The sequence below is a fragment of the Synechococcus sp. CCY 9618 genome (genome assembly GCF_019038415.1).
Classification (GTDB): Bacteria; Cyanobacteriota; Cyanobacteriia; order PCC-6307; family Cyanobiaceae; genus Cyanobium.
The window spans coordinates 1-49229 of the sequence record NZ_JAFKRG010000059.1; the positions used below are offsets into that span (position 1 = coordinate 1).

The following is a 49229-nucleotide window of genomic DNA, read 5'->3' on the forward strand; positions in this document are numbered from 1 at the left end:
GAGTTCCTGAATATTGAGCTCTTCTCATCGTTACCAGAGGCAAAAGTATTGGCAGAGCAGCACAGGATGGAGTACAACACCTACAGACCGCATTCGGGTCTCCAGGGGCGTACGCCTATGGAAGTCCTCCAGCAATGGAAAGCGGCCTGATCACCCCACCAGCTCTCATACGAACTGGAACACTGATGGGGGTCACGTCACAAATGCAATGAGTCAACGCGGCCGCCTACGTAGTTGACATCAGGCACATTGAGGGTTGGGCTGTGTGGCCGATCTTTCGGATGAGCACCCGGCCCACCATGCGCTTCCCAGGATCCGCCGGGCCACGTCCTGCGCTGGGGCCGGACTGCGGCGGCCCAGCAGTTCCATGAGCATGAGGGGCTGGTCGATGGGGCTCATGCGCATCCGCTCGGCGATCAACGCGCGCAGGCGCAGGAAGACAACAGAGGGGCTGGAGGCCATGGAGTGATGCTGGCGCCCCCTGGTTGTGCGGGTCGACGGCAGGCTTGAAGTGCTTCGGCTGGCTGCAGCCCGCCCGGCTCCGAGCTCCCGTGTGCCGCCCGACTCCCCGCCTCACGCTCGCAGCAACCAAGGCCTCCGGAGCTGCTGCGACACCCTTCCGGCTGAATGGCGTTCAGACCAGATCCCCGATGACCAGCACCAGTCCGCGGACTGAACAGGTGCTCAGCACCCTGCGGCTCGATCGTGGCGTTCGATCTCGGCAGTGAGCACGTGTTGCTGATTTGTGATCAATCCCTCCCTGAACGGATCACGGCCAGGCCGGAGCCGGAGACGCAGTGGATTCACTCCAATCAGAACAGCCAGTACCGGGCCTCCGACTGTCGCGACCTACTGAGGAAACGCGAGTTCGTCAGCAGCATGTCCCCTAAATTGCAGCTGCTGGGACAACGCTGCGGGGGAAAGCCTTTTCTCCACCTCCAAAATGGAACTCAACCTTGATGACAATCGAGAAGTCCTGAGCTCACCTCAGCAGTTGCAGCTGGAGCTGGCTTTCTGAATTGAGGGTTATTGCAATCGAAAGGGGGCCCCATTCAGCGTTTGGTTGCATCAGACTGATCGACGATCAGCAGCGGTTCATCAAAACCCCTACACACACTCCCGTTGAACTCTCGATCGTTCTCCACGACATCGAGAACAGCTTCTGTTGTGCTAAAAACCAAAGGCAGTTTCGAGGAGAATATCCAAGGAATGTCATGCGCTTGAGAGTGCTTCCGGCGAGGCTTGCTCAGGCGGGAATTGAACGCCTAAGGTCAACGTACTCTCAACGTTATTGATGATTGCACTGCAGATATCATCCAGTGGCAGGTCGTTGGCGTGGTAACCAAACGGGTTTTCCAGCTCACGTCCTACTTCTTCAACCCCTAGAAGCAAGAAGCTTATGAAAGCCATCATTGGGATTGACCACCAAGCTATATCAGGCACGATTCGGAAAGGCAGGCCGATGCAATAAATCAAGATCAAGCGCTTGAGAAAAACTCTGTAGGCAATGGGTATGGGAGTGGTGATGATCCGTTCGCAGCCAGTTATCCCTTCAACGAGACTGCCGAGCATGGTATTGGCGGCCGTTAGTTGGTTGTCATTGATGTTATCCAAGCTCAACTGCGTCTGCAAGTAGTGCCGTATCCAAAAGATAATGACGAGGGGCCGATGTTTTGAGATCTCAAGCTGCTGGGCTTGGATCGGGGTGATCAGCGCTTTGAGTTCGTCACTCATGTCTTCATTGCGCAGATGCAGCCTGGTTGCGATCGCGAAGGCTGATAACAGCCTGATCATTGCCTGTTTCTCGCTGGAACTAGCTGCATTCGCAATGCCGACTTGCAGCTCCTGGGCTAAATTGCGAATGTTGACAACCAAGGCACCCCAGGCTTTTCTCCCCTCCCAGAAGCGGTCGTAGGAGGTGTTGGTACGAAAAACGACCAGCAAGCCAAGGACAAGGTTATAGATCACGTTGGTGGTGAGGTCTCCTAACTTTTCTAGATAGATAGGGAAGCCAGAGGCGTGCAATCCTGATATGATTGTTGCCAAACCGCAGAAGACCAGAACGCGAGGAAGGACGGCTGGAAGAATTGAGCCTTGGATTTGAGCTATTGTGCTTGCCCAATCTGCCTTACCAAGTTTTTCGTCTGTAATCATCATCGCGCTTCTCCATGCTTGATCAGGCAATCGAAGATCTCTTGAAAAACTGGAAAAGAATCCGCGGGAGAACTTGTGGGTGATAACATGCTAACCTCTCAACACGCTTCAACAAGGCTACTACAGCCTTGCCCAGTGCAGGTCATTCCTGTTTTCTGCAGTTCTATCTAAGGCCCAAAACAACAGGCTTTCCTTCGCCTGAATGACCCAACCTCGGGGCTGAGAGTAAAAAGGTCTTTTGCTTTTTCAGGTAGCCATCTACTCTGAAGCCGTGGAAGGACTGCCTCGGCAAGGATCCTTGCAACGAAGATGATGCCCTGGGAAGTTGATAGTCCTCAAAAGCGTCCCGTGCAGATTTTGCTTCTGATCTGATGAATTCCCCCATCGCAGGCGGGGCTGGGTTCAGGCCATGGCCTGCGCGCGTTGGTTGCCTGTGCCCTGATCCGCCTCCATCACGTGAGGCAGGAGTTGCTGGCCCTGCGAGGATTCCGCGGGACGTCAACGGCCAGCTCCTGGCTGAGCGCCTGCAGCACAGCCTCAAGGACGTGGCCAGCCAGCTGGGCTGCTCCATCGAGGAGCTGATTGGCAGCCTGGATCTTTGAGGGCTGGGCTGTGTGGCCGATCTTTCGGATGAGCATGCGGCCCACCTCCGCTTCCCTGGATCCGCCGGGCACCGTGAAATCTCACCGGTTGCCTGAGGGCTTGCCCCAGGGGTAGTGGTCCCGTGGCCGCGTTGAACTGCGCAAGACAGGTGCCGTTCCCTTCAGTCTCGACCTCATCGGCGTGAGCCGGGACCTGCGTTACCGCTACCGCCTCTACAGGCGGCCCCATGCCTTGCTGGAGAGCGATCCGGCCGGCTGTTCAGGGCAGCCTGTGTTCCGGGGCACCAGGATTCTCGTGGCCGTGGCCGTGGCCGTGGCCGTGGTTGTGGAGCAGCTGCGCTCCGGCGTCAGCCGCAGCGAGCTGGCAGCAGACTTTCCCCAGCTCAGCCGCCAGGCCCTCGATGACGCGGAGATCCAGGCGCGCCTGCCCAAGCCTCCCGGCCGCCCTCGGCGCCCACTCGCCCTGCAACGCGGCTGAAGGACCATGGCTTGAGGCTGTTGATCGACGAAATTCTCAGTTCTCGTCTGGCCCGCTGGGCCACTTATATGGCGCCAAGGATGACGCGGTCTTCCCCCATGCCCTGGCCCGCGGTCATGGAGGTGCACCCTGGCGTGATCGCTCTCAGGGAAGCTGGCTTGAGTGCCGAACAGCAGTGGCTCAGGGTCCAATCAGCTTTGCAGCTGATCCAACACGGGAACGACACTGATCTGATCAATCGCGTCATTGAGATCCAAGCCGAAGCCGTGCACGTGTGGCATGAGATGCCTGCCAGCTGAGTCAATCACTGGCGGTGCAACTCACAGACCAGCAATGGCCATGGCTTGCCGGCGTTGCCGCGGTAGCAGAGCGCCTGCAGGTTGCTGAGGTCGTCGGCACCGCCGTGGTTTCTGGGCACGATCTGGTGCCCCTCCAGGGCCCGTTGGTGCTCTCGAGACCCGCAGCACTCTCAGCGAAGCGCTGCGCCTACCCCACCCCACCGGATCCGAGCGAGCGCAGCATGGCCCATAGGCTGCCGCCGGCTTCGGGACGCTCCACTCCCCGGTTCACAAACCACATTGTGCCCGCCACGGCGTTGAGCGCCAGCACCAGCAGCCACAGCGTCCATCCTTCCGGCAGTTTCATGGCGATCGGTTCAGGCAACTGGGCCCATCATCCCCGCTCTGGCTTGACCACCATCAGCCCCCTGAGCCCCCGGCCCACCGCCTGAGACAATCCAAGGCCGCCCGCCCCCAGGCACAACCATGGCCGTTCTCGGGAAAGAGGCGATCCTGCAGGCGATGGAGCAGGGCTCCATCACGATCACACCCTTCGATCCCGCGCGCCTGGGCCCGGCCTCCCTCGACCTCACCCTCGCCCGCACCTTTCGCGTGTTCCGCAAGGTGCACCAGGTCATCGAGGTGCGCGAGCACACCGACTACCGGCAGCTCACCGAGAAGATCCAGGTGCCCCAGGGCGAGCACATCCTGATCATGCCGGGCGAGACGGTGCTGGGCATCACCCAGGAGCGGCTGCGCCTGGGCCCCGGTCTGTGCGGCTGGCTGGAGGGTCGCAGCCGTTTCGCGCGGCTGGGCCTGATGGTGCACATCAGCGCCCCGTTCATGGGGCCGGGGATCGACAGCCAGCAGGTGCTGGAGATGAGCAACTTCGGCCCCGCTCCCCTGGCCGTCTATGCCGGCACAGCGATCTGCCAGTTCGTGTTCCAGAAGCTGCAGGGCAGCGAGAGCTACGCCGGCTGCTTCGCCGGCCAGACGGAAGACTCCTTCTGACCATCCGCGCTGAGGGTGTTCTTGTGCCGCCCCGCCGTCGTTGGGCGTCTGCCCTTTTGTTGATACGCCTGATTCCCGTGGCCGTTACCCCTTCGCGCCAGACCCTGCGCCGCTGGGGCAACAGCTTCGGTGTTCGCCTGCCCGCAGCCATCGCCCGGGAGGCTCAGCTGGAGGAGGTGATGGCGATTGTGGGGCAGATCCTTGGGTTGGTGGTCTGAGCCAGGGGCCTTGAGGCGAAACCGGTGGGCGCGAGGTCTCCTGGCGTCGACTGCCTCTCTGCCCAGCACCTATGGAGCAGAGGGCGTGAGCTCTCCGGCGATGGCGATCAGAAAATCCCCAGGGTTTTCTTCTTGCAGTAGCCCGCACCGATGTTCATCCATCCCGAGAGACAGGGCTTTCCGTAGGTGGGCCTGACCTCGTAATAGATGGGCGAAAGGCAATGCTGCTTCAGGTCATTCACATACCCCAGCGGGCACTGGTCATTGCCCGGGAGTTTGGGAATCCTCTTCTGCGCCAGTGCCGGGCCCGGGGTCAGCACCGGCAGGGCCAGAACCACAGCGGCCAGGGCGAGGGATGGCGTCTGCACTGGGTGACCAAGCGATTGTTCAAACCCTAGGAGTTCGTCTCCGGTTGCTGGCCAGCCGGCGCCGGCCGCCACGCTCGGCCGTCGCCCCATCGGTGGTGCCTCGCTGATCACGGGGTCGGGATCCGAAACGGGAACAGCGGACCCCTGAGGTTCACCCGCAGGGACTCCTTGATCCGATTGATGTCGAGGACGCCCCGTACCGGGAAGGGATCCTCGGCCTTCACGCGGAGCGAGGTGTTCACCCCATCCACCACCACCCGGGCGCTCACGGGCCCCCGGTGGAGACCAGGATGGCTTCCGGGGCCATTACCGGGATCTCCTTGAAGGCTTCCACCCTGAGCGGAGGGTGGTGGGTTCGCTCACCCTGTCGATGTTGACGCTCCCGTCGATCCGCACCGTGATCGGGTGCTTCAGCAGCTGGCCGGCCCTCGTAACCAGCGCCACAGCCAGGCAGCGAACAAACCAACGGGTCCCGGATGATGGGCTGAGCTTCGACACGCGTCACCCCTTCGATCGAGCCGTCGCGACACCCCGCCCATGTCCCCTCAACCCCTGCCGCCGATCGCCGGCTGTGAAGCGGAGCTCCTGGCCCTGGTGCAGCAGACCGATCCGGTGTTCCTGCCCCGCACCAACCTCCGCCTGGATCGGATCCGTTCGGGCTTCGCCTGCGCGCTGCACATGCACCAGCCCACGATTCCGGCCGGAGCCCATGGGGAACTCATCTCCCATCTTCAGTACATGCTGGAGCACCCGGAGGAAGGCGATAACCACAACGCCGAAGCCTTCGCCCACTGCTACCGGCGCCTGGCTGACATCCTTCCCCAGCTGATGGCTGACGGCTGCAACCCCCGGATCATGCTGGATTACTCGGGCACCCTGCTCTGGGGGTTCCAGCAGATGGGCCGCCATGACATTCTCGACGCCCTGAAATTGCTCGCCTGTGATCGGGGTCTCCAGCCCCACGTGGAATGGCTCGGCAGCTTCTGGGGCCATGCCGTGGCGCCCTCCACCCCCATCCCCGACCTGAAGCTGCACATCACCGCCTGGCAGCACCAGTTCGGGGCCCTCTTCGGCCGACAGGCCCTGCAGCGGGTCAAGGGCTTCTCGCCGCCGGAAATGCACCTGCCCAACCATCCCGACACCCTCTTCGCCTTCGTAGAGGCCCTGCGGGAGTGCGGCTACCGCTGGCTGCTGGTGCAGGAACACAGCGTCGAGAACCTCGACGGTTCACCCCTGCGCCAGGAGCAGAAGTTCATCCCCAACCAGCTCATCGCCCGCAGCTCCAGCGGCCAGACGGCCACCATCACCGTACTGATCAAGTCCCAGGGCTCCGACACCAAGCTGGTGGGCCAGATGCAGCCTTATCACGAGGCCCTGGGGCTGGGCCGCCAGCCGCTGGGGGCCACCACGGTTCCGGCCCTGGTCTGTCAGATCGCCGATGGCGAAAACGGGGGCGTGATGATGAACGAGTTCCCGCCGGCCTTTCTCCAGGCCCATCACACCATCGCCTCCCGGGGCGAGGACCCGGGCACGGTGGCCATCAACGGCACCGAATACCTCGAGCTGCTCGAGGCCGCCGGAGTGGACCCTGCGGACTTCCCCCAGATCCAGGCGGTGCAGCAGCACAAGCTGTGGCAGCGGATCGGCGCCGAGCCCACGCCGGAGGCCACCGAGGCGGCCATCGCCGCCCTCCAGGCGAGTGATCCGTCCTTCTCGATGGAAGGCGCCTCCTGGACCAACGACCTCAGCTGGGTGGAGGGCTACGCCAACGTCCTGGAGCCGATGAACCAGCTCAGCGCCCGCTTCCACCAGGTGTTCGATCCCCTGGTGGCCGCCGATCCCGCCGTCACCTGCAGCGAGACCTACCAGAACGCCCTGCTCCACCTGCTGCTGCTGGAAACCAGCTGCTTCCGCTACTGGGGCCAGGGCACCTGGACCGACCACGCCCGCGAGATCCACCGCCGCGGCGAGGCCGCCATCGCTCTCAGGGCAGGGTGAAGCCGGAGGTGTTGAGGTGCTTGAGATCCAGCATCACCACCGTGATCCACACCAGCAGGGCCATCCCGCCGATCGAACCCACCGCCACCAGCAGGCCGACAATCACCGACCGGGGGGGACTGCTGTCGTTCGGCACGGGCCCGTGGCATTGATCTGAACCATGTTCCCATGGCCGCCCCGCCCGTCGACAGCCGCAGGCCCCGCGGCCAGCATGACGGTCAGGGCCCTTCCCTTCCTCCGTGCCCCCAGCCATGGACAGCTTCGACGGCAAGATCATCGTCGGCAGTGAGGAGTGGTGCAGCTTCCCGGAGGCGGGCCTGCCGGCGATCAAGGCCCGGGTGGATTCCGGGGCGGCCACCTCCGCCCTCCATGCCACCAACATCGTTCCCTTCGAGCGCGACGGCCAGGGCTGGGTGAGCTTCGAGGTGCACCCGCTCCAGGGCGACCGCAGCCTGGTGGTGCGCCATGAGGCGCCGGTGCTGGCCAAGCGGGAGGTGCGCAACACCAGCGGCGTGCCCGAAAGCCGCTACGTGATCCGGGAGCGGCTGGTGCTGGGCGACCAGAGCTGGGAGGTGGAGCTCACCCTGGCCAACCGCGATGCCATGGGCTACCGGATGCTGCTGGGCCGCCAGGCCATGGTGGGTCGCATCCTGGTGGACCCGGAGGGCAGCCAGCACCTGCGCTCCCTCAGCCCCGAGGAGAGCCGGGCCCTCTACGCCCATGCCCGCAAGCGCGACAGCGGCCTGCGCATCGTGGTGCTGGCCAGTGATCCCAACCTTTACAGCAACCGCCGCATCATCGAGGCGGGGGAGGAACGGGGCCACCACATGCAGTTCCTCAACATCCGCCAGTGCTACATCCGCCTCGATCCCCGCAATCCGGAGGTCCACTACCGCGGCGGTGATGTGCTCGGCTCGGTGGATGCGGTCATCCCCCGCATCCGCCCCAGCGTCACCTTCTACGGCTGCGCCGTGACGCGCCAGTTCGAATCGATGGGGGTCCAGTCGCTCAACAGCGCCCAGGCGATCACCGCCTCCCGCGACAAGCTCTTCGCCTCCCAGGAGTTCGTGCGCGCCGGCCTCAACACCCCGGTCACCGGTTTCGCCGATTCGCCGCTCGACACCGTCGACCTGATCCGCATGGTGGGCGGCGCCCCCCTGATCGTGAAGCTGCTGGAGGGAGCCCAGGGCAAGGGGGTGGTGCTGGCCGAGACCCAGAAGGCGGCCGAGAGTGTCATCAACGCCCTCCAGAGCCTCGACGCCAACCTGCTGGTGCAGGAGTTCATCAAGGAGGCGGGCGGCACCGACCTGCGCTGCTTCGTGGTGGGCGGCAAGGTGGTGGCCGCCATCGAGCGCCGGGCCGCTGAGGGGGAGTTCCGCGCCAACCTGCACCAGGGCGGCAGCGCCCGGATGGTGCAGCTCGATGCCCCGGAGAAGCAGATGGCCGTCAAGGCCTGCAAGGCCCTGGGGCTGGATGTGGCCGGGGTCGACATCCTGCGCTCCCACCGCGGCCCCCTGCTGCTGGAGGTGAACTCCAGCCCGGGGCTGGAGGGCATCGAAACGGCCACCGGCCTGGACCTGGCCGGCCGCATGATTCAGAAGCTGGAGCGCAAGCTCGGCTGGGGCCGTCCGTCGGGGGAGGCCTTGCCCCAGGACGGATCTGCTGGCCCAACGGGCAGCGGCGCAACCCAGCGGCTGCGTTGATCACCCCCCCCCGGGACCGGCACTCTTCCGTCGGCTCTGTCGGCATTCAGGCACACGTTCTGGTGGCGGACTTCCAGGGCTCTTAGATTCAGCTCCAATGAACGATTCCTGGCCGGCTTTAGATACGGTCAGCGCTATCTTCCGGGGTCGAACCATCCACTGTCCCTGGGCCGGTCCATAACCAGAACAATCATCAAGGAGCAGGGGGATGCTGTCCACCTTCCAGGTTGAATCTTCGGATCACCTTGTTGATGCCCTCGCCGCCATGAAGGGCGACGCCAGCGATGCCATTCCCTTTGTGGTGCGCTTGCTGGAGAATCCCGCCAGCCCCCTGGCGCTGCCGGGGATGATCGATCTCCACCGTCATGACTGCCTGCACCTGCTGCTCGGCAGGGGATTTTCGCTCGACGACGAGGCCTTCGTGGTGGGTTTCACGATGGGCAACGATCGGCGCACGAACGGCTTGCATCTCGCCATCTTCAAGGCCTGTTCCCTGCTGTTCTATCCGCGGCCCTACCGCTTTGATCCCAGCCATCTGCCATCGTTCGATGCCGGCGTGGTTCTGGGAAGACAGGCCAGGGTTCGCAACCTCAATCAGCTGGATTTCCGCTCCTGGGACCATCAGCCCCTGCAGGCCCTGAGGGAGTGGATCGGGATCGGCTGAGTCCTGCCTGCCGGGCCCGGGCCGCGACGGGTCCGAGGCGATGATGGCCGCCATGGCCGCGGCGATCCCCTACCTCGAGCTCGAGTCCGTGGAGGTCTGGCTGGGGCCCCGGCGGGTCTTCGACGACCTTTCCCTGCGCCTGCACCCCGGCGAGCACACCGTGGTGCTCGGCCCCAACGGCTCCGGCAAGAGCTCCCTGGTGAAACTGCTCAGCCGCGAGCTCTATCCGGTGGTGAAGCCGGGCTCGGGGCTGCGGATCTTCGGCAGCGAAACGGTCAACCTCTGGGACCTTCGCCGCCGCATCGGCCTGGTCTCCCAGGATCTGCAGGCCGGCTACGGGGGCCGGGTGCCCGCCGCCGATGTGGTGCTCTCCGGCTTCTTCGGCTCCGTGGGCATCGGCCGCAGCCAGGTGGCCAGTGCCGACCAGCACCGGCGGGTGGCGGCGCTGATGGCTCAGCTGGGCCTGGCCGATCTGGCGGAGCGCCCCTATGCCCAGCTCTCCGACGGCCAGCGGCGCCGCCTGCTGCTGGCGCGGGCCCTGGTGCATGACCCCGAGGTGCTGGTGCTGGATGAACCCACCAACGGCCTCGACCTGCGAGCGAAGCACCAGCTGCTGGCCATCCTGCGCGACCTGGCCCGCACCGGCACCACCCTGCTCCTGGTCACCCACCAGATCGAGGCGATCCTGCCGGAGATCGGCCGCTGCGTGCTGCTGCGCCAGGGCCGGGTGGTGGGCGACGGCCCCACCGACCAGTTGCTGCAGGATGCGCCCCTCAGCGCGCTGTTCGCCACCCCCCTGCAGGTATGCGAGGCGAACGGCTATCGCCAGGTGCTGCCGGCGGCCTGAGGCGGGCGCGCCCACAATGGGGCCATGACCCAGGCCGCCTGTTCCCTCCGCACCCTGGCCGACTGCAGCCTGGCGATCGCGGCCTATCCCCCGTTCCTCTACGACGCCAGCGGTGGCGGCGCCGTGGGCCAGCTCGCGGCGGTCGATGCCGATGGCGAGCAGGCCCTGCACTTTGATCCGGCGGGCCTGCTGATCCCCTCCCTCTCCTGGCGCACCGGCCGCTTCCTCGGCCTGCCCATCCCCCCGGGCCTGGAGATCGCCATCATTCCGGAGCGGCTCGAGGGCTCCTTCCATGCCACGACGGGGGCCATGACCCTGCGCTTCGACGCCCGCTTCCGGCTCTCCGCCCTCGGCCTCTACCGGGCACCGGATCTGCTGGTGGCCACCACCCTCAGCACCGGCCCGGTGCAGGGCCGCCGCCACCGCGGCCAGGGCCGGCCCCTCGATGCCGCCGGGCGGATGGTGCTGGTGGGGGTGGCCCCGATCGCCCCCAGCGGTGATCCCCTGCTCGACCGTTTCCTGGGCCTGCCCGACGAGGCCCTGGCGCGCCTGTCCTGCCGTTTCACGGCCTGAGGGCCGTCCGGCGCGGTTCTACCTTGACCCGTGCCGTCCCTCCCTTCGCCATGCAACCGCTGTCGCTGCATCTCGGCCCGGGCAGTGATCTGCGCGCCAGCCTCGAGCAGGTGGCGATCGAGGCGAACGCCTCCGGTTTCGTGCTCGGCGTGGTGGGAGACCTCTCCCAGGCGGCCTTCCAGTGCCCGGGCCTGGCCGAGCCCACCGTGCTGCGGGGCCACCTGGAGATCATCACCCTGCAGGGCACCGTGGCGCCCCAGGGGGTGCACCTGCACCTGAGCCTGTCCGACGGCGAGTGTCAGGTGTGGGGCGGCCACCTGGAGCACGGCAGCCTGGTGCTGAAGGGTGCCGACCTGCTGGTGGGCGTCCTGGCGAGCGGTGCCGCCCCGGAGCCGGCTCCGGCCGCACCCCGGGTGGAGATCGCGGTGCGCTCCGGTTGCCCCTACTCGGCCCGGGCCCTGCGCATGCTGCGCACCCTCGGCATCGCCCATGTCGTGCAGCGGGCTGATGGCGAGGCCGAGCGCCAGGCGATCGCCGGGCGCAGCGGCCGTGGCAGCCTGCCCCAGGTGTTCATCGATGGCCAGGCCATCGGCGGCTATGACGCCCTGGCCGAGCTGCACGGCCGCGGCGCCCTCGACCATCTGCGTTGATCGCACCGCCATCCAGGTCCGGCGATGCCGCCAAGATCGGTGCCGGCCGCTTAACTTCAGGTGTCGAGAGAATTCCCCCATGGCCGCCCGCCTCGCCATCGGCCCGGTGGATGTCAGTCCGGACGTGCGCGAGTGGGTGGACGCGGAAACCCTGCAGCGCCTGGTGGCACGCCACCGCCGCGGCGACTGGGGGAACGTGGATGCCCGTGATGCCCGCGACAACACCATGGCTGCCTATCGCCAGCAGGGATCGCTGCGCAGCGTCTTCGATCTGGGCCGGGGCCTGCAGGTGTGGATCCTCACCCACGATCTGGGCACCGACCGTCTGCACACCCTGGTGCTCCTGCCCGCCGACGACTGACCCGTGGGGAGAGGGCCTGTCAGGGCAGGTGACGTTCCCTCCGGTCTGGCCCGGGCGGCTCCGCCGCCGCTCCTAGCCTGAGGCCAGGAACGGATTGCCATCGAGGAGGCCACCGCCATGACAACGATCGATGCCCCGCTGAAAGCGTCGATGATCGAGGCGCTGAATCGGATCCTCGAGCTCGAACTGGCCGGGGTGGTGAAGTACACCCACTACGCCCTGATGGTCTACGGCTACAACCGCATCCCCATCGTCTCCTGGCTGAAGGGGAACGCGGCGGAGGGCCTGACCCATGCCCAGAAGGCCGGGGAGATGGTCACCCTTCTCGGCGGCCACCCCTCACTGCGCATCGGCTCCCTGCTCGAGACCCACCAGCACGACATCGGCGGGATCCTGCGCGAGAGCCTGGAGCACGAACGGGCGGCCCTGGAGGCCTACTACGCCCTGCTGGCCCTGGCTGAGAACCATTCGGTGCTGATGGAGGAGTACGCCCGGGAGATGATCGTCCTGGAGGAGCTCCATCTCGACGAAGTCGACAAGATGCTCCGCCGGCCTGGCGATCTGGCGACGTTCCAGCCCTGAGGGGTTGCGCTTCCCCCCCCGGCGGCAGTGCGGCTGGGGGCAGCGGTCTTAACATTCTTTTCGGCTGATTCTTTCCCTTCCCCATGGACTGAAGGGCGCTCGACCGGGATAGTGGATTCTGAGTCGCAGGAGCAGCGGAATGAAGATCGAGCTCTCCCAGCCTTCCTCCCAGCGGGATTCACGCCAGGCGTCCGTCAGCCGGAGCGGTGAACTGGGATGGTCCTCCGCCGATGAGCTGGCCGCCCTCGAGGCCGTCTGGGACTGCCTCTGCCAGGAGTCGACGGCCCTCAGGCCCTCACCCCGGCTGCCGGAGCTGCCTCCTTCCGGTCCAGTCCGGCCCGTCAAGCAGCTTCCCAGCCGCCAGCGGCAGCCCCAGGGCCGCGGCGATGGCGTGGATCGCCTGGCCTCCTGAACGGTTCTTCTCTTTTCTCAATCCTTCGTTTGCAAGGGTGGTGAAGGAATGTATTGATCGGGCAGCTTGCACATAGCGGTGTAACGATCCCCGTGCGATTGATGCGGATCGGGCAAGAATCGCGACCTGACATCCACCGGGATCCTGTCCAGGTGATGCTCCTCTCCCTGCCCTTCCCGCCCTTACCGCCATGGCTCTGGTTCAAGCCCCTTCCCTCGGCATCGAACGTTTCGCCGATGACCGCAACAGGGAGAACTGGTCGAAGGCGTCTTCCCAGGACCGGGACGCCATCATTCGCCAGGTCTACCAGCAGGTGCTGGGCCAGCAGTACGTCATGCAGAGTGAGCGTCTGGCAGGGGCCGAATCGCTCTTCCGCAATGGCTACCTGTCCGTGCGTGAGTTCGTGCGCAGCCTGGCCAAGAGCGGTCTGTACCGCTCACGCTTCTTCGAATCCTGCAATCCCTACCGCTTCATTGAGCTCAATCACAAGCATCTTCTCGGCCGTGCACCCCACAACAAGGCGGAGATGCTCCACCACTTCACGATCCTGCAGGAGCAGGGCTACGACGCCGAGATCGATTCCTATATCGACAGCGACGAATATCAGGAGCGCTTCGGCACCGATGTGGTGCCCTACCTCCATGGCTGGGACTATTCCGCCGGCCAGCAGGGGCAGCAGTTCTCCTGGCTGATGCAGCTGGCCGGCGGTGCGGCCGCTTCGGCGAAGGGCGATGGTGCCGGCACCCGCTTCAAGCTCGGTAAGGCCCTTCATCAGGACCGGGCCGTGACGGTATCGGTGCGCCGTCCCCGCTTCAGCGGCGAGTCCTTCTTCCGGGCCACCATGGGCCGGGGCGTGGCCGTCGCCGAGGGACCGGTGTCCGTGGCAGGCCAGCCCACCGAACCCTCCCGCCGCCACCGGGCCGATGCGCTGGTGGTATCCGCGGGAGTGCGGGGCAGCAGCACCTCCAGCGGCCGGGTGGCCACCATCACCGCCACGGGGCTGGTCAACAACGCGGTGGTGCGCAGCGGCTCCTACGTGATGCGCGTGCCCTACAGCCGCATGAACGAGGCCCTGCAGCGGGTGCAGCGCCTCGGCGGGAGGGTGGTGCAGGTCAGCGTCAACTGATCCGGCGCCGAGGTCGCGCTATCGCACAGGCGGAGGAGCTCGGGGGGTCAGGGCCGAAGCTCCACCCCCCGACCGGCCAGCAGCTGGCGGCAGGCCATCAGGGCCGAAAGGCTGACCCCGGCCGTTCCCTCGCCGGGGTGGATGGCATCCCCGCAGAGCCACAGGCCCCGAAGGGGACTGCGGCTGGCCAGACCGAAGGGCCCGAAGCGGCTGGGATGCTGGCCCAGGCCGCCCACATAGCCCCAGGGCCGGCCGGTCCAGCCGGCGAAGCCGCGGGGGGTGGCCAGTTCGGCATGGAGCCAGTCGCCCGGATCCACCCCCAGCAGTTGCTCCAGCCCCCTCTGGATCGACGCCATCGCCTCGGCCTTGCGCTCCTGGTAGGCCGCCTCCTCGCCCCCGAACCAGGGCCGGGTCGGGGTGAACACACTGGCGATCACCGTGGCCCGCCCGGCCGGCGCCCGACCGTCGCCCTCCTGGCTCACCGACACGAACAGGGAGCCCGGCTCGGCAGCATCCAGCTGCAGATGGCTGGGCCCTCCCGCCGGCAGCCGTGTCCGCTCCACCGCCCCGTAGAACACCAGGGCTCCGCTGGGTTCGTGCAGGTTGGCCAACCGCTGCCGGTAGCCGGCGGGCAGGCACTCCCCCAGCAGGGCCGGCAGGGTCTGGGGAGGCAGGCTGAGCACCACCTCGGAGGCCTCCAGGACGACGTCCGCTCCAGGAGCGGCACCCTTCCGCGCCGCCTTGCCATTGCGTCCCCCGTCGCGCCGCTGCCCGCTGATCCGCCAGGCACCCCCCGGCCCTGCGGGCGGGTGCAGCTGTTCGACGCGATGGCGCAGGCGCAGCCGGCCGCCGTGGCGGGTGAAGGCCTGTTCCAGGGCCTCGCTGAGGGCCTGCATCGACCCCTCCAGATGCCACAGCCCCAGGGGCTCCTGCACCATCGCCAGCACCGTGGCGCCGTAGAGGGCCGCGGTGCGATCGGCCGGCTCCTGGGAATAGAGCTTCAGCTGCAGATCGAGAAAACGCCGCAGCCGCCGGTCGCCCCCGCAGCCCGTGAGAGTCAGCAGGTCGGCCACCGTGGCGGCGGTGAGCAGGCCGCTGGCCAGAGTGGCCGGCCCCAGGGCACTCAGCAGCTGACCCAGGTCCCACCAGTTGCGGGGCGGCAGCACCGGATCCCGCGAGGCGAAGGCCCAGTTGGCCTGGTGCACGGCGTCGCAGAGGGCCCAGAACCTCTCACTGCCAGGGAACTGCTGCAGCCGCTCCCGGCGCCAGCGCTCCGGATCACGCCAGATCCGCACCGGCTCGCTGCCGTCGGCCAGATCCACCACGCAGCCGGGATCGAGGGGCACGGCCGGCGGCGGTGCCACTCCCAGGTGGCGGAACAGGCGGGCATGGATGCCGGCGGGGCTGCCGTTGCCCTCCTCCAGCCCCGCCACCTGGGTGGCTCCCACATCGAACACATAGGGCCCGCGCCGGAAGGTGCCGGCGCAGCCGCCGCACTGGTGGTGGGCCTCGAGCAGCTCCACGCTCAGCCCCGCTTTCGCCAGCAGGGCCGCCGCCGTCAGGCCGGCGATGCCGGCACCGACGACGACCACATCAACCCTTGCCCCATCATCGGGATTCAACGCTGCCGTTGTGCTCACGACCCCATGCTGGCAGGGCCGGGAGGCCGGCCAGCGATCCACGGGTCGCCATAGGGTTGCAATCCCCGAACCAGCCCGGGACCGATGGCCTCCCCTGACGCTCAGCCTGCCGACCCCCTCGCCTCCTGGCTGGGCGATCGGCTCGGGGTGGACCTGGTGGAGCGCCGCCCCGTCGGTGGAGGCTGCATCCACAGGGCCTGGTGTCTGCAGCTGGCTGACGGAACCCGGCTGTTCGCCAAGACCAACCAGGCCGCCGCCTTGCCGCTGCTGGAGGCGGAGGCCGAGGGCCTCCTGGCCCTGGCCGCAGCAACGGGTGAGGGGGGAGCGCCCCTGTTGCCCGTGCCGATGGTTCATGGGCGGATGGGCCCTGAGGCGGTCCTGGTGCTCTCCTGGATCGATCTGGATCGGGGCCGTTCTGCGGCGCAGCCGTCCCCCTGGCACCGGCTGGGGGCCGCCCTCGCCCGCCTGCACCGGCGCAGCCTGTCGCAGGCCTGCATCGCGGCCGACCGCCCCGGGGCCGCCTTCGGCTGGCCGACGGACAACTTCATCGGCTCCGGCGTGCAGGCCAATGGCTGGGAGGAGGACTGGGGTCGGTTCTTCGTGGAGCGGCGCCTCGCTCCCCAGCTGGAGCGACTGGCCGCGACGGCAGGGAGGATGGAAGGTGCCGATGCCCTCCTGGCCCTGACCCCCGGCTGGCTGAACGGTCACGGGGCCCAGCCGTGCCTGGTGCATGGCGACCTCTGGAGCGGCAACGCCGCGCTCACCGTTTCAGGTGACGGCACCGTCTTCGATCCGGCGGTCTACCGAGGCGATCGGGAGGTGGACCTGGCCATGGCACGCCTGTTCGGCGGCTTTCCCGACGCCTTCTTCGCTGGCTATGAGCAGGAATGGCCACTTCCAGGCGACCATCCCCGTCGCTGCGCCCTCTACAACCTCTACCACCTGCTCAACCACGCCAACCTGTTCGGGGGCACCTACCGGGGCCAGTGCCAGGAGGCGATCCGCGCCCTGCTGGACCACTCCCCCGGCTGACCCCAGGACCCGTTCAGCTCAGGTATTCCTTGCGCAGGCCCTTGATCTTCTCCATCACGGCCGAGCGCTTCTCGCCGGTGGTGAGGTTGTTCCAGCTCCAGCTGCCCACCACCACTAGGCCCAGCAGTTCCAGGAGGCCGGGAACAATCGGCAGCAGGTTGATGGTGTCGAGCACCCCCTTGATGAGGATCTGGGCCACGATGACCGCCAGCAGCACTCCGGTGGCCTTGCCGATGCGGCCCATCTGGCTCCAGTCCACCTTGTCGAGGGTCTCGTTGACCTTGCCGATCACTTCGCTGTAGCGCTCGGTGAAATCAACGCTTTCCCCAGCGTTGCCGGTTTCGTCCTGCATCGGCTCCTTCACTTCAGTCATGGTGTCGATCATGGAGGACAGGTCCCCTGTCGTGATGACGCATAACGTACCGGTGTGAACGCTGACACGCCAGCGGAGCTGGGCATCGGTCGGCGGGCGCTGACGGTGCTGGAGGCGGTGCTGCAGGCGGCCGCTCCCCGGGAGGGCTGCGCCCTGCTGCTGGGTCGCCGTGATCCCTGGCGGATCGCTCAGGTCTGGCCCTGCCTGAATGTCTGGGATCCTCCGGCCGAGCGGATCCGTCGCTTCGCCCTCGACCCCCGCGAACAGCTGCAGGCGCAGAAGTGGGCCCGGGCCCGGGGCCTGGAGGTGCTGGGTTCGGCCCACAGCCACCCGGCCACGGAGCCGCTGCCCTCGGCCCTCGATTGCGCCCTGGCCTTCGGTCCCACCCTGATGCTGATCCAGGGCCGGCCGGTCGATGGCGCCATCGCCGCGGCTGGAGCGGGCCCCGAGCTGGCCTGCTGGTGGCTGCCGGAGCAGGGCCCCCCCCGGCCGCTGGCGTGGAGAATGGACGATTGATGCGTCGTGGGCCTCCGCCGCCATGCTTCCTCCCGACACCAGCGCCGTCCAGCTCAGCCCCGATGAGGTGGTGCGCTTCTCCCGTCACCTGATCCTGCCGGAGATCGGCATGGAGGGGCAGAAGCGACTCAAGGCGGCTTCGGTGCTGTGCGTCGGCACCGGTGGCCTGGGTTCGCCCCTGCTCCTGTATCTGGCCGCCGCCGGCGTGGGCCGGCTCGGCATCGTCGACTTCGACGTGGTCGACCACAGCAACCTGCAGCGCCAGGTGATCCACGGCACCAGCTGGGTGGGCAAGCCCAAGATCGAATCCGCCAAGGCCCGGATCCTCGAGATCAATCCCCACTGCCAGGTGGATCTCTACGAAACGGCCCTCACCAGCGAGAACGCCCTCGAGATCATCGCCGGGTACGACATCGTCTGCGACGGCACCGACAACTTCCCCACCCGCTACCTGGTCAACGACGCCTGCGTGCTGCTGGACAAGCCCAACGTCTACGGCTCGATCTTCCGCTTCGAGGGCCAGGCCACGGTGTTCAACTTCGAGGGCGGCCCCAACTACCGGGATCTGTTCCCCGAGCCGCCGCCGCCGGGGATGGTGCCCTCCTGCGCCGAAGGCGGCGTGGTGGGGGTGCTGCCCGGCATCATCGGCATGATCCAGGCCACCGAGGCGGTGAAGCTGATCACCGGCATCGGCACCAGCCTCAGCGGCCGCCTGCTGCTCTTCGATGCCCTGAAGATGAGCTTCCGGGAGCTGAAGCTGCGCCCCGATCCGGAGCGCCCCGTGATCGAGAAGCTGATCGACTACCAGGAGTTCTGCGGCGTGGGCGGTTCGGCCCCCGGCCAGGAGGAGGCTGGTTCTGTGCCCACCATCACCGTGGCCGACCTCAAGACCCTGATCGACGGTCGGATGGAGGACCTGCTGCTGGTGGATGTGCGCAATCCCCAGGAGGCCGACATCGCCGTGATCCCGGGCTCGGTGCTGGTGCCCCTCGACCGCATCGAGAGCGGCGAGGCGATCGAGGATGTGCGCCGCCTCGCCGCCGGCAAGCAGCTCTATGTGCACTGCAAGCTCGGCGGCCGTTCCGCCAAGGCCCTGATCGCCCTGGGTCGCCATGGCATCGAGGGGGTGAATGTGCAGGGCGGCATCGACGCCTGGAGCCAGGAGGTGGACCCTGCCGTTCCGCGCTACTGAGCCCCTCTCCCCCGCCCATCGGCGCGGGCTGCAGCGCCGGCGGCAGGACGCCCAGCGGCTGATCGCCCTGGAGAGCAGGTTCCTGCCGCTCCTGCTGACGGCCGTGCTGCCGATCCTGCTGATGCCCTTCACCGCCGACCGGGGCTGGCAGGGCCAGGTGTTGCTGGCTCTGGTCTTCGATCTGCTGATCCTGCAGTCGATCCGCACCCTGCCGGTGATCGGCGGGGTGCCCTTTGCTCCGCTGCGCCAGGGGCTGTACCGGGGGATCGGCCTGCTGGGGGGGCTCGGGCTCTGGGTGCCGGTGGCCTCGGGGGGATGGCCAGGCGGCGCGTTCCGCGTCGTCGAGATGGTCCTGCTGAGCCTGTTCTTCCTGATCACCTCCGTGCGGCTGGTGCGGCTGCTGGCCCGGGTGCCCCGGGTCAACGTGCAGGTGATGGCCGGGGCGGCGGCGGGCTATCTGCACCTGGGGCTCACGGGGGGCGTGCTCGCCACCGCCACCCAGGTGCTGGTGCCGGGCAGCTTCAGCCTCGGCGCCGCCGCCAGTCACCAGCTGCTGCTCGACCGGCTCACCTACTTCAGCTTCGTCACCATCGCCGGGGTGGGCTACGGCGATGTGGTGCCGGCCAACCCGGTGGGCGAACGCTTCGTGATCCTCCTGAGTGTCTCCAGCACCCTCTACGTGGCCCTGCTGGTGGGGCTGCTGCTGGGGCGCTTCATCGCCTCCGAGGAGGTGGAGATGCTCGAGGACGGGGGCCTGGTGGAGGCAGCACCCGTGGAGGAGGCTCCGGGGACGGACGAGGGGGCCCTGCCTGGCCCGCCTCGGCGGCTTCAGTAGTCGACGCCGCGCTTGAGGTCCACGCCCCGTTCGGCGTAGTGCTTGTGGCACACCATCTCCGAGTGGACGCTGGCCAGATCGAAGTACGCGGGCCGGGTCTTGCAGCGGCCCGTGATGATCACTTCGGTTTCGGTGGGCTTGCGCAGCAGGGTCTGCACGATCGGCTCCACCGGCAGCAGCTCCAGATCCACCGTGGGATTGAGCTCGTCGAGGATCACGGTCTTGTAGAGGCCGCTGGCGATGGCCGCCCGGGCGATCTCCCAGGCCCGCTCCGCCTCCACATAGTCGATCGGCTGCTGCTGGCCGCGCCACACGATCGCATCGCGGCCGGAGCGCAGATGATCCACCAGGTGGGGGTAGCTCTCCCGCAGGGCGGCGATCGCCGCATCCTCGGTGTAGCCGGCGCCGCCCTTGAGCCACTGCAGGATCAGCACCCGGTGGCTCTTGTCCTGGCTGATGCCCCGTCCGATGGCCTGCAGTCCCTTGCCCAGGGCACTGGTGGATTTTCCCTTGCCTTCACCGGTGTAGATCTCCAGCCCCTCCAGCCCCTGCTCCGGGCCGCTGTGGGCCCGCATCTCGGAGTGCAGATCCGCCATCTGCACCAGCTGCCGCGGCGCCCCCCGGCCGGTGCAGATCACCTCCATGCCCGCCGGTTTGGTGGTGAGTGTGCGGACCACCTCCTCAGGGTCGAGCAGGCCCAGGTCGAGCACGGGGTTGAGCTCGTCGAGCACCACCACCGAATAGAGGTTGCTGGCGATGGCCCCCTTGGCGATGTCCCAGCCCCGCTGGGCCTCCTGGCGGTCGAAGCGGGTGGCCTCCTCGGCCGTGAAGAAATCGCCCCGGCCGGTACGCACCTGGTCGATCAGATGGGGAAAGCCCTGCTGCAGGGCCTCGATGGCACTGTCTTCGTCATAGGAGCGGCCGGGGCCCTTGAGGAAGCGCAGCAGCAGCACCCGGGTGCGCTTCTGCTCGCAGATGCCCAGGCCGATGGTGCGGAGCACCACCCCCAGAGCCGCCTGGCTCTTGCCTTTGCCCTCCCCGTCGTAGACGTGCAGCTGACCGTGGGCCCGCTCATCGCTGCCGGCGGCGGTGCGGATGCCGATGCCCCGCCCGGTGCCGCGCTGGGGGGTCTGGGTGCTGCGGGCGGCGGGGGTCATCGGCGGGCGGTGGGGAGCAGCTGCGGGCGGATCTGGCCCGGATGCTACCCAGCCTTGCCAGGATCTCCGCCATGACCGGACGCCCCCGCCTCACCCTGCTCGACGCTCTCCCGGCCCCACTGGAGCGGGGCCTGGAGGCCCTGTGCGGGCGGCTGGATGGCTTCGCCCGGGTGGTGGTGGCCTATTCCGGCGGCGTCGACAGCGCCCTGGTGGCGGCCCTGGCGGCCGACCGGCTGGGAGCGCGCGCCCTGGCGATCACCGGCGTGTCGCCCGCCCTGGCCCCCCACCTGCGCCGGGAGGCCAGCGACCAGGCCCGCTGGCTGGGCCTGCGCCACCGGGAGCTGGCCACCGCGGAGCTGGCCGATCCCGCCTACACCAGCAACCCGGAGGACCGCTGCTACGCCTGCAAGCGGGAGCTGCATCGTCTGCTGGCCCCCATCGCTGCCGCCGCCGAGGGAGCCCAGGTGCTGGATGGGGTCAACCGCGACGACCTGGGCGATCACCGGCCGGGCATCCGCGCCGCCCGGGAGTTCGGCGTGCTCTCCCCCCTGGCCGAGGCCGGCATCGACAAGGCGGGGGTGCGCCAGCTCTCCCGCGCCCTGGGCCTGCCCTGGTGGGACAAGCCCGCCCAGCCCTGCCTCGCCTCCCGCTTCCCCTACGGCGAACCGATCAGTGCCCCCCGGCTGGCCCGGGTGGCCGCCGCCGAGGACTGGCTGCGCCAGCGGGGCTTCGCCGAGCTGCGGGTGCGCAGCCAGGGGGAAACCGCCCGCATCGAAATTCCCGCCGCCGTCCTGCCGGAGGCGCTGGAGCGGCTGGCGCTGGGAGCGCTGCGCCCGGACCTGGTGGCCTCCTTCAGGGGCCTGGGCTTCACGGCCGTGGCCCTCGATCTGGAGGGACTGGTGAGCGGCAAGCTGAACCGGGAGCTGCCTGTGGCCTGAGGGTCCCGGCCGGCAGCCATGCACCGGCCGTGGGACGGCCCTCAGCCGGCGGCCAGAACTACCGGTTCCCGTCCCGTCTCACCGAGAGCCTCCGGTGTTTCCCGGCGGAAGCTGGTGAGCTTGTGTCGGCCGGCCCCCAGCTCCTCCCACAGCACCTGGCAGGCCCGTTCGGGCATGGTGTGGTCGCCACAGGTGAACACATCCACGGCGGCGTAGCCCGACTCGGGCCAGGTGTGGATCGAGATGTGGGATTCGGCCAGCAGGGCCAGGCCCGTGACGCCCTGGGGTTCGAAACGGTGGGTGATCAGGTTGAGCAGGGTGGCGCCAGCACGCTTGGCTGCTGTCGTGATGGTGTCCCTGAGGAAGGCTTCGTCGTCGAGCCGTGCGCAGTCGCAGTCGTAGAGCTCGAGGATGCAGTGTTTGCCTACCGCGTCGGTGATGTCGCCAGGGGCGGAAAGTGCAGGAGATGCGGCTTCCTTCCATCCCGGGTTGGGATGCAGGCTGGAGAGGCGCTGGTTCATCAGATCCGATCAAACAGGTCACACCATACGCGCCTGTGAGCGCGGTGGTGGTTCGCCAGTTCCCCTGCGGCATCAGGGGGCTCGGGCTTCAACCCACCAGGGCGCCGCGGCGCAGTTCCACCACCTGGCCCTGGGCCTGCCAGCCGCTGCTGAAGGCCTCCAGGTGGGTGGCGCTCACCAGGCACTGGTGTCCCTCGCCCACCGCTTCGAGCAGCAGCTGCTGGCGCCCCGGATCGAGCTCGGCCAGTACGTCGTCGAGCAGCAGCAGGGGCGGCTGACCCACCACCTGGTTCACCAGGTCGAGCTCCCCCAGCTTCAGCGCGAGCACCAGCGTGCGCTGCTGGCCGGCGGAGCCGTAGCGCCGGGCCGGCTGACCCCCCAGCAGCAGCCCCACCTCGTCGCGATGGGGACCCACCTGGCACTGGCCCAGGCGCTCCTCCTGGGGGCGCTGCCGGCGCAGCTGGTCCGCCAGGGCCTCCCGCCAGGGCCCCTCCTCATCGCTGGCGTCGGCCACGGTGCCGCTGAGGTAATCGAGCCGCAGCGGTTCGGCCGCCCCGCCGATCCGCTGCTGCCAGGCCACGGCCAGGGGTTCGAGCCGCCAGAGGGCCCGCTGGCGCCGGCGGTGCAGGCGGGCACCGACCAGGGCCATCTGCTCGTCGAAGGCATCCAGGAGCTCCTGCTGCACTCCGGCGCCCAGGCCCCGGCGCAGCAGCTGGCTGCGCTGCCGCAGCAGCCGACCGTAACGGCTCAGCAGGGCGCCGTAGACGGGTTCGAGCTGCAGCACCACCCGGTCCAGCCACTGACGCCGCAGGGCGGGCTCCCCCCGCACCAGGTCCAGGTCGAGGGCGCTGAAGCCCACGCAGCGCAGGGGGCCGATCAGGTCGAGCTGGCGCTCCAGCACCTTGCCGTTGCGCAGGGCCTGGCGGCCGCCGCTGCGGCGGAGATGGAGCTGCAGGCTGTCCCCTTCGCCTGTGAGCGCGCTCAGCCGGCTGGCGGGCTGGCCGTGGGCGATCAGATCCCGGTCGACGCTGCAGCGGTGGGAGCGGAGGCTCGTGAGCAGCTCCACCGCCTCCAGCAGGTTCGACTTGCCCTGGCCGTTGCTGCCGATCACCAGCAGGCGGGGCGCCTCCAGCGTCAGCTCCAGCCCGTCGATGTTGCGGAAATGCCGGAGGTCCAGGCGGTGCAGCCGGATGGTTCTGGGGCGGTCAGCCGCTAAGGTACCGCCATCGGAGGGAAGGATCCTGCGGGGCCCTGACTGCCGATGTTGGGCATGTAGCTCAGTTGGATAGAGCGTCAGATTCCGGTTCTGAATGTCGGGGGTTCGAGTCCCTCCATGCTCGTCGGTCCAGCCCCACCTCCCCGGGGGATTTCTCCGGGAGGAACGGGGCGCGGCCGACCGTTCAGTCGGGCCGCAGGTCGAGCCCCATGGCCCGGATGCCACCGGGATCCACAACGAAGCCCACCCGCGTGAGGGCCTTGAGGGCTTCGGGGGGAGCGGAAAGCGAAATGCTGCAGCCGCTCAGCTCCCGCCGCAGACGGGCCAGGGCCGCCTGCACCAGTGCGCCGATCACCTCATCGCGGCCGGGGTCGGCCGGATCGGCCACCAGGTCCCAGAGATTGGCGTTGAGGGCCTGGTCGCTGGTGGCTCGCACGAAGCCCACCAGGTGGCTGTGCGGATTGAGCACCACCAGGTGCCAGGCGCTGCAGGCCAGCACCCGCTGCCAGCGCTCCGGGCTGCGGGGGGGATCGCCGCAGGCCACCAGCAGCCGGTTGAGGCCCGCCGGTTCCGGATCGTGCTGGTGCAGCAGGGCGTAGCCCTCCCGCAGGCGGAGAGACGGTGACTGGCTGCGGAAGGGGATCAACAGGGAGTTCAGGGGTTCAGCCCGTGTTGCGCATGCCTGCGGCGATGCCATTGATGGTAAGCAGGGCACCGCGCAGCAGTTCGCTGCGGCTGTAGGTGCGGCCGTCGCTCCCTCCGGGGCCCTCGCCCGGTCCCTCGCTCATCGGCGGCTGGCGTTTCTGGTCCCGCAGCCGGCGCAGCAGCGCCACCTGCAGGTAGCCCAGGGGGATGATCGTGCGGTTGCGCAGGTCAACCGACAGCTGCAGGGCCGGGTCGCCGTCGAGCAGGCGGCTGTGGTTGCTGATGCGCAGCACCAGGGCATGGGTGAGGGTGAACTCGTGGGCGATGGCCGCGAAGATCTGCTCGAAGGCGTCCCGGTTCTGGGGGCGGCCCAGGGAGGTGACGTAGTGGCCCGCCAGTTCCAGATCGACCTTGGAGAGCGTCATCTCCACCTTGGAGATCAGCATGCGGAAGAAGGGCCAGCGCTGATAGAGCAGCTGCAGCAGTTCCATCTGCTCGCCGTCGGCATCGAGCTCGGCCTGCAGGGCGGTGCCCACCCCGTACCAGCTGGGCAGCAGGAAGCGACTCTGGGTCCAGCCGAACACCCAGGGAATCGCCCGCAGGCTGGAGAGATCCTTGGCGCCGCTCTTGCGCCGGGCCGGCCGGCTGGAGATCTGCAGCTTGCTGATCTCCTCGATCGGCGTCACCTGCTGGAAGAAGGCCACCAGGTCGGGGTTGTCATGCACCAGGGCGCGGTAGTGGTCGCGGGAGCGGGCCGCCAGCCGTTCCATCAGCACGTTCCAGGTGGGGGTGTCGTCCACGGGGGTGCTCACCATGCTGTTCTGCAGCACCGCGGTGGTGACGGTTTCGAGGTTGTAGAGGGCCAGTTCCGGCAGGGAGTACTTGGACGCCAGCACCTCCCCCTGTTCGGTGATCTTGATCCGTCCCTTGAGGGTGCCGCTGGGCTGGGCCAGGATCGCCTGGTAGGCCGGCCCACCGCCGCGACCCACCGATCCGCCGCGGCCGTGGAAGATGCGCAGGGCCACGCCGTGGCCATCGGCAAGCGACTGCAGGGCGATCTGGGCCCGGTGGATCTCCCAGTTGCTGGAGAGGAAGCCGGAATCCTTGTTGCTGTCGGAGTAGCCGAGCATCACCTCCTGGAGGGGCTGGTCGCCGTCGCTGTTGCTGATCAGCAGCTGGCGGTAGAAGGGATCGGCGAACAGGCGCTCCATCACCGCAGGGGCCCCCTGGAGATCCTCCACCGTCTCGAACAGGGGGATCACCAGCAGCGCGGATTTCTGGGCCATGGGATCCACCAGCCCAGCCTCCTTGGCCAGCAGCACCACCTCCAGCAGGTCGGACACCGTGTGACTCATGGAGATCACATAGGTGCGGCAGATACGGCGACCGAACTCCTGCTGCAACCGCTGCAGCATCCTGAACACGGCGAAGGTCTCGGCGGTGGGGGCGCTCCAGCGGGCCGCCGGCGGCAGCAGGGGCCGACGGGTCTTGAGCTCGCCCAGCAGCCACTCCACCCGCTGCTCCTCGTTCATCTCGCCGTAGGGCACCGGCAGCAGCAGATAGCGGCTGAGTTCGTCGATGGCGTCGCTGTGGCGGGTGCTCTCCTGACGGATGTCGAGGCTGGCCAGGGAGAAGGCGAAGATGTGCACCTGGCTGAGCAGGTCCTGCAGGGCTTCGCAGCTCAGGCCGGTGGCATCCAGGCTCTCCTTGACCAGCTCCAGGTCGGTGCGGAATTCCTCCACCGAGCCGTAGTGGAGCTCCTGGGGCGGGGCCGGGTCCATCAGGCTGGTCAGGCCGGCTTCGTTGCCGGAGGAACCGTCGCAGGGGGATTCCCAGCCCGCATCGGCCAGCTGCTGGTTGCGCAGCTGGGTGAGCCGCAGCCGCTCGAGGGTGTAGCTGAGCTTGAGGCGGTAGGGCTCGAGCCGGTAGCGGGCGGCCCGTTCCTCGTAGATCTCCGGGAAGCGCAGGCGATCCATCTCCAGCGACTCCAGCAGGGGGGCGCTCACCTGGCTCCACTGCATCGAGATGCTGAGCTGGTCGCGCAGGATCGAGACCGACTGGACATAGCGGGCCAGCATCAGCTGCCGCTGGAAGCAGGCGGTGCGCCAGGTCACATCCGGCGTCACCGAGGGGTTGCCGTCCCGGTCGGATCCCACCCAGGAGCCGAAGGTGCAGAAGGCGTCCCGGGGGGGCTGCACGTCGGGATAGCTGGCCGCCAGGGCGGCGCGGATGCGCTGGCGCAGCTGGGGCAGGGCATCGAAGAGCACCTGCTGGAAGTAATGCAGCGCGTAGTCGACCTCATCGATCACCGACGGCTTGAACTGGTGCAGCTCATCGGTGCGCCACCACAGGCGGATCTCCTCCTCCAGCTGCTGGCGCAGCCGGTCGTTGTCGTCCGGGTTGCCCTGGCCGTTCACCTGCAGCTTCTGGATCAGTGCCGCCACCCGCCGCTGCTTGTGGCGCACGGTGTGGCGCACGATCTCGGTGGGGTGGGCGGTGAACACCAGGCGGATGTCGAGTTCCCCCAGCAGGGTCTCCAGCTGACCGGGCGGCACGTTGAGGGCGCGCAGGCGCTCGAACAGCTGGCGGAACGTGGCGGGATCGCTCTGGCTCGCCAGGGCCGGCAGGAAGGGATCGTTGCTGGCGGGGGAGGGGGCCCGCTTGATGCTCTCCAGGTAGCTGTCCTCCTCGATGTGCTGTTCGAGAATGTTGACCAGCTGGAAGTAGAGCGAGAAGGCCCGGGCCGCGGCGATCCCCTCGGCCAGGTCCATGGCCCTGATCAGCGCAATGATGCCGTCGGTGTCGACAGCGGTGGAGGCCTCCGGATCGAGCCCCGGGGCGATCGGACCGCTCAGCTGCTTGAGCTTCAGCAGACGCTCCACCTGCTCCGGCGGGCATTCGCTGCGCAGCACGGTCTGCCACAGGTCCTCGACCAGTTCCAGCCGTTCGGTCAGCAGCCGGATCACCCCGGGAGAAGCCTCGGCGGGAACGACCGGGGGCTCGATCAGGGATGGCCGCATGGGGGCGCTCGGGGCAGTGGTGAGATTCATGATCCTCCAGGAGCCTGGGCCGCTTCTGTCGCCAGCCATGCGTCCAGCGCCTTCTCCCGCTTCCCGAGAGCCGCGGCCTCGCTGCCGATGATGGCACCGATGCTTTCCCCGTGCCCATGGCGGGCGAGCCATCCCATGGCCTGGTTGCCCTGGGCGAGCAGTCCTTCCAGCGGGGCCAGCCAGCGCTGCAGTCCCAGTTCCGCCGCCAGCGGTGCCATCGCTTCCAGCTCGCAGGCGATCCAGTCGCGGGCCACGACCGGTTCGCCGCTGCGCCAGTGGACCAGGTTCGCCTTCAGACTCGACCGTGCCGCCGCCTGGTCATTGGCATCGGCGAGGGCCTCCAGCTCGGCAGCGTCGAGGCGGCTGGCCCGCAGCGGATCGTGGCCCGCAGGATCGCTGAGGAGCTGATGGAGCCGCAGTTCCGCGAAGGCGGTGACCGCCAGCAGCAGCAGCGGGTCGGCGATCAGATCGCAGATGCGGATCTCCAGGCGGTTGAGGCCATGGGGCCGGTCGTCACCGTTGGGCCTGACCGACGTCCACAGATGGCGCACGTTGCGCATGGCCCCGGCGGCCAGCCGCTCCTCCATCCAGCGGATGTAGTGGGCGTGATCGCTGAACAGGGGAACCCGGGGCGGGGTGAGCGGAAACTGGATCCAGCGCTGGGAGTGGGCACCGGTGGCCACCCCGTCCAGGAAGGGGGAACTGGCGCTGAGGGCCAGCAGCAGGGCCGCCTCGCAGCGCAGCAGCCGCAGGCCCGCGAACAGGGCGTCCATGGCCGTCAGGCCCAGGTTGATGTGGACGCTGGCGGTCACCACCCGGGTGCCGTAAGTGGCCTCGATGTAGCCGTGGTACGGGTTGGCCGGATCGGAGCGCTCAAAGCGGCGGCTGTCCCCCAGGCTCAGGGTGCTGCCCGGCAGCAGGGTGAGTCCGCGGGGCTGGAGCCAGCGGCGCAGGCGCCGGCGCGGCTCCAGCAGCAGCTCCAGCTGGGCGGCGTAGCCCGCCTCGGGCGGGGTGACGTACTCCAGGTTGCGGTGGTCCGGTTCGGTCATGAAATCGCTCAGGGCCGCGGCCACCTCGCCCGAGCAGCCCACCACCGTGCCGTCGGCCCGGCCGGTGTACATCTCCACTTCGAAGCCCTTCAGCAGCAACGGACCGCTCATCGCCCGGCGCCGGTGCCCCCGGCGGGAGCGGGCTCCAGGCAGGCGAGCGCCTTGAGCATCCCCCGGGCCTTGTTGAGCGTCTCCTGGTACTCCGCCGATGGCCTGGAATCGGCCACGATGCCGGCACCGGCCTGCACCTGCACCCGCCAGCCGCCGTCGGGATGGGGCAGCACCACCATGGTGCGGATCGTGATCGCCGTGTTCAGGGCTCCGGCCAGATCCACCGCTCCGTAGACCCCTGAATAGGGGCCCCGGGCATCCGGTTCGAGGGCATGGATGAGCTGCATGGCACGGATCTTGGGGGCGCCGCTCACCGTGCCGGCCGGGAAGGAGGCCATCAGCAGATCCCAGATGTCGTGATCCCGGGTCAGCAGCCCCTCCACCTCGCTGACGATGTGCATCACGTGGGAGTACTTCTCGATCACCATCAGTTCAGTGACCCGAACCGATCCGGGGCGGCAGACCCGGCCCAGGTCGTTGCGGCCCAGGTCCACCAGCATCACGTGCTCGGCCCGCTCCTTGGGATCGGCCAGCAGCTCCTCCGCCAGGGCGGCGTCCTGCCGGGCATCTCCGCCGCGGGGACGGGTGCCGGCGATGGGCCGCAGGGAGGCCTTCACGCCCTCTGGGCACGGCTCCGCCTTCACCATCACCTCGGGGCTGGAGCCGATCAGATGCCAGTCGCCGAAGTCGAAGAACGCCATGTAGGGCGAGGGATTCACCATCCGCAGGCTGCGGTAGAGCTCGAACGGATCGTGGCTCACCCGGGTTTCCAGCCGCTGGCTCAGCACCAGCTGGAACACGTCTCCGGCGGCGATGTGCTCGGCGGCGGCGGCCACGGCCGCTTCGAAGTCGGTCCGGTCCCGGTTGCTGTGGGTGGCCAGCTCGGCGCCGCTGGCCTCGTGCCAGGCCAGGGGTTTCCCCTGGCCCGGAAGGGGCCCGTGCATGCGGGCCTCGAGTGCCTCGATCCGCGCGGCGGCCCGGTCGTAGGCCTCGCCGGGGTCGGCCCCGTGGGCGAGATCCACGTAGGCCACGGCGGTGATCTGGCGCTTCACCTGGTCGAACACCAGCAGGCTGTCGGCCAGCATCCAGCAGCCGTCGGGCGGCGCACCCGCCGCAGCGTCATGCACCGGCACGCTGGGCTCGATCCAGCGGATCAGTTCGTAGCCCCAGAAGCCGAACAGCTGGGCCACCGTCGGCAGGCCCTCCACGGGCGCGGGGCGCAGGGGTGCCAGGGCCTCCCGCAGCAGATCGAAGGGATTGCCATGGAGAGTTTCCCGGCGGCCGTCCCGCCAGCACCTTTCCCCCCGGTCGCCGCGGCAGGTGAGGGTCCAGAGCGGATCACTCACCACGAAGCTCCAGCGGCCCAGCTGCTCGCCTCCCTCCACCGACTCCAGCAGCACGCCATGGCCGTTGCCGGCACCCACCTTCAGCCAGGTGGTCAGGGGCGTCTCCAGGTCGGCGGGCCAGCGTTTCCAGAGGGGCAGAAGATTGGCAGCCACGCCAGCGCCGGCCTCCCCAGCGGCGATGCGCTCGAGGAAGGCGCTGCGATCAGAACCGGGCATCACGGCGACAGGCAGGCAAAAAAAACGGGGCTCTCGGCCCCGCCGTTATAAGTGCTGGCCGGTGGGGCTCAGGCTTCGAAGGTCTCCTTGCCGCTGAACTTGAGGCTGGCGGGGTTGGGGTTGGCACCGATGCTGCGGGCCACGTGGCCGACCATCTCCCTGCCTTCGTTGACCTTCTCGGGGAAGACGCCGTCCTTGGGATGGAGGTACTCGGTGTCGCCGCCGGGGTAGATCCGGTAGATCTTGTAGTCCTCGATCCGGGGCTTGAACTTGGTGCGCAGCTGGGTGCCCAGGGCCAGGCACTGCTCCTTGCGGGCGAAATACATGAGGTTGTCGCCCTCGTGCATCTCGGCGGCACCGCCGGTGGGGAGTTCGAACACCTGGGCCTTGGAGCTGCTCCAGGTGATGGCGTACTTCTCCTCGGTTTCGGCGGAATTCAGCAAGCCACCGGTGCTGCCGATGGACTTCGGAAGTTGACCGTGGAGGGCCGTTTCGGGCATGGCTCGCAGACCGTTTCAGCGGGAAGCTAGCACCGTGTTTTTGGCCATTCCGGGGTCTCCAGCGGAGTCTTCACACCCGTCAACAAACCCCCCCCACGCCCCTCGGCCTCAGCCGCTGCGTTCCGCGGCCGGGAAGAAGACCGTCAGGTTGCTGCCGCCCCGTTCCGTGAGCCGGCCTCCCAGGCGGTGAAAGAGGCGCTGGGTGGCCTGGCGGCTGAGCTGCAGGCTGCCGGTCTCGGGGTTCCAGCTGAGCACCGGTCCCACCGGGGTGGGAACGGCGGCGGCCAGGTCGTCGGCCACGCGGCTGTCGGGGTCGTCGCTGCTGAGCTGCAGTTTCAGCCGCGACCCTGCCGGCAGCAGCCGCAGCCGCACCTGGCTGCCGCTGGGCAGGCTGCGGCTGAAGCGGTCCATCAGACCCCCCAGCATGGTCTCCAGCTGGCTGGGGTCGCTCATCACCGGTGGCAGGTCGTCGGCGATCTCCATCAGCAGCTTCAGGTCCCGCCGGCCCAGCTGGCGCTGCCAGAGATCCTCCAGCTGGTGGAGCAGCCGGCTCAGATCCGTCCGGGCCAGTTCGCTTTCGCTCAGGGGCTGGCCGCTGCCGGGCTGCCGCTGCAGCTCCGCCGCCAGGAAGATCAGCCCGAAGCGGTCGATCTGTTCGCTGCACTCCCCGTCGATCTGCTCCAGCCGCTGGCGCACCACCGCCGGGAGGTCGGTGCGGCGCAGCAGGGAGCGGATCAGGGTGCGGATCGTGGCCAGGGGCGTGCGCACCTCATGGGTGAGGGCCTCCAGCAGGGCCAGTTCACTGCTCACCGCATCGTGGCTCTCGGCGGCCCGCTTCTCTCCGTGCACCAGGGGCTGCAGGGTGACGCTGGGGGCCATGGCGGCCAGCCGCTGGGCCAGCAGGGGCCAGAACCGGGTGCCCAGGTCCGGATCGTTGCTGAGCGGGCCCAGCAGCTGCAGCCGGCGTCGCAGCCCCAGGCTCGCGGCCGGATCGTCCTGGGCCAGGCGGCGATCGAGCATTTCCAGGGCCGCCGAGAGGATGGGGGCCTCGAACCGCACCACCAGCCGCCGTCCCTGGGGGGGGCCGTCGAGGGCCATCGCCACCTGCAGCACAGGGGTGATCAGCACCAGCAGGGGGTCGGTGCCATCGTCGTCCCGCAGGCTGAGGCGCCGGAAGCCCCCGGGCCGTCCCGCCGTTCCAGGGGGGGCGGGGCCGGGTGGACCGGGCAGGGGGGGCATCCCGGGCAGCAAGGGCAGGCCCGCAGGCATCAGGTTGCCCACCTCGGCCGGCGTCCAGACCCAGCCGTCAAGCCACTCCAGCAGAGAGGGTTCGTAGAGGGCGGGCAGGGGAGCCGCCAGCCACACCCCCGGCTGGGGCGGGACGGCACCGAGGAGATCGTCCTGGATGATGGCCAGGGCGGCCCACCACAGGCGCCGCACGCTGTCCTCATCCCCCCTGCCGGCCGGCGCACCCTCGGCCAGCAGCCGGCGCAGCCCCTCCAGACTCACCACCATTTGCGCAGGCTGCGGCTGCGCCGGGCTACCGAGGCGCAGAGACCGATGCTGATGCAGTTGACGAGCATGGCGGAGCGGCCGTAACTGAGCCATGGCAGCGGAATCCCCGTCACCGGCCCCAGGCCGATGGTCATGAAGATGTTGACCACCACGGCGAACATCAGCATGGCGCCGATGCCCACCACCAGCAGCGACTCCACGTCGGTGGCCGCATTGCTGGCGATCTGCAGCAGCCGCCACACCAGCAGGGCAAAGCCCAGCACCACCAGCACCGAGCCCACGTAGCCCGTCTCCTCGCCCAAAGCGCTGAAGATGAAATCGGTGTGCTGCTCCGGAATGAAGCGCAGACGGGTGAGGGAGCCGTGCATCAGGCCCGTGCCCCAGAGGCCGCCCGAACCGATGCCCACCTTGCTCTGAAGCAGGTGATACCCCCCACCCAGGGGGTCCTTGGAGGGATCGAGGAAGAGCACCAGCCGGTCGCGCTGGTAGTCCTTGAGGCCGTGCATCCACAGCAGCGGGGTGACCACCGCGAAGCCGCTCTCGACGGCGAGCACCACCACCAGGGCGATGCGTTTCCAGGGAAGGGAGCTCCAGGCCAGCCAGCCCATCAGGGGGATCCAGACCAGCAGGCCCCAGGGCAGAACCCCCGCCACGATGGAGGTGATCACCGGGGAGAGCAGCAGCACCAGCCAGGCCAGGGGCATGCCGGCCCAGTACAGCATCACCAGCAGCACGGCTCCGAACACCAGGGAGGTGCCCAGATCCGGCTGGATGAACACCAGAGCCCAGGGGGGCAGGATCAGCAGGATCGGGCGGACCAGGTCCACGGGCCGCTCCACCGGATAGCGGGAGAGAATCCCCGCCAGCAGGAGCACTGCGGCGAGCTTGGCGAATTCCGACGGCTGCACGTGGAAGCCGGCGAAGCTGATCCAGCGCTGGGCTCCGAGGGCGGAGGTGCCCACCACGCGCACGGCGATCAGACTGGCCATGGTGGCCAAATAGATCGGCCACTGGAAGCGTCGCAGCTGGTCCATGGGCAGCCGGGCCAGCAGCAGGCCGATGGCGAAGCCCACACCACCGGTGATCCAGTGCTGGTACCAGTCGGCATAGTCGGCCTGGCGCTGGGTGCTGGCGATCAGCACCCCGGCCAGCAGAGTCATGGCGATAGGGATGCCCCAGAGCACCGGGTCGAAGCCCAGGCCGCGCCGCTTGGTCCCCTTGGCGGCGAAGCCGGCTCGCCGAGGGCTGAGGACCGCCATCGCGTCAGGCGAGGGCCGGGCTGAGGGCGCAGCTGGCGATCAGCTGGCCGCTGAGCTCGGTGAAGGCACGGCCGCTGGCCGAACGCGGGGCGGCCAGCACCACCGGCAGGCCATTCTCGCCCCCTTCCAGAACGGGCATCTCCATCGGCAGCTGGGCCAGCAGGGGCACCCCCGCCTCATCGGCCAGCATCCGGCCGCCCCCGCTGCCGAAGAGGGCGTAACGGCGATCAGGCAGGTCGGGGGGGATGAAGGCGGTCATGTTCTCCACCACCCCAAGCACCGGCACGCCCATCTGCAGGAACATGGCCAGGCCGCGGCGGGCATCCTGCAGGGACACCTGCTGGGGCGTGGTGACGATGATGACCCCGGCCATGGGCACGGCCTGGGCGAGGGTGAGCTGGGCATCGCCGGTGCCGGGGGGCAGGTCCACCACCAGCACGTCGCGCTCGCCCCAGTTCACCTGATACAGAAACTGGCGGATGATGCCGTTGAGCATGGGGCCCCGCCAGACGACCGGCTGGTTCTCCTGGATCAGCAGGCCCATGGACACCATGGCGATGCCGCAGCTCTCGATCGGCTCGAGCACCTGCTCGCTGCCGCTGCCGCGCACCTCCGGACTGCGATCGGCCACCCCGAGCATGGTCGGGGCGTTGGGGCCGTAGATGTCGGCATCCAGCAGGCCCACGCGCAGGCCCGCAGCGGCCAGGCCGCAGGCCAGGTTCACCGCAACCGTGCTCTTGCCCACGCCCCCCTTGCCGCTGCTGACGGCGATGACCTGGCGCACACCGGGAATCCCCTGCCGTTCGGGCAGCTGCCCGCCGCCGGTCCCGTGGCCGGCGGCGCCGATGGGCCCCGACGAGGGGGCGGCGGCGGGCTGGGCCAGTTCGATCTGCACGTCATCGATCCCTTCGAGGGCCAGCAGGGAGTCGCGGGCTTCGGCGGCGATGCGCTCCCTCTGGCTGGCCGCGAAGCCGGGCAGAGCCAGCCGGAACACGGCCCGCTGCCCCTGCTGCCGCAGGTCGGTGATCCAGCCCAGCTCCAGCAGGCCGCGGCCGCTGCCGGCGTCGCGGAGCGGCTGCAGGGCCTGCTGGAGAAGGTCGGCACTGGCCATTCGGCGGCGGCGAAGTCGGTACGAATGGCGATCCTAGGGGGGGCGTCCCAGACCAGTCGGGACCCTGGCGACCCACGGCGGCAGCCGCGGCGGCCCGTGACAGAGGCTCTCGAACCCTTGTGAGCCGCCCCCGCGGGCTGAAATGGTGAGCCGATGTTCCGCGTCCATCGCGCCGCCGTTCCATGCAGATGCCACCCGCCGATTCCCGCAGCAGGGCCAGGGCCCTGCTGATGGGCCTGCAGGATTCGATCTGCGCCGGCCTGCAGGACCTCGATGGGGAGGGGCGCTTCGAGGAGCAGAGCTGGGAGCGGCCGGAGGGCGGTGGCGGTCGTTCCCGGGTGATGAAGGAGGGCCGGGTCTTCGAGCAGGGGGGCGTCAATTTCTCCGAGGTGGAGGGCGAGCGCCTGCCGCCTTCGATCCTCGGCCAGCGCCCCGAGGCGGAGGGCCACCGCTGGTTCGCCACCGGCACCTCGATGGTGCTGCACCCCCGCAATCCCTATGTGCCCACCGTCCACCTCAACTACCGCTATTTCGAGGCCGGCCCGGTGTGGTGGTTCGGCGGCGGAGCCGACCTCACTCCCTACTACCCCTTTCTGGAGGACGCCCGCCATTTCCATCGCACCCTCAAGGGAGCCTGCGATGGGGTGGATCCCTCCTATTACAAGGTGTTCAAGCCCTGGTGCGATGAATACTTCTTCCTGAAGCACCGGGATGAGACCCGGGGCGTGGGCGGCATCTTCTACGACTACCAGGACCCCGGTGGGGTGCTCTACAAGGGCGGCGATCCGGAGGGTCCGGCGGCCACCGTCAGCGCCGCCATCGGCCCGGTGCTGCACGACTGGGAGCAGTTGTTCGCCCTGGCTTCCGCTTGCGGCCATGCCTTCCTGCCCAGCTATGGGCCGATCGTGGAACGCCGCCACGGCCTGCCCTGGGGGGAGGTGGAGCGCCAGTTCCAGCTCTACCGCCGCGGACGCTATGTGGAATTCAATCTGGTGTTCGACCGGGGCACGATCTTCGGTCTCCAGACCAACGGCCGCACCGAATCGATCCTGATGTCGCTGCCGCCCCTGGTGCGCTGGGAGTATGGCTACACGGCGGCACCCGGCAGCCGGGAGGCCCTGCTCACCGACCTGTTCACTCGCCCTCAGAACTGGCTTGAAGACCCCTCGCTGGAGGAGCGCTGCCGACCCCACCAGGCGGTGGGCTGAGCGGCGGGGCCTCCGCGGTGGACTCGGTGGTGGTCTCGGTGGTGGCCGTCGTGGCGGGCTGCGCTCCGTTGCGGCCCAGGCCGAGCTCCAGGGCGCCCACGATCCGGGTGGCGATGTGCTGCAGGGTGGCGGCGCGGGTGGAGGGGTTGCGCAGGGCGCGCTCCAGGGTGCCCTCCAGCTTGCCCACCTCCAGCAGGGCGATGCCGCGCCGGGGCCCGCCCAGGCCATCGCGGAACCCCATCGGATAGCCGCCGAATTCCTCGGCCAGGCTCTCGTCGAGGCGGCTGAAGGGCCGGTGCAGCGGCGGGATCAGCCCTGATCCGATTCCGGTGGGCCCCCAGGCATCGAAGTGGATCTCGAGGGCGTAACCGCCCGCGGCGGCATGGAGGCGACCCACGCTCCAGTTGGTGCTCGGATGGTTGCCGTCGGCGATGCTGCGGAGGGGGGGCCGGTAGTAGCTGATCGGCAGCCCCCGCTGCTGGCCCAGGGCCACCACCAGCTCGGCGACGGCCATGTTCCAGTAGAGCTCGTCACTGATGCCCGGGAGCATCGGCGCCCCGCCGGCGGCCACGGTGGCGCCGCTGGTCCCCGAACCGCCGATGCCCTGGGAGTCGGCATGGCCGGCCAGCACCAGGATCGGAGTGTCGGGGGCGATGGGGCGGGTGCCGATCCAGTCCCGGGGCAGGCGGCTGCGGGGACCGGTGATCGGATCGACTGCGGGCCGGCGCAGGGTCGGGGTGGGGGATGTTGCCATGGCTCCAGCGGCCTCGACGCTGTGGGCCGCCGGAGCCAGTGGGCCCAGGCTGCCGATCAGGACGGCAGGGCCCAGCAGCCGGGCCGCGAAACGGGAGGGCATGGGTTCAGATCGGCGAGGCGAGCAGGGAGCCATCGCTGGCCAGGCCGAGCCTGGGCCCCAGTTCCCGTTCGATGGCGATCAGCTCGTCGCGGTGGGCCCGCAGGCGCAGGGTGCTGCCGCCCCCTGCGCTGTCAGCGTTCATCAGCCGCAGCTCCAGGCTTTCCGGGCGGGCTGCCCGCCGGCGGTAGATCAGGCCTGCCCCCGGGCCCACCAGGGCCAGCAACAGGGGCCACCAGCCCAGGACGGGAAGCACCTGGCGCAGCACCAGGCCCAGGCAGGCGGCCCCCACGCTGCCGAGCAGGGAAAGGAGCACCGCCAGGGGCAGGCTGGAGCGGACCTGGCCGCGGAAGCGCAGCAGCTGGCGCTCGGGGTCCCCCGCTTCCGTCTGCCAGCCCCGGGCGGTGAGCCAGCCCGAGAGGCCTTCGAGCACCTGGACCGGCGGCTGGGGCGAATGCACCTCCACCACGGTGGTGCGGTCCTTGCTGGCCGCCCGCAGGAAGAACACCAGCCCGATGGCCATCAGCAGGGTGAGCAGGAGGGTCGAACACAGGGTGGGCATCGCAGCAAGGCCGATCGGTGATCCATTCTCACCCACCCCCCGGGAGTGACAGAGCCGGCGGCTGCCGTGGGCCACGATGGCCCCAGTTCCCGATGCCCCGCGATGGCCCAGTCCCCTTCCAACGGCAGTGCCAGTCCGGGGCCACCGGCCCGGTTCGCGGTCTTCGACGGCGACCTGGATGCCGCCTGGCAGGAGCTCTACGGGGCAGCCCGGGCCCTGGCCATCGACACCGAGGCCATGGGGCTGATCCATGGCCGCGACCGTCTCTGTCTGGTGCAGATCTGCGATGACGATGACAACGTCTGCTGCATCCGGCTGGCGCGGGGCCAGGACGGCGCGCCGCGGCTGAAGGCCCTCTGCGAGAACCCCGCCATCGAGAAGGTTTTCCACTTCGCCCGCTTCGACGTCGCCGCCCTGGCCGAGAACCTCGGCATCGCCGTCGACCCGGTGTTCTGCACCAAGGTGGCCAGCCGCCTGGCCCGCACCTACGCGCCCCGCCACGGCCTCAAGGACGTGGTCAACGAGCTGGTGGGGGTGGAACTCGACAAGCAGGCCCAGAGCTCCGACTGGGGCCGGGTGGAGGAACTCAGCGATGCCCAGCTGGCCTATGCCGCCGGCGATGTGCGCTGGCTGCTGGCCGCCCGCGACCGGCTGGAGCTGATGCTGCGGCGGGAGGAGCGCTGGGAACTGGCCTGCCGCTGCTTCGCCTGCGTGCCGGTCTTCGCCGCCCTCGACCGGCAGCGGTTCACCCACGTCTTCGAGCACTGAACCCCTGGGGCCTGACCGGGCCGGGCGGGGATTCCCGTCAGTCCTCGATCATGAACAGGTCGTCCTCGCCCACCGAGCGCAGCTGACCATCGAACAGCTGGCCCCGGTCGAGGCCGCTGGCCCTGGTCTCATCCAGCAGCTTCTCCGCCAGGGCCACCTTGGCGGCGGTGTCCCTGAGGCCCTCCTGGGCCGCCAGGATCTCCACCCGCCGGCGGGCCGAGGCCAGGCTGACGCCCAGGTGGGTAGCCAGGCGACCACAGGCGGCGTTGAAGCTGCGGTCAGGGATGCCGGGCATGCGGGGCGGAAAGCGAAGGGGACCGTCGGCCCATCATCCCCCGCTGGCCCGGGCCCCCCCTCGTCCCTGGCCTCCGCTGCCGCCCACGGCCTGCTTCAGCAGACGCGCCGCAATCAGGCTCGCCAGTCGATCGCTGGCTCCGGCGGGCCCCATCCGCCGCCGGCCGATGCGGCCCAGCCGGGCCCGCTCCAGGTCGTCGTCGAGCAGGGCGATCAGCCGGTGGCGCAGTTCTTCCGGGCCATGGCAGGGCTGCACCGCCCCCCCCAGCAGCCGGCTCTGGCGCCGGGCGAAGCCCGCTTTGAACTGGGGCCCGGGCCCCGGCAGCGAGAGGGCAGGCACCCCCAGCCCCACCAGCTGCTCGGTGGCGGTGCCGGCGGTGGCCAGCCCCAGCTCCGCCAGTGGCGCCCAGGCGGCGAAGCGGCCCGGACCCACCAGCAGGTCAAGGGGCCCCCGCTGCCAGACGGCCGCAGCATCGCAGTCCTCCGGGACGTCACCGGGGACGAACCCCGCCGCCCTCAGAAGACCGGCCAGCTCCCCACCGCTGGGATGGGCGCCGGTGGCCAGCAGCAGGCTGATCGGTCGGCAGGGGTCAGCCGGCGGCAGGGCCGCCAGCAGGGCGCGCAGATTGCCCAGGGCCTCCGGCAGCCGGCTGCCCGGCAGCAGCAGCAACCGGCGGCGCCCCTGCAGCCAGGGGGGCAGGGGCGCCGCCGGGTCAAAGCCATCCATCATCGGATTGCCCAGCCAGGTGGCCCCCACCCCATGGCGCCGCAGTCCCCGGGCGGTGAGGCGATCCCGCACGGCCACCAGCCGGCAACGTCGATGGCCCATCAGGGCCCATTCCCAGGGATCCCATTCGCTGCCCTTGGCCCGGTGGTAGCCGTCGGCCAGCGGAGTGGGGCCCCATCCGGGCGGCGGTGGCGAGGCCCAGGTGTGGTCGCTCTTTGGGGTGCCCAGGAAACCGAAGGGGCCGCCGCCGGCCCAGGCCAGCAGCAGGGGAAGCAGGTCGCCCACCGCCAGGATCGGAAACCCGCGCCGGCCCCAGTGCCGCACGATCCGCCACTGCTGCCAGCTGAGCAGGGGCAGCCCGGCGGCCAGATCAGCCAGCAGCCCGCCGAGGCTCTGGTTGCTGAAGCCCCCACTGGGCAGCGGCAGCCGGGGCCCCACCCGCTGCAGCGTTCCGGCGGCCTCGGCGCCTGCGAAGGCCTGGCCGATCCCCACCAGGGGCAGCACCTGCACCTCCAGACCTGGCAGTTGCCGCCCAAGAGCCTCGATCAGCCGCAGGGCGATCAGATCCTCCCCGTGGCCGTTGCTCAGGACCAGCAGAGGGGGGGTGAACATGCCATGGCTGATACGATCCGCTGCGGGGAGTTTGCTCCCCGGCAGGCGGCATGGCCAAGTGGTAAGGCAGAGGATTGCAAATCCTTTATCCCCAGTTCGAATCTGGGTGCCGCCTCTGCAACAACCGGCCCCGAGTCCTCTCCGTGTGAGACGCCCCCTTGCGGGGGGATGGAATTCTCCGGGCCGCCGTGGTGTCCCCATGGCCGAGGAGAAACGGCTGGGATTCGAATCAGCCTGGGCCGAACTTCCGCTTGCCGCGCAACCAGCCACCTCGCCATCTCCCGGTCCGATGGGCCGCGGCGGGGGACACGGCACGCGAAGGGGTGGCAGACTGCAGCAAACGTGCTGATGAGGTCAGTGGTGGCAGCCAACTCCGCGGAACAGCCGGATCCGTTTGAAGCGCTGCTGAGCGAAGAATGCCTCGACATGATCGAAAAGATCCAGGCCTATCGCGAGCGTATCCAGCTTCCTTCCACTCCGAAGGCGATCCTCGAAGATGCGGTCATCGAGTACTACACCGCCCTGAAAAGAGCCGGCAACTGGTGATCCTCAGCGCAGATCTTCAAGCTCTGATCTTCAACATCTGATCTTCGACGCCTGGAACAGGGAACCTGCCGAGGTTGAGGATTCCCAGGGATTCCGGCATCGGGCCTGAGAGCTCAGCCTGTCTGGGGGGATGCCTCTCCGAGGATGAGCTCGGCGCGTTTCCTGTGCAGGGTCATCGAGGCTTCGGTCAGCACCACCCACTGGGCCAGGGTGGTGCAGCGCTCATCGAAGGGAGGCCGGTCGAGCCGAAGCGGCCGCCATCCTCCCGCTGTGATCTCCCGGTTGAGATCCGAGTGGGGCAGATCGTCATTGGTGATGATCAGCCAGCGGTACTTGGACTTGAAGTGGTTGAGATAGTCCTGCACCACCGGATTGGGGAGATGCTGCAGCACGTCCTTGACCAGCAGCAGATCCGCCGGCGGCAGACTGGCCAGGCCGTCGAAGATCTGGAAGCGGACCGTATCGCTGCCATGGTGATCACGGTTGCTGGCCACCACCGAATCGACGATGTCGATGCCCGTATAGGCGATGTCGCCCCAGTGGATCAGCCGGGAGAACTGCCAGTCGCCACAGCCGAAATCGACGACGCTGCGGATGTCATTGAGCTGCAGGAAGCGATGCAGGGTGGCGATGTATTCGCCATTGAACTCAGGCCTGGACCCCTGACCCGATCCTCCTCCCCACGTGTCGTGCTGATAGATGCGGGTGAAGGCGTCCTTTGTCGACATGCAGGCTGGTGTTCGGGGACTTCTGCGTCCATCGGCACTTGGAGCCCCGCAGGGACATGGTCACCTTAGCGACGGTGCACGCCAGGTCCGCAGCAGTCCCGATCAGGGCAGGACACCAAAGACCAGTGAGATGAGAGCGAAGCCAACAACGCCCACGAGGGCCAACAGCGAGGCGGTCTGGGGCACGGCCCTCTCCCGGATGGGCCAATAGTAAAGAGAATCTTTAGGCGAGCGGTCTGTTCATGGTGATCGTTGCCGATTGTCATGTCGCCGTCGGCAGCCCTCCGGCCCTGTCAGGGTGAGGCTTCCGCCTGCCAGAGCTCCCCGGCCTGGCCGGTGGCTTCGCAACTGAACCTCCCGCTCTTCAGCAGGCAGTGCCCCCTGGCCAGCCGGGCCCGGGTCAGCGGCATCGCCGTCCCCATGGCGCCATAGCCCGACTGGCCCACGGCGCTCACCCGCAGCAGCAGGGGCCAGCTCGGTTCGCAGCGGCTCTGGCGGCAGCTCAGTCCCGGCGAGCCCTCCTCCAGCACCCCGGCGAAGACCAACTGGCGATCAAGGAGGGACTCCCCGCTGCCGGGCTGCAGAAACCGCACGGTCAGCAGGCCCTCCATCTGCTGATCCAGCCTCAGCAGCCGGCAGGAGTCCGGAGGTGGTGCAGGCTTCGCGGGGGTCGTCATCAGGATGCGGCAACGCGCCAGCGGCCGCTGCCAGCGGCCGAAGTCCTCGCCCGGCAGCTGGCGGGCCTGCAGCGGCGCCACCAGCTGGCCGGCAGCCAGGCTCAGAACCAACCCGGTCCGGAAGGTCAGGGGAGACCGGAACATCAATAGCCCGAGTCGGCGACGCAGATGCCCTGGCAGCTGATCCCGTTGCTCGCGGTCCTGCCGCAATGGGAGCAGAGCACCCTTTCGGCAGGGGACGGCGGCGGCTCCGGCGATGGCTCGATCAGGGCCCCTTCGGAACGGGACGGCCGTGGATCGGCCGGGGGAATGGACATTGCTCGGCCCCGGACGGTGGATGGGGTCGATCATGGCAACCGACCCCACTCTGTGCGATCGCCGTGGCCGCTCCCTCCGTGCCCCTGCCCGCTGGTTCGACCCCGGGCGTCCCCGGGGTCGGGGTCGGCACCTGGGCCTGGGGAAACCGCTTCCTCTGGGGCTACGACCCTGGCCAGGATGAGGTGCTCGCCGCCTGCTTCCGCCGGGCGGTGGATCTGGGACTGACGCTCTTCGATACGGCCGATTCCTATGGCACCGGCCGCTTCGATGGGCGCAGCGAAGTGCTGCTGGGCCGGTTCGTCGATGCCCTGCCGCCGGTCCGGCGTCGCCCCCTCACCGTGGCCACCAAGCTGGCACCTTTCCCCTGGCGCCTCGGCCGACGGGGGTTCGAAGCGGCTTTCGAAGCCTCCCGCCGCCGCCTGCGCGGCCATCTCGACCGGGTGCAGCTGCACTGGAGCACGGCCCGCTATGCCCCCTGGCAGGAGGGCCCTCTGCTGGAGGGACTCGCCGATCTGGAGCAGCAGGGCCAGGTGGGCAGTCTGGGGGTCTCGAATCTGGGGCCGCGCCGCCTTCGCGAGGTGCACCAGCGGCTGGCCGGGCGGGGGGTGCGGCTGGCCAGCCTCCAGGTCCAGCTCTCCCTGCTGGCCCCCGATGCGGTCGGAGAGGGAGGAGTGGCGTCGGTGTGCCGCGAGCTGGACATCGACCTGCTGGCCTACAGCCCGCTGGCCCTGGGTCTGCTGACCCAGCCCCCGGGGGCTGGCGGGCACCGCCCGGCAGGACCGAGGGGCCTGCTGTTCGATCGCCTGCGGCCTGGAATCCAGCCCCTGCTCAAGGTCATCGAGCGGATCGCCCAGGCCCGTGGGGCCCCCATGGCCGCGGTGGCGATCAACTGGTGCCGGGCCCATGGCGCCCTCCCCCTGGTAGGGATGCGCCGGGAGGCCCAGGCGGAGGAGGCCGCCGCGGCGGCAGGCTGGTGCCTGGCGGAAGAGGAACGGCAGGAGCTGGACCGGATGGCCCTGCAAGGGCGCTCGCGCATGCCCGCCAACCCCTTTCAGAGCGCCTGAAGGCGTCAGGCGCTGAGGACGGAGGCGGGGTCGGGGCTGAGAACCACCGGCAGGGCGGCTGGTCTGGGCTGCGGTGCCTCGGCACGCTGCAGCAGCCGGATCACCTGGGGATCGGCCGCTTCGGGCCCCAGGGCGCCCTCTTCACCGGGACCGCAGGCGGCGAGAGCCTCCTGGAGAAGGGAATCGAAGGTGGCCCCGGGCAGACGATGGCGGGCCAGCTCCAGGAAGGCACGGGCGAGGGATTCGCCGGCCGCCGCCCGCAGGGCCGGGTTGGAACGTCTCAGTTCCTGCTCCTGGGCGATGCAGCTGAGGAAGCGCTGGGTGATGTCGCGCTTGGTGGTGGCCCTGATCCGGGTGTCCTGGTCCGCCTCGCTGAGGAAGCCCTGGTCTTCCAGCTCCTGGAGGCGGCGATTGAGGCTGTCGAAGACGTCCTGGACCTCCCGGGCGATGTGGGTGAGCTGGCCGTCGGAGAGGCGGGGCAGGTCGGCCACATAGACCTTGCCGTGGTCCCGGAGCGTCAGGAACGTCGGCCGCTGGCCGCCGGAGCTTTCCCTCTGGCCCGAGGAGCCCGCGTCCCGCAGCCGGGGACGGGGCTGCTGGGGGCGCTGGGGGGGAATCGGACCGGCGGAACTGCGGCGGCGGGTGATGCGTCGGGAGGTATCGAACATCGGTTACGGAAACGTCTGGGCGGAGGAGAGCCTGGTGGTATCGGTCATCACGGATTTGACCCTAGGGAGAGCGACGTTGGGCGGCCAGAGCCGCATCAGTACGGCAATCCGGCCAGGGGGCGATCTCCGGAAGCGCCTGCCGAGACCCTGCCGAGCTCCCAGGCCCGATGGCCCGACGTCCGGCAGCCGTCGATGATCGCAGCGGATGCCTCCGCTGGCGCCACCAGGCAGAAACCGACACCGAGATTAAAGGTGTTCCAGAGATCGGCCTCGGGCACCTGGCCCCGTTCCTGCAGCCAGCGGAACAGGGGCGGACGGGCCCAGCTGTCGGAGTTGATCTCGCCATGGACCCCCGCGGGCAGGCAGCGGGGAAGATTCTCCGGCAGACCGCCGCCGGTGATGTGCGCCATGGCGTGGAGGGGCAGCCCGGCGCGGTGCAGATCCTTCACCAGCGATGCATAGATGACGGTGGGAGTCAGCAGGGCCTCAATGAGGGGCTGGCTGGTCTCCGGAAGCGCCGTGCCGGCATCGACGGCTTCGGCTTCCAGGATGCGCCGCACCAGGCTGAAGCCGTTGCTGTGCACCCCGCTGCTGGCCACCGCCACGATCCGATCGCCCGGAGCCACCCGCGTCCCGTCGATCCGTTCGTCCTCTTCCACCACCGCGACGCAGAACCCCGCCAGGTCGTAGCGGCCGGGACCGTAGAAGCCAGGCATCTCGGCTGTTTCGCCCCCCAGCAGGGCACAGCCGCTCTGGCGGCAGCCGGCGGCAATGCCCTCCACCACTTCGGCCATGGCCTCGGGCCCGAGCTTGCCTGTGGCGATGTAGTCAAGGAAGAAGAGGGGTTCGGCGCCGCTGGTGATGACGTCGTTGACGCACATCGCCACCAGATCAATCCCCACGCCGTGGTGAGCGCCATGGGCCTGGGCCAGCTCGAGCTTGGTTCCCACACCGTCAGCTCCCGCCACCAGCAGCGGGCGCCTCAGCCCTGCCGGCAGTCGGCACAGTCCGCCGAAGCCCCCCAGTCCGCCGAGCACCTCGGAACGGCGGGTCGTCTCGACGCTGGCACGGATGCGTTCCACGAAGGCACGGCCGGCGGCCACGTCCACACCGGCGGAGCGATAGTCCATGGGGGCAGGGAGGCAGGGCAGCAACGATCCTGCATCGGCAGGGGCCCGTACGCGCCCGAGAGCGCCTCCGGGATGTAGACGATTGCCGGATTGGCCTGTCATCCAATCAGCCGGGCTTATGTCAGTCATCGAATCCGCTGATGTCTGGGTAGCGCCCTGGGGGCAGTCAGGCCAGTGGACGCCTGGAGGGGTGGCAAGGATGATGAAATCTGATCGTTCCAATCCCGTGCCCCGGGCACAATTTCAGCCCGCGCGCTTCGGATAACTTTCCCGGGTCGTCAATTCCTGTCAGGAACTCGTCAGGCCGATTCGATCTGATTTCACTTCATCCGTTGCTTTCCAAGTAACGCGTTGCCGTGACCGACCGAATGCAGCCGTCAGGGAAATCCCTAATTCCCTGCCATCTCTGCTCTGCCAACTTGTTTCGTCCGTCATGCGTCGCACTCAACTCCTGGGCGCCGTCGCGCTCCTCCTCTCCAGCAGCATCGCTCCGGCCCATGCCGGCTCCCTTTCTGCCCCTCAGGCGTCAGGGGGTTCCGTTGCCATCCGCACCGACGACATTCCCTCCAGCTGGGAACGGTTCGTTGATCAGATCCGTCCAGTGCCGCTGGCCAGCACCCTGCTTGCCTCCTCGAATGGCGGACAGGTCACCACCGGACGTGCCAGCTGGTATGGTCCCGGATTTTTCGGCAATCGCACCGCCAGTGGCGAAGTGTTCAGGCCCGGCACCCTCACCGCCGCCCATCGCACCCTGCCCTTCGGCACCATGGTGAGGGTCACCAACCTCTGGAATGGTCGTTCGACCGTGGTCCGCATCAATGACCGTGGCCCTTTCCACGGCAGTCGGGTCATCGACCTGGCCCACGGGGCTGCCCGTGAACTGGGTCTCATGTCCAGTGGTGTGGCCGATGTGAAGCTCGAAGTTCTCCGCTGAGCGTTTCGTAGCTCCAACGGCGACTGACGTCGACCTTCCAGGCCCATCCGCCAATCTGGCGGGTGGGCCTTTGTGATCTGCCGGTGCGACTGCTTCAGACCCGTGCCGAGCTGGCCGCCTGGCGTCAGGAACAGGTGGGCCGGCTGCTCCATTTCGTGCCCACCATGGGCAGCCTGCATGGGGGACATCAGCAGCTGCTGCGCAGGGCTGCCGAACCGGTCTCGGCCAGCCGTCCGGCGGTGCTGCTGAGCGTGTTCGTCAATCCGCTGCAGTTCGCCCCCGGTGAGGACTTCGCGCGCTATCCCCGGGATCTGGCCGCCGATGCGGCCCTCGGGGAGGCTGCCGGCGCCTGTGCCCTCTTCGCCCCTGCCCCGGAGGAGCTGTTTCCCGGTGGCCCTGGGGAGCTGACCCGCGTGATTCCCCCGGTCTCCCTCCAGGAGACCCTCTGCGGCCCCGGTCGGCCCGGCCATTTCGAGGGAGTGGCGACCGTGGTCTGCCGGCTGCTGGCCCTGGTGCGACCCGACCGTCTGCTGCTCGGCGAGAAGGACTGGCAGCAGCTCACGATCCTGCGTCGCGTGGTGGCCGACCTGGCCCTGCCGCTGACGGTGCAGGGTTGTGCCACCGTGCGGGAGGCCGATGGTCTCGCCTGCAGTTCTCGCCTTCGCTACCTGAGCGCCTGCGAGCGCCGGCAGGCATCCGCCGTGCGGGAGGCCCTGGCCTCCGCGTTCACCCTCTGGCGTGGAGGCACAGGCAGCGCCGCGGCACTCACCGGGGCCGTTGGCCGGCATCTCGAGGCGGCCGGCCTGGCCGCGGAGTACGTGCAGCTGGTGCACCCCTCTACCCTGAGACCCGTCGCCGAGGCCGATGGCCTGTCGCTGCTGGCCGTCGCCGCCCGGTGCGGCAACACCCGCCTGATCGACCATGTATTTCTGATGAACCGTGCACCGATCGTCGCCATCGATGGTCCCGCCGGAGCGGGGAAGAGCACCGTGACCCGTGCCTTCGCCAGGCGCCTGGGCCTGCTCTACCTCGACACCGGCGCCATGTACCGGGCCCTCACCTGGTGGGTTCGGGAGCGGGGCGTCGACCCCACTGATCCAGGCGCGGTGGCGCCGCTGCTGGAGGGCCTCGATCTTCAGCTGGTGATGGAGGCCGGCGGCGAGCAGCGGGTCCGGGTGAACGGCCATGAGGTGAGCGAAGCGATCCGCAGTCCGGAGGTGACCGCCCTGGTGTCCACCGTGGCCGCCCATGCCTGCGTGCGGGAGGCTCTCACCCGCCAGCAGCAGGCCATGGGACAGCAGGGGGGCCTGGTGGCCGAAGGGCGTGACATCGGCACGGCCGTCTTCCCGGATGCGGACTGCAAGGTGTTCCTCACCGCCACCGTGGCGGAGCGGGCCCGCCGGCGGTCAGTGGATCTGGCCCAGCGCGGCTTTGCGGTGCCGGACCTGGCAGATCTGGAGGCTCAGATCGCCGAGCGGGATCACCTCGATTCCAGCCGCCCCGTGGCGCCCCTGCGACAGGCGGCTGATGCGGTGGAGCTGGTCACCGACGGCCTGGGCATCGACGCCGTCATCCAGCGCCTGGTGGATCTGTTCCGTGAACGGGTGCCGGAGGACGCCTGGCCCGGTCCCACGCCGATCCCGGTTCCCTAGCCCCGGGGGCGCAGCACCTCAAGCAGCCCGGCGCAGGCGTCCTCCAGCAGGTCGAGCACCCGATCGAAACCCTCCTCGCCGCCGTAATACGGATCGGGCACCTCCTCCACGGAGAAGCGGCGGCAGTGGCTGGTCAGCGGGCCCACGCGGGCGGTGGTCTGGCCGGGCCGGGTGAGGGCGCGCACGGCCCTCAGGTTCTGGCGATCCATCGTCAGCACATGATCGAAGCGGGTCAGGTCGTCGGCGGTGATCTGGCGGGCCCGGCTGGGCAGCTCGATGCCCCGCTGGGCAGCGGCATGGCGCATGCGTGGGTCGGCCGGCCGGCCCACGTGCCAGTCGCCGGTGCCGGCGGAATCCACCAGGAAGGCGGGCCCCAGGCCCTCGCGCCCGATCAGATGCAGGAAGACGCCCTCGGCGGCCGGGGAACGGCAGATGTTGCCCAGGCAGACGAACAGGACGCTGATCGGGCGTTCCCCGTTCCCTCCGGGACTGGGGACCACGGACGGTTCGGTCATGGCTGCCCCAGCCGTTCGAGGGCCAGGGCGGCCCGCAGCCGCACCACCGGTGTCGGTTCCTGGTCCGGGTGGCCCAGAACCCGCAGGCTCCGCACGGCTCGCTCCCCGTGGGGATCATGCCGCTCCAGGGGGGCTCCGAGGGCCTCCAGGGCGACGGCCACCGCATAGCGCACCACCCACTCCCCGTCCGCACGGCCGCCCTCAAGGGCCAGCAGGCAGCGCTCCCGCACGCTGGCGCGCTCGGCGTGCGGCAGGTCCCCGAACCGCAGCTGACCCAGCCCCCGGGCGGCGGCGCGGCGCACGCTGGGGCCGATGTCCTGGCCGAGGGCCCCTTCCAGGAGGCTCAGGCCTCGCACGTCACCGATGCCGGCCAGGGCCCGCACGGCCCAGGCTCTGGCGCCGTAGTTGTGCTCATCCAGGCCCTGCAGCAGCGGCTCCACGGCGTCAGCGCCCACGGCGATCAGCCCGTCCACGGCCGCCACGGCGGCCCCGGGATTGTTGAAGCCCAGCACCTGCACCAGGCAGGTGATGCCGGCCGGATCGGCGCCGGGCGCGGCAGCCCCGGACAGGGCACGGGTGGCCTGCAGCAGGTCCTGGGCCGTGTCGGCCCGTTCCACCGCGTCCACCAGCTCCTGCAGCCCTTCCGTCACAGCAGGTCGTCCATGACGGCCAGGACCCTCTCGGCTTCCGGTTCGCCGCTGCCCTGCTCCACCAGCCCCCGCAGGGCGATCAGCTTGAGGCTGTTTTCGGCCAGGGTGCGTCGGATGGGTTCGAGGGCCGGTCGCCAGCCCACGGCGCCCAGATCCATCAGGGCGGCCCGTCGCACCTGCAGCTGGGGATGGGCCAGCAGGTCCAGCAGCAGCTCCCCCCAGCGGGGCTCTGCCGTCAACTGGAGCAGGGCCCGGGCGGCGGCGGAACGGATCAGGGGCCTCTCGTGGCCGGTGAAGGGTTCGATCACCGTGGCCACCGGGGTGTTCTCGCCCGGAGGGAAGGCCAGGCCGATGTCGCCGAGGGCTTCGATCAGGGCCTCGCAGGGCTCACGCAGCTTGGGGCTGTTTTCCCTGGGAGCACCGGCGCCCTCGGGGCCGCTGGCCAGTCTCCGGCAGAGCGCGGCGACGGCGGCCTCGGCCTTCAGTTCACCCAGGGAGCGGGCCGCCGCCTCCCGCAGGCCGTCGTCCTCGTCCTCGAGGGCGGCCAGCAGGTCCGGAACGGCCCTGGGATCTCCGAGCTTGCCCAGGGCCCGGGCGGCGTTGCGGGCCACGGCGTTGTGCTCCACCCCGGCGCCCACCTGTCGGGGCTGGCGCTGCCGCAGAGCCAGCCGCAGCAGGGGCACGGCCTCGGGATGGCGGCTGCGCATGCGGCCGAGCCACCAGGCGGCGTAGTACTGATGCGACTGGTCCTCGCTCTGACGCAGCCGCCGCAGGGCCTCCGCCTCGCTGATCGGTTCGCCGGCGCCGGCGGGCAGGTCGGTGGAGGGATCGGCGACCGCCATCGCTGGAAGGGGAGTGGACATCGCCAGATGATGTTGCCACCGGCCCCCGCTCCGGTGGCGCCACGGGCGGGGGGCCGTGACAATTCGCTCCACCCTTGGAGATGGACTCCAGGGCCCGGGACCAAAGGCCAAGCCACAGCCACCCATGAAAAAAGGGCCCCTTGCGGGGCCCCGGGTGACGACGAACCGACGCGACTCAGACGAGGGCGTTGATGGCGTAGTCGATGTAGTTGT

At 69.0% G+C, this 49229-nt stretch carries 57 protein-coding genes, 2 tRNA genes and 2 pseudogenes; 29 read left to right on the forward strand and 32 right to left on the reverse strand.

The genetic code is table 11. From position 1 onward, the window contains the following. Window positions 1-12 precede the first annotated feature (12 nt). Entirely contained in the window at window positions 13-150 is a 138-nt protein-coding gene (locus tag KUG41_RS14565; protein ID WP_371734170.1) for an integrase core domain-containing protein, read from the forward strand. Between the two features lie 90 nt (window positions 151-240). Here KUG41_RS14565 and KUG41_RS14570 read toward each other — a convergent pair whose 3' ends face one another. Both KUG41_RS14570 and KUG41_RS14575 read right to left on the reverse strand, forming a co-directional pair. Then, a complete protein-coding gene (locus KUG41_RS14570) occupies window positions 241-462 on the reverse strand; it encodes a hypothetical protein (protein WP_216904939.1) in 222 nt (73 codons plus the stop codon). Window positions 463-1212: 750 nt separating this feature from the next. Next, window positions 1213-2157, reverse strand: a complete 945-nt coding sequence (locus KUG41_RS14575) for a bestrophin family protein (RefSeq protein WP_254217332.1) — start codon at window positions 2155-2157, stop codon at window positions 1213-1215. 780 nt (window positions 2158-2937) lie between these two features. Here KUG41_RS14575 and KUG41_RS14580 point away from each other — a divergent pair. Further along, window positions 2938-3234: a DUF433 domain-containing protein gene (locus tag KUG41_RS14580; RefSeq protein WP_216904940.1), complete on the forward strand. Its 297-nt coding sequence runs from the start codon at window positions 2938-2940 to the stop codon at window positions 3232-3234. A gap of 11 nt (window positions 3235-3245) precedes the next feature. Continuing rightward, window positions 3246-3533 (forward strand): hypothetical protein, encoded by a 288-nt coding sequence (locus tag KUG41_RS14585; protein ID WP_216904941.1) that lies wholly within the window; start codon window positions 3246-3248, stop codon window positions 3531-3533. Window positions 3534-3538: 5 nt separating this feature from the next. Here KUG41_RS14585 and KUG41_RS14590 read toward each other — a convergent pair. Together KUG41_RS14590 and KUG41_RS14595 are read right to left on the reverse strand one after the other, a co-directional pair. Further along, window positions 3539-3691 (reverse strand): annotated as a pseudogene (locus KUG41_RS14590) (HNH endonuclease); the annotation flags it as partial. A gap of 29 nt (window positions 3692-3720) precedes the next feature. Continuing rightward, entirely contained in the window at window positions 3721-3879 is a 159-nt protein-coding gene (locus tag KUG41_RS14595) for a hypothetical protein (RefSeq protein WP_216904995.1), read from the reverse strand. Between the two features lie 119 nt (window positions 3880-3998). On the opposite strand from KUG41_RS14595, the gene dcd reads away from it, so the two are divergent. After that, window positions 3999-4523 carry a dCTP deaminase gene (gene dcd / locus KUG41_RS14600; protein WP_216904942.1) on the forward strand — a complete coding sequence of 175 codons (525 nt, stop codon included), beginning with the start codon at window positions 3999-4001 and terminating at the stop codon, window positions 4521-4523. Between the two features lie 77 nt (window positions 4524-4600). Continuing rightward, window positions 4601-4741, forward strand: coding sequence for an AbrB/MazE/SpoVT family DNA-binding domain-containing protein (locus KUG41_RS14605; protein WP_216904943.1), 141 nt, complete (start codon window positions 4601-4603; stop codon window positions 4739-4741). A gap of 107 nt (window positions 4742-4848) precedes the next feature. Here the strand turns inward: KUG41_RS14605 and KUG41_RS14610 are convergent, their stop codons facing one another. Both KUG41_RS14610 and KUG41_RS14615 read right to left on the reverse strand, forming a co-directional pair. After that, the gene (locus tag KUG41_RS14610) at window positions 4849-5088 is read right to left on the reverse strand and encodes a hypothetical protein (RefSeq protein ID WP_254217335.1); all 240 of its coding nucleotides are present in this window, start codon (window positions 5086-5088) and stop codon (window positions 4849-4851) included. A 128-nt stretch (window positions 5089-5216) separates the two neighbouring features. Further along, the gene (locus tag KUG41_RS14615; RefSeq protein WP_216904944.1) at window positions 5217-5378 is read right to left on the reverse strand and encodes a hypothetical protein; all 162 of its coding nucleotides are present in this window, start codon (window positions 5376-5378) and stop codon (window positions 5217-5219) included. A 268-nt stretch (window positions 5379-5646) separates the two neighbouring features. Here KUG41_RS14615 and KUG41_RS14620 point away from each other — a divergent pair, with 268 nt between their 5' ends. Next, window positions 5647-7107, forward strand: coding sequence for a glycosyl hydrolase family 57 (locus tag KUG41_RS14620; protein WP_216904945.1), 1461 nt, complete (start codon window positions 5647-5649; stop codon window positions 7105-7107). Here the strand turns inward: KUG41_RS14620 and KUG41_RS14625 are convergent. Beyond that, a complete protein-coding gene (locus KUG41_RS14625) occupies window positions 7094-7243 on the reverse strand; it encodes a hypothetical protein (protein ID WP_216904946.1) in 150 nt (49 codons plus the stop codon). The two genes, KUG41_RS14620 and KUG41_RS14625, sit on opposite strands and share 14 nt — an antisense overlap. A 115-nt stretch (window positions 7244-7358) precedes the next feature. Between KUG41_RS14625 and KUG41_RS16205 the strand changes: the two are divergent. The 10 genes and pseudogenes from KUG41_RS16205 to KUG41_RS14670 all read left to right on the forward strand — a co-directional run. Beyond that, window positions 7359-7760, forward strand: a pseudogene (locus tag KUG41_RS16205) (ATP-dependent zinc protease); the annotation flags it as partial. A 90-nt stretch (window positions 7761-7850) separates the two neighbouring features. Further along, on the forward strand, window positions 7851-8810 hold the full coding sequence (rimK, locus tag KUG41_RS14630) for a 30S ribosomal protein S6--L-glutamate ligase (protein ID WP_371734171.1): 960 nt from the start codon (window positions 7851-7853) through the stop codon (window positions 8808-8810). A gap of 208 nt (window positions 8811-9018) precedes the next feature. Beyond that, a complete protein-coding gene (locus KUG41_RS14635) occupies window positions 9019-9474 on the forward strand; it encodes a hypothetical protein (RefSeq protein ID WP_254217333.1) in 456 nt (151 codons plus the stop codon). 52 nt (window positions 9475-9526) lie between these two features. Continuing rightward, window positions 9527-10321 (forward strand): ABC transporter ATP-binding protein, encoded by a 795-nt coding sequence (locus tag KUG41_RS14640; protein WP_371734167.1) that lies wholly within the window; start codon window positions 9527-9529, stop codon window positions 10319-10321. Between the two features lie 24 nt (window positions 10322-10345). After that, the gene (locus tag KUG41_RS14645) at window positions 10346-10894 is read left to right on the forward strand and encodes a hypothetical protein (RefSeq protein ID WP_216904948.1); all 549 of its coding nucleotides are present in this window, start codon (window positions 10346-10348) and stop codon (window positions 10892-10894) included. A 50-nt stretch (window positions 10895-10944) separates the two neighbouring features. Then, the gene (locus KUG41_RS14650; protein ID WP_216904949.1) at window positions 10945-11544 is read left to right on the forward strand and encodes a PCC domain-containing protein; all 600 of its coding nucleotides are present in this window, start codon (window positions 10945-10947) and stop codon (window positions 11542-11544) included. A 79-nt stretch (window positions 11545-11623) separates the two neighbouring features. After that, window positions 11624-11905, forward strand: coding sequence for a hypothetical protein (locus KUG41_RS14655; protein WP_216904950.1), 282 nt, complete (start codon window positions 11624-11626; stop codon window positions 11903-11905). Between the two features lie 117 nt (window positions 11906-12022). Then, window positions 12023-12487, forward strand: coding sequence for a bacterioferritin (locus KUG41_RS14660; RefSeq protein WP_216904951.1), 465 nt, complete (start codon window positions 12023-12025; stop codon window positions 12485-12487). 139 nt (window positions 12488-12626) lie between these two features. Next, window positions 12627-12899 carry a hypothetical protein gene (locus tag KUG41_RS14665; protein WP_216904952.1) on the forward strand — a complete coding sequence of 91 codons (273 nt, stop codon included), beginning with the start codon at window positions 12627-12629 and terminating at the stop codon, window positions 12897-12899. A gap of 190 nt (window positions 12900-13089) precedes the next feature. Next, window positions 13090-14025 carry a phycobilisome rod-core linker polypeptide gene (locus tag KUG41_RS14670; RefSeq protein ID WP_216904953.1) on the forward strand — a complete coding sequence of 312 codons (936 nt, stop codon included), beginning with the start codon at window positions 13090-13092 and terminating at the stop codon, window positions 14023-14025. A gap of 47 nt (window positions 14026-14072) precedes the next feature. On the opposite strand, the gene crtD is transcribed toward KUG41_RS14670, so the two are convergent. Beyond that, window positions 14073-15647, reverse strand: coding sequence for a C-3',4' desaturase CrtD (gene crtD, locus KUG41_RS14675; RefSeq protein WP_216904954.1), 1575 nt, complete (start codon window positions 15645-15647; stop codon window positions 14073-14075). 102 nt (window positions 15648-15749) lie between these two features. Between crtD and KUG41_RS14680 the strand changes: the two genes are divergently transcribed. Beyond that, a complete protein-coding gene (locus KUG41_RS14680) occupies window positions 15750-16697 on the forward strand; it encodes a fructosamine kinase family protein (protein WP_216904955.1) in 948 nt (315 codons plus the stop codon). Between the two features lie 13 nt (window positions 16698-16710). On the opposite strand, the gene KUG41_RS14685 is transcribed toward KUG41_RS14680, so the two are convergent. Continuing rightward, a complete protein-coding gene (locus KUG41_RS14685; protein WP_216904956.1) occupies window positions 16711-17082 on the reverse strand; it encodes a CAAD domain-containing protein in 372 nt (123 codons plus the stop codon). Window positions 17083-17124: 42 nt separating this feature from the next. Between KUG41_RS14685 and KUG41_RS14690 the strand changes: the two genes are divergently transcribed. From KUG41_RS14690 to KUG41_RS15960, 3 genes are read left to right on the forward strand one after another with little or no spacing between them, the layout of a single operon-like run. Then, window positions 17125-17586 carry a M67 family metallopeptidase gene (locus KUG41_RS14690; protein ID WP_371734168.1) on the forward strand — a complete coding sequence of 154 codons (462 nt, stop codon included), beginning with the start codon at window positions 17125-17127 and terminating at the stop codon, window positions 17584-17586. A 22-nt stretch (window positions 17587-17608) separates the two neighbouring features. Beyond that, the gene (gene moeB, locus KUG41_RS14695) at window positions 17609-18778 is read left to right on the forward strand and encodes a molybdopterin-synthase adenylyltransferase MoeB (RefSeq protein ID WP_216904957.1); all 1170 of its coding nucleotides are present in this window, start codon (window positions 17609-17611) and stop codon (window positions 18776-18778) included. Continuing rightward, on the forward strand, window positions 18717-19613 hold the full coding sequence (locus tag KUG41_RS15960; protein WP_216904958.1) for a potassium channel family protein: 897 nt from the start codon (window positions 18717-18719) through the stop codon (window positions 19611-19613). The genes moeB and KUG41_RS15960 overlap by 62 nt, the downstream gene beginning before the upstream one ends. Here the strand turns inward: KUG41_RS15960 and KUG41_RS14705 are convergent. Next, on the reverse strand, window positions 19607-20770 hold the full coding sequence (locus KUG41_RS14705) for a cob(I)yrinic acid a,c-diamide adenosyltransferase (RefSeq protein ID WP_216904959.1): 1164 nt from the start codon (window positions 20768-20770) through the stop codon (window positions 19607-19609). The genes KUG41_RS15960 and KUG41_RS14705 overlap by 7 nt on opposite strands. Before the next feature lie 71 nt (window positions 20771-20841). Here KUG41_RS14705 and larE point away from each other — a divergent pair, with 71 nt between their 5' ends. Continuing rightward, window positions 20842-21708: an ATP-dependent sacrificial sulfur transferase LarE gene (gene larE / locus KUG41_RS14710; protein ID WP_216904960.1), complete on the forward strand. Its 867-nt coding sequence runs from the start codon at window positions 20842-20844 to the stop codon at window positions 21706-21708. 41 nt (window positions 21709-21749) lie between these two features. Here larE and speD read toward each other — a convergent pair whose 3' ends face one another. Both speD and recF read right to left on the reverse strand, forming a co-directional pair. Continuing rightward, window positions 21750-22229, reverse strand: coding sequence for an adenosylmethionine decarboxylase (speD, locus tag KUG41_RS14715; RefSeq protein WP_216904961.1), 480 nt, complete (start codon window positions 22227-22229; stop codon window positions 21750-21752). An 88-nt stretch (window positions 22230-22317) separates the two neighbouring features. Then, window positions 22318-23406: a DNA replication/repair protein RecF gene (recF, locus tag KUG41_RS14720; RefSeq protein ID WP_216904992.1), complete on the reverse strand. Its 1089-nt coding sequence runs from the start codon at window positions 23404-23406 to the stop codon at window positions 22318-22320. 89 nt (window positions 23407-23495) lie between these two features. Here recF and KUG41_RS14725 point away from each other — a divergent pair. After that, window positions 23496-23569: transfer RNA gene (locus KUG41_RS14725), tRNA-Arg, on the forward strand. A 60-nt stretch (window positions 23570-23629) separates the two neighbouring features. On the opposite strand, the gene KUG41_RS14730 is transcribed toward KUG41_RS14725, so the two are convergent. The 8 genes from KUG41_RS14730 to KUG41_RS14765 form a co-directional block, all read right to left on the reverse strand. After that, window positions 23630-24091: an N-acetyltransferase gene (locus tag KUG41_RS14730; RefSeq protein ID WP_216904962.1), complete on the reverse strand. Its 462-nt coding sequence runs from the start codon at window positions 24089-24091 to the stop codon at window positions 23630-23632. A gap of 16 nt (window positions 24092-24107) precedes the next feature. Continuing rightward, a complete protein-coding gene (gene ppc, locus KUG41_RS14735; protein ID WP_216904993.1) occupies window positions 24108-27110 on the reverse strand; it encodes a phosphoenolpyruvate carboxylase in 3003 nt (1000 codons plus the stop codon). 26 nt (window positions 27111-27136) lie between these two features. Further along, the gene (gene gshA / locus KUG41_RS14740; protein WP_216904963.1) at window positions 27137-28300 is read right to left on the reverse strand and encodes a glutamate--cysteine ligase; all 1164 of its coding nucleotides are present in this window, start codon (window positions 28298-28300) and stop codon (window positions 27137-27139) included. Beyond that, window positions 28297-29862 (reverse strand): anthranilate synthase component I family protein, encoded by a 1566-nt coding sequence (locus KUG41_RS14745; RefSeq protein ID WP_216904964.1) that lies wholly within the window; start codon window positions 29860-29862, stop codon window positions 28297-28299. The genes gshA and KUG41_RS14745 overlap by 4 nt, the downstream gene beginning before the upstream one ends. A 68-nt stretch (window positions 29863-29930) precedes the next feature. Next, window positions 29931-30362: a photosystem I reaction center subunit II PsaD gene (locus KUG41_RS14750; protein WP_216904965.1), complete on the reverse strand. Its 432-nt coding sequence runs from the start codon at window positions 30360-30362 to the stop codon at window positions 29931-29933. A 108-nt stretch (window positions 30363-30470) separates the two neighbouring features. Further along, window positions 30471-31877 carry a sensor histidine kinase KdpD gene (locus KUG41_RS14755; protein WP_216904966.1) on the reverse strand — a complete coding sequence of 469 codons (1407 nt, stop codon included), beginning with the start codon at window positions 31875-31877 and terminating at the stop codon, window positions 30471-30473. Further along, window positions 31868-33136 carry a rod shape-determining protein RodA gene (gene rodA, locus KUG41_RS14760; RefSeq protein WP_216904967.1) on the reverse strand — a complete coding sequence of 423 codons (1269 nt, stop codon included), beginning with the start codon at window positions 33134-33136 and terminating at the stop codon, window positions 31868-31870. Before rodA ends, KUG41_RS14755 begins: the two co-directional genes overlap by 10 nt. Window positions 33137-33140: 4 nt before the next feature. After that, on the reverse strand, window positions 33141-34247 hold the full coding sequence (locus KUG41_RS14765) for an Mrp/NBP35 family ATP-binding protein (RefSeq protein ID WP_216904968.1): 1107 nt from the start codon (window positions 34245-34247) through the stop codon (window positions 33141-33143). Between the two features lie 182 nt (window positions 34248-34429). On the opposite strand from KUG41_RS14765, the gene hemF reads away from it, so the two are divergent. Next, window positions 34430-35455 carry an oxygen-dependent coproporphyrinogen oxidase gene (gene hemF / locus KUG41_RS14770; RefSeq protein WP_216904969.1) on the forward strand — a complete coding sequence of 342 codons (1026 nt, stop codon included), beginning with the start codon at window positions 34430-34432 and terminating at the stop codon, window positions 35453-35455. On the opposite strand, the gene KUG41_RS14775 is transcribed toward hemF, so the two are convergent. Then, on the reverse strand, window positions 35382-36311 hold the full coding sequence (locus KUG41_RS14775; protein ID WP_216904970.1) for a dehydrogenase: 930 nt from the start codon (window positions 36309-36311) through the stop codon (window positions 35382-35384). The two genes, hemF and KUG41_RS14775, sit on opposite strands and share 74 nt — an antisense overlap. A 4-nt stretch (window positions 36312-36315) precedes the next feature. Continuing rightward, window positions 36316-36870, reverse strand: a complete 555-nt coding sequence (locus KUG41_RS14780; protein WP_216904971.1) for a cofactor assembly of complex C subunit B — start codon at window positions 36868-36870, stop codon at window positions 36316-36318. 102 nt (window positions 36871-36972) lie between these two features. Here KUG41_RS14780 and KUG41_RS14785 point away from each other — a divergent pair, with 102 nt between their 5' ends. After that, on the forward strand, window positions 36973-37638 hold the full coding sequence (locus KUG41_RS14785) for a ribonuclease D (protein ID WP_216904972.1): 666 nt from the start codon (window positions 36973-36975) through the stop codon (window positions 37636-37638). A gap of 37 nt (window positions 37639-37675) precedes the next feature. Here the strand turns inward: KUG41_RS14785 and KUG41_RS14790 are convergent, their stop codons facing one another. Both KUG41_RS14790 and KUG41_RS14795 read right to left on the reverse strand, forming a co-directional pair. After that, entirely contained in the window at window positions 37676-37933 is a 258-nt protein-coding gene (locus tag KUG41_RS14790) for a hypothetical protein (protein ID WP_216904973.1), read from the reverse strand. Window positions 37934-37966: 33 nt separating this feature from the next. Continuing rightward, window positions 37967-39271, reverse strand: a complete 1305-nt coding sequence (locus tag KUG41_RS14795; protein WP_216904974.1) for a lipid-A-disaccharide synthase-related protein — start codon at window positions 39269-39271, stop codon at window positions 37967-37969. A 44-nt stretch (window positions 39272-39315) separates the two neighbouring features. Here KUG41_RS14795 and KUG41_RS14800 point away from each other — a divergent pair. Both KUG41_RS14800 and KUG41_RS14805 read left to right on the forward strand, forming a co-directional pair. After that, window positions 39316-39386 (forward strand) — tRNA-Cys (locus tag KUG41_RS14800). Window positions 39387-39631: 245 nt separating this feature from the next. Beyond that, window positions 39632-39817: a hypothetical protein gene (locus KUG41_RS14805; protein ID WP_216904975.1), complete on the forward strand. Its 186-nt coding sequence runs from the start codon at window positions 39632-39634 to the stop codon at window positions 39815-39817. Window positions 39818-39930: 113 nt separating this feature from the next. Here KUG41_RS14805 and KUG41_RS14810 read toward each other — a convergent pair whose 3' ends face one another. From KUG41_RS14810 to KUG41_RS14820, 3 genes are all read right to left on the reverse strand, one after another. Then, complete coding sequence (locus KUG41_RS14810; RefSeq protein WP_216904976.1) at window positions 39931-40545, reverse strand: trans-aconitate 2-methyltransferase; 615 nt, start codon at window positions 40543-40545, stop codon at window positions 39931-39933. A 293-nt stretch (window positions 40546-40838) separates the two neighbouring features. Next, complete coding sequence (locus KUG41_RS14815; protein WP_216904977.1) at window positions 40839-41333, reverse strand: hypothetical protein; 495 nt, start codon at window positions 41331-41333, stop codon at window positions 40839-40841. 32 nt (window positions 41334-41365) lie between these two features. Then, entirely contained in the window at window positions 41366-41539 is a 174-nt protein-coding gene (locus tag KUG41_RS14820; RefSeq protein WP_216904978.1) for a hypothetical protein, read from the reverse strand. Window positions 41540-41602: 63 nt separating this feature from the next. Here KUG41_RS14820 and KUG41_RS14825 point away from each other — a divergent pair, with 63 nt between their 5' ends. Next, the gene (locus KUG41_RS14825; RefSeq protein WP_371734169.1) at window positions 41603-42604 is read left to right on the forward strand and encodes an aldo/keto reductase; all 1002 of its coding nucleotides are present in this window, start codon (window positions 41603-41605) and stop codon (window positions 42602-42604) included. Window positions 42605-42609: 5 nt separating this feature from the next. On the opposite strand, the gene KUG41_RS14830 is transcribed toward KUG41_RS14825, so the two are convergent. Continuing rightward, window positions 42610-43272 carry a hypothetical protein gene (locus KUG41_RS14830; RefSeq protein WP_216904979.1) on the reverse strand — a complete coding sequence of 221 codons (663 nt, stop codon included), beginning with the start codon at window positions 43270-43272 and terminating at the stop codon, window positions 42610-42612. A 95-nt stretch (window positions 43273-43367) separates the two neighbouring features. Beyond that, a complete protein-coding gene (gene purM / locus KUG41_RS14835) occupies window positions 43368-44402 on the reverse strand; it encodes a phosphoribosylformylglycinamidine cyclo-ligase (protein WP_216904980.1) in 1035 nt (344 codons plus the stop codon). A 433-nt stretch (window positions 44403-44835) separates the two neighbouring features. Here purM and KUG41_RS14840 point away from each other — a divergent pair, with 433 nt between their 5' ends. Both KUG41_RS14840 and KUG41_RS14845 read left to right on the forward strand, forming a co-directional pair. Next, entirely contained in the window at window positions 44836-45336 is a 501-nt protein-coding gene (locus KUG41_RS14840) for a septal ring lytic transglycosylase RlpA family protein (protein WP_216904981.1), read from the forward strand. A gap of 83 nt (window positions 45337-45419) precedes the next feature. Further along, the gene (locus KUG41_RS14845) at window positions 45420-46988 is read left to right on the forward strand and encodes a bifunctional pantoate--beta-alanine ligase/(d)CMP kinase (protein WP_216904982.1); all 1569 of its coding nucleotides are present in this window, start codon (window positions 45420-45422) and stop codon (window positions 46986-46988) included. On the opposite strand, the gene KUG41_RS14850 is transcribed toward KUG41_RS14845, so the two are convergent. Genes KUG41_RS14850 through KUG41_RS14860 form a run of 3 tightly spaced genes read right to left on the reverse strand, consistent with a single transcriptional unit; the run spans window position 46985 to window position 48995 of the window. Beyond that, entirely contained in the window at window positions 46985-47503 is a 519-nt protein-coding gene (locus KUG41_RS14850; RefSeq protein WP_216904983.1) for a low molecular weight protein-tyrosine-phosphatase, read from the reverse strand. The two genes, KUG41_RS14845 and KUG41_RS14850, sit on opposite strands and share 4 nt — an antisense overlap. Next, entirely contained in the window at window positions 47500-48153 is a 654-nt protein-coding gene (locus tag KUG41_RS14855; protein WP_216904984.1) for a HEAT repeat domain-containing protein, read from the reverse strand. The genes KUG41_RS14850 and KUG41_RS14855 overlap by 4 nt, the downstream gene beginning before the upstream one ends. Beyond that, entirely contained in the window at window positions 48150-48995 is an 846-nt protein-coding gene (locus KUG41_RS14860) for a HEAT repeat domain-containing protein (RefSeq protein WP_216904985.1), read from the reverse strand. The genes KUG41_RS14855 and KUG41_RS14860 overlap by 4 nt, the downstream gene beginning before the upstream one ends. Window positions 48996-49229 lie beyond the last annotated feature (234 nt).

Coding starts and splice junctions, on each gene's coding strand:
- KUG41_RS14635 (WP_254217333.1), top strand. CDS start 9,019: ATGCTGTCCACCTTCCAGGTTGAATCTTCGGATCACCTTGTTGATGCC.
- KUG41_RS14750 (WP_216904965.1), bottom strand. CDS start 30,362: ATGCCCGAAACGGCCCTCCACGGTCAACTTCCGAAGTCCATCGGCAGC.
- KUG41_RS14680 (WP_216904955.1), top strand. CDS start 15,750: ATGGCCTCCCCTGACGCTCAGCCTGCCGACCCCCTCGCCTCCTGGCTG.
- ppc (WP_216904993.1), bottom strand. CDS start 27,110: ATGCGGCCATCCCTGATCGAGCCCCCGGTCGTTCCCGCCGAGGCTTCT.
- KUG41_RS14620 (WP_216904945.1), top strand. CDS start 5,647: ATGTCCCCTCAACCCCTGCCGCCGATCGCCGGCTGTGAAGCGGAGCTC.
- KUG41_RS14790 (WP_216904973.1), bottom strand. CDS start 37,933: ATGCCCGGCATCCCTGACCGCAGCTTCAACGCCGCCTGTGGTCGCCTG.
- KUG41_RS14795 (WP_216904974.1), bottom strand. CDS start 39,271: ATGTTCACCCCCCCTCTGCTGGTCCTGAGCAACGGCCACGGGGAGGAT.
- purM (WP_216904980.1), bottom strand. CDS start 44,402: ATGGACTATCGCTCCGCCGGTGTGGACGTGGCCGCCGGCCGTGCCTTC.
- KUG41_RS14575 (WP_254217332.1), bottom strand. CDS start 2,157: ATGATGATTACAGACGAAAAACTTGGTAAGGCAGATTGGGCAAGCACA.
- dcd (WP_216904942.1), top strand. CDS start 3,999: ATGGCCGTTCTCGGGAAAGAGGCGATCCTGCAGGCGATGGAGCAGGGC.
- KUG41_RS14650 (WP_216904949.1), top strand. CDS start 10,945: ATGCAACCGCTGTCGCTGCATCTCGGCCCGGGCAGTGATCTGCGCGCC.
- KUG41_RS14705 (WP_216904959.1), bottom strand. CDS start 20,770: ATGACCCCCGCCGCCCGCAGCACCCAGACCCCCCAGCGCGGCACCGGG.
- KUG41_RS15960 (WP_216904958.1), top strand. CDS start 18,717: ATGTGCAGGGCGGCATCGACGCCTGGAGCCAGGAGGTGGACCCTGCCG.
- KUG41_RS14860 (WP_216904985.1), bottom strand. CDS start 48,995: ATGGCGGTCGCCGATCCCTCCACCGACCTGCCCGCCGGCGCCGGCGAA.
- speD (WP_216904961.1), bottom strand. CDS start 22,229: ATGAACCAGCGCCTCTCCAGCCTGCATCCCAACCCGGGATGGAAGGAA.
- KUG41_RS14810 (WP_216904976.1), bottom strand. CDS start 40,545: ATGTCGACAAAGGACGCCTTCACCCGCATCTATCAGCACGACACGTGG.
- larE (WP_216904960.1), top strand. CDS start 20,842: ATGACCGGACGCCCCCGCCTCACCCTGCTCGACGCTCTCCCGGCCCCA.
- KUG41_RS14745 (WP_216904964.1), bottom strand. CDS start 29,862: ATGCCCGGTTCTGATCGCAGCGCCTTCCTCGAGCGCATCGCCGCTGGG.
- moeB (WP_216904957.1), top strand. CDS start 17,609: ATGCTTCCTCCCGACACCAGCGCCGTCCAGCTCAGCCCCGATGAGGTG.
- KUG41_RS14660 (WP_216904951.1), top strand. CDS start 12,023: ATGACAACGATCGATGCCCCGCTGAAAGCGTCGATGATCGAGGCGCTG.
- KUG41_RS14765 (WP_216904968.1), bottom strand. CDS start 34,247: ATGGCCAGTGCCGACCTTCTCCAGCAGGCCCTGCAGCCGCTCCGCGAC.
- rodA (WP_216904967.1), bottom strand. CDS start 33,136: ATGGCGGTCCTCAGCCCTCGGCGAGCCGGCTTCGCCGCCAAGGGGACC.
- KUG41_RS14645 (WP_216904948.1), top strand. CDS start 10,346: ATGACCCAGGCCGCCTGTTCCCTCCGCACCCTGGCCGACTGCAGCCTG.
- KUG41_RS14840 (WP_216904981.1), top strand. CDS start 44,836: ATGCGTCGCACTCAACTCCTGGGCGCCGTCGCGCTCCTCCTCTCCAGC.
- KUG41_RS14655 (WP_216904950.1), top strand. CDS start 11,624: ATGGCCGCCCGCCTCGCCATCGGCCCGGTGGATGTCAGTCCGGACGTG.
- KUG41_RS14670 (WP_216904953.1), top strand. CDS start 13,090: ATGGCTCTGGTTCAAGCCCCTTCCCTCGGCATCGAACGTTTCGCCGAT.
- KUG41_RS14755 (WP_216904966.1), bottom strand. CDS start 31,877: ATGGTGGTGAGTCTGGAGGGGCTGCGCCGGCTGCTGGCCGAGGGTGCG.
- KUG41_RS14830 (WP_216904979.1), bottom strand. CDS start 43,272: ATGTTCGATACCTCCCGACGCATCACCCGCCGCCGCAGTTCCGCCGGT.
- KUG41_RS14570 (WP_216904939.1), bottom strand. CDS start 462: ATGGCCTCCAGCCCCTCTGTTGTCTTCCTGCGCCTGCGCGCGTTGATC.
- hemF (WP_216904969.1), top strand. CDS start 34,430: ATGCAGATGCCACCCGCCGATTCCCGCAGCAGGGCCAGGGCCCTGCTG.
- KUG41_RS14640 (WP_371734167.1), top strand. CDS start 9,527: ATGGCCGCGGCGATCCCCTACCTCGAGCTCGAGTCCGTGGAGGTCTGG.
- KUG41_RS14775 (WP_216904970.1), bottom strand. CDS start 36,311: ATGCCCTCCCGTTTCGCGGCCCGGCTGCTGGGCCCTGCCGTCCTGATC.
- gshA (WP_216904963.1), bottom strand. CDS start 28,300: ATGAGCGGTCCGTTGCTGCTGAAGGGCTTCGAAGTGGAGATGTACACC.
- KUG41_RS14780 (WP_216904971.1), bottom strand. CDS start 36,870: ATGCCCACCCTGTGTTCGACCCTCCTGCTCACCCTGCTGATGGCCATC.
- KUG41_RS14685 (WP_216904956.1), bottom strand. CDS start 17,082: ATGATCGACACCATGACTGAAGTGAAGGAGCCGATGCAGGACGAAACC.
- KUG41_RS14820 (WP_216904978.1), bottom strand. CDS start 41,539: ATGTCCATTCCCCCGGCCGATCCACGGCCGTCCCGTTCCGAAGGGGCC.
- KUG41_RS14665 (WP_216904952.1), top strand. CDS start 12,627: ATGAAGATCGAGCTCTCCCAGCCTTCCTCCCAGCGGGATTCACGCCAG.
- KUG41_RS14595 (WP_216904995.1), bottom strand. CDS start 3,879: ATGAAACTGCCGGAAGGATGGACGCTGTGGCTGCTGGTGCTGGCGCTC.
- KUG41_RS14850 (WP_216904983.1), bottom strand. CDS start 47,503: ATGACCGAACCGTCCGTGGTCCCCAGTCCCGGAGGGAACGGGGAACGC.
- KUG41_RS14785 (WP_216904972.1), top strand. CDS start 36,973: ATGGCCCAGTCCCCTTCCAACGGCAGTGCCAGTCCGGGGCCACCGGCC.